Here is a 57,152-nt window from a genome sequence, read left to right on the forward strand (position 1 = left end):
CTCGATCGCCGCCAGTGCCTGCCCGCTGGAACCCTAGTGCACCTGGGCTACTTGTCCAGGTTGTCCTTGATGACTTTGCCCAAGGAAGCCGGGGCGCGGCCGATCAGCTGTGCTAGCTCCCCGGAGTTCACTTCCAGTGCTCCTTCTCTAATGCGCATGTCGGTATCGACGAGGATGTGCGCGAACGGTCCGGGGACGCCGGCATCAGCGTAGATCTTTTCCAGTTGTCCGGGATCCATTTCCTGGTAGGCGATGTCCTGGCCGGCGGCAGCGCCAACCGCGCCAGCGAGCTGGGCGAGGGTGAATGGCTTGTCGCTGCCCAGCTCGTAGATCCTGCCGTTCTGGTCTTCCTTGGAAAGCAGCACGGCCGCAGCGGCATCCGCGTAGTCTGCACGGGCGGCAGCGCTGATCTTGCCGTCGCCGGCGGCACCGAGCACCGTGCCGCTGTTGAGGTAGCCCATCAGCTGGTCGGTGTAGTTCTCGATGTACCATCCATTGCGCAACAGCACGTAGTCGATGCCGGATCCGGCCAGCAGCCGTTCGGTGGCGATGTGCTCCTCGGCGAGCTTCATGCCGCCGGACAGGGCGTTGGCAATTGAGGTGTAGGCGATCAGCGAGACATCCACGTGCTTGGCCGCGTTGATGACGTTCTCATGCTGGGCAACGCGCTGGCCCACCTCGCTGGCCGAAATCAGCAGCAGCTTGTCTATGCCTTCGAGTGCGGACACGAGAGTTGGCTGGGCGTTGTAATCGGCAACGCGGGTTTCCAGGCCTTTGCCTGCCAGCGGTTCCAGCTTCTGCTCGGAGCGGCCAATTGCGACCAGATCAGCGGCATTCGCCCCGCGCGCCAGCAGCGCGTCGATGACTAGATTTCCAAGCTGTCCGGTGGCACCGGTAATTGCGATCTTCATGGGGTCCTCTCGTTGGTCTGCATTCCACTACAACCACCGTAGGCATCGCTGAATTCCCCACCCAAGATTGCTGGCACAAGCCAGCGAGAGATGGGCAGAAACTGCAAGGCTTTCGTCACAAAGAGGGGAAGTAGCGAAATGTGTCAGATTGCTACGTGGATTATTGCGTGATTTCAGCGTGGGTCCGTCCGGACTATGACTTGATGACGCCGATTGAAGTAACGTTTGCCGGCCTGCGGGCATGGACTCCAGACTTGAATTGTTCGGCTCGTACAACCGAACGCACACCATCCAGAGCGACTGAGAGATCTGGCTCAACGACGTCGCAGCAACCACCCGAGAGGGAGCGGTGCTACAGCCAGAACCGATGGAGTACTTTCACTTCGCGACGGAAAATCTGTGGAATGCAGATGATTTTCGCGAAGTGCGCTCCGCATAACCAAGCACCAAGGGAGCGATGATGATTCGTCTTGAAAACGTAACGACCGCCTTCGGCAAGGGCCAAGATCAATTCACGGGCGTCAAGGATGTCTCGCTGGAAATCCAGGCCGGAACCATCCATGGAATTATCGGATTTTCCGGTGCCGGAAAGTCAACGCTATTGCGCAATATCAATTTGCTGCAGCGTCCCACGTCGGGCCAGGTCATCGTGGATGGCGTCGAACTGACCGGGCTCAGTGAAGGAGACCTGCGAAAGCAGCGTCATGAGATCGGGATGATCTTCCAGCACTTCAACCTGCTGAACAATCGCACCGCGCAACAGAACGTCGAGCTGAATCTGAAGTTCGCTGGTGTTCCGAAAAAGCAACGCCGTGAACGTGCGCTGGAAGCGCTGTCCATTGTGGACCTCGCTGACAAGGCTGCCGCCTATCCAGGACAGCTTTCGGGCGGCCAGAAACAGCGCATCGCCATTGCCCGCGCGCTGGTCACCGAGCCCAAGGTCCTGCTGTGCGATGAGCCAACCAGTGCCGTGGATCCCAGAACGACAACGTCGGTGCTGCAATACCTCAGTGACATCAACGCCAGCCTTGGCATCACCACAGTCATCGTCACCCACGAGATGAACGTTATTAAGGCCATTGCCGACAAGGTTTCGGTCATGGAAGACGGAGCGGTAGTTGAAGAGTTCGCCCTGAGCTCGTTGCGAGAACCAGGCTTTGAACCAGTGACGCCAATCGGCCGCTACCTGATCAGTGACGAAATCACGCTTAACCGCCAGCCAAAGCAGGACCAAGCCGTCGCTGCCACCGTAGCCCGCGTATAGAGAACCTGGATTACCAATGAATTTCACGTCAGTAGTGCTAGCCACGAGCAACGGCAACGCAGCAGCTTTCAGTCTTGACCGCATCATCGAACTTGCCCCGGAAATCTGGGTCGCCATGGCGCAGACCTTTGCGATGCTGCTGGTTTCCATCCCGATCGCGATTCTCCTGGGAACCCCGCTGGGCATTTGGCTTTACTCGATGTCTCCCAACGGTTTGCGCCCACGTCCGCGACTGCACCGAATCGTTGACGGGCTGGTCAATACAATCCGTTCCTTCCCATTCCTCATCCTGCTGATCGCCATCATCCCGTTCACCCGATTCGTTGTGGGAACTACCATTGGCACCGCGGCGGTTATCGTTCCGCTGACCATCAACGCGATCCCCTATTTCGCCCGGTTCGTGGAGCAGAACATCAGCCAGCTTGGCAATGGCGTTGTCGAAGCAGCGCAGGCCATGGGCGCCACCCGGGGACAGATCATCCGTGAAGTGCTGCTGATCGAAGCCAAGCCTGCACTGCTGTCTTCCATCACCATCATGACCGTCAGCTTCATCTCGTATTCGGCCATGGCCGGACTGGTCGGCGGAGGCGGTATCGGCGACTTCGCAATCCGCTACGGCTACTACCGCTATGAAACCGGAGTCATGCTGCTAGCCATCGTGTTGATGATCCTGCTGGTGCATGCAGTTCAGTTCGTCGGAACTCGGCTATCGCGCGCCGCTGACAAGCGCTAAACACAAAACCCGCTCAACTCGCATTTCAGCAAAGGACAACACCATGGCATTCTCTCGCCGCACCTTCTTAACTTTCACCGCCGGCTCCGCCGCACTTCTCGCGCTGGCTTCTTGCGGCCTGGCAGGTGGACAGGCGGCCGGCACCGGTGACAAGACCATCAAGGTTATTGTCACCGAATCGGCCCCATCGCAGGAACCAACCAAAATCGCCCAGAAGCTGCTGGCCGAAAAGGGCTGGACTCTGGAAGCTACCTATGTCACCGACATCGTGCAGCCGAACCACGTGGTGTCCAATGGCGAATACGATGCCAACTTCTTCCAGCACGGCGCTTACCTGGAACAGTTCAAGAAGGATCAGAACGTCGACGTGGAGCCGGCCTTCTACATGTACAGCTCACCTGCCGGCGTGTACTCGAAGAAATACGACGACATCAAGGACTTGCCCAACGGTGCGACCATCGCACTGCCCGTGGATACCGCCAACAACGGACGCGCCCTGGCCCTGTTGGATAAGGCCGGTGTCCTGAAGGTAGCTGAGGGCAAGAGCGTGATCCACTTGTCGCAGAACGACATCCTGGAGAACCCCAAGGGCTTCAAGTTCGTTGAGGTAGATCAGCAGTCGCTCTCCAAGACCCTGCCTGACGTGGATGCCGGGTTCCTTTTCGCCCGGCTCGGCGCCGAGATCGGACTGAACCCGAAGGACGCACTGCTCTTTGAAGAGGAAGAAGAAGCGCTCCCGTACATCAACATCATCGGCGCAAAGCCAGGGTTTACGGACACCGAAAAGGGCAAGGCGCTGGAAGAGGCCTACCACTCCGAGGAGGTGCGCGAATGGTACGCGAGCTACCTCGACGGTGCGTTGGGCACTCCTTGGGACCGCGATCTCGAAGCGGACTTCGCCACCTGGAATAAGTAGGCCCTTGGCCCCACGACGCTGAACTTCGGCGTTGTGGGGCACCACATTTTCCGACTCCTTTACTCAAAGTATCGACGTCCTGCAGGGAGAACCAATGACGATGATCGCCGCACCCGCAATCGAAAGCCGCTACCAGGAACTACTGGAGCGATTCCAAGCGGTCTTTGCCAGAATTGCTGAAGGAAGCTGTGAACGCGAGCAGCAGCGCATCCTGCCTTTCGAGCAGGTGCAGTGGCTCAAGGATGCCGGTTTCACCACGCTGCGCGTGCCAGAAAGCCATGGCGGTTCGCCTATCAGCCACGAGCATCTGTTCCGCTTGCTGATCGAGCTGGCCGCGGCGGACTCGAATGTGGCGCACCTGCTGCGCAGCCACTTCTCCTTCGTAGAAACCATCTCCCTGCAGCCGGCAGAGTTCCAGGACCGCTGGTTCCCGCGGGTGCTTGCCGGGGAAATCTTCGGCAACGCCGCGACCGAGCGTGGCGGCAATGCCCTTGGCACCACCAATACCAAGCTGGTCCAGACCGGGCAAGGCTGGGTGCTGCGCGGCGAGAAGTACTACACCACTGGCTCGATCTTCGCCGATTGGGTAGTGGTCATGGCGACCACCGACGGGATCGAGGGGCGCCAATACGCCATCGTCGATCGCCATGCCGAGGGCGTGGAGATCCTTGACGACTGGGATGGCTTCGGCCAGCCGCTGACCGGTACCGGCACCGCGATATTCACTGACGTTGCGGTGGAAGAAGCCAATATCATTCAGCGCAAGATAGCTTCCACCCTTGAACCTGCCTTCTTCCAGCTGTGCCTGCTCGCCGTACTGGCCGGTATCGGCAAGGGGGCCCGCAATGCCGCCGCAGACATCGTTGCCAACCGCACGCGAACCTTCAATACCGGCTCCGGCGCGCTGTTCAAGGATGACGCGCAGATCCAGGAACTTGTCGGCCGTTTGGCGGCCAATGTCTTCGCTGCAGAGAGCATCGTGGTCACCGCAGCCCGGGAACTGGATTCGGCGCTCGACGAGGATCTGGGCTTGGACCCGCAAGCGGCCTACCTGCGCGCAGAGCTTGCCGTCCAGCAAGCCCACGTGGCCACGCCGAAGCTGGTCCTGGACGCCACCAGCGAGCTCTTCGACGTCACCGGGGCCTCGGCGATTTCGACCTCCAAGTCGCTGGACCGCTTCTGGCGCAATGCCCGCACGGTGGCCACCCACAATCCGGTGGCCTTCAAGGCACGCTCGGTGGGGGACTACTTCATCAACGGCACCATTCCTACTGGTTTGAACTCGATCGGCGAAGCAAAGGCAGGAAAATAATCATGGGTACTTTCAACGAACGCCCGCGCTTGCTGCTTTCGGCCTTCTTGATGAACACCTCCAGCCACATCCTTGGCGGAATGTGGCGCCACCCCGAAGCGCAGCAGCATCGGTTCCATGAACTGGGCCTATGGGTTGACTTGGCCAAGAAGTTGGAAGAGGCCAAGTTCGATTCGCTGTTCTTCGCTGACGTGGTTGGCCTTTACGGCGAGCATGAGGGTGGTTGGGCATCGCACGTACGAAAGGGACTGCAGGTCCCCAGCCATGATCCGCTGGTCCTGCTTTCGGCATTGGCCGCCAGCACCAAGGACATCGGCCTGGCGATGACCAGCTCGGTCATCCAATCCCATCCATTCCAGTTTGCCCGGCAGATCTCCACCCTGGATCATCTCTCGCAGGGGCGTGTAGCCTGGAATATCGTCACCAGCGTACTGGAAAATGCGCACCGCAATTTCGGCGGGAAAGAACTGGTCGGGCACGAGGACCGCTACGGTTGGGCCGAAGAATACGTCGACGCCGCCTATAAGCTGTGGGAGGGCTCCTGGGAAGAGGACGCCTTGCTGGCCGACAAGATTTCCGGAATCTACGCAGATCCGGCCAAGGTCAACAAAATCAACCACCGCGGCGACTACTACTCCATTGACGGTCCGCACCTGGCACTGCCAAGTGCCCAGCGCACCCCGTTCCTATTCCAGGCTGGTTCGTCGGCACGCGGTTCGCAGTTCGCGGCCACTCACGCCGAGGCGACCTTCCTCTTTGCCCCGCACGCACAGTACGTGGCGAAGAAGAATGCCCAGCTGATCGAGCACCTGGCTGCTGCCGGACGCGGCCGCGATGACATCAAGGTCTTTGCCGGCTTGTCCTTCCTCGTCGGTTCCACGGAAGCTGAAGCCAAGGCATTGGAAGCCGAATACGACGAGTACCTGGACTTGGACGCCATCATCGCGCACATCGGCGGCGGTATCGGAGTGGATCTGGGCGGACTGGATCTGGATACCCCGATCGGCCAGATCCAGACCGAGGGCGCGCAGGGAGTACTTGAAGCAGCCCGGGCTTCGGTGCCCGGCGGCAATCCGACCCTGCGCGACTTGGCCTACTACCGCGCCAAGGCACAGCAGATTTCGGGGACCCCGGAACAAATTGTCGATGAGCTCGAACGCTGGCAGGATGCTGGTATCGATGGCCTGAACGTGATGAATCATGTTCTTCCCGGCTCCTACGACAACTTCATTGAAGGAGTGCTGCCCGAACTGCGCCGCCGTGGCCTGGCCCAAAGTGGATATGCCGAGGGCAGCCTGCGCCAAAAGGTCTTTGGCCGTGGCGATTACCTGCCCGCGCATCATCCGGCGGCTAAGCACCGCGGGGCGTTCTCGCAGAACAGCGCGGCAGCCACTGGGAAAGCGGTTCAGCTGCAGCAGTGAATTCCGAACGCTTGGAAGGCCAGTGGCATGGGCGGGTCCTGCCAACTGGACGTACTTCAGTACCTGGACGCCAAAAGTGCCAGCGACGCGGTATGGTGTCGTGCATGGACACGCAGCACGTAAATAATTCGGCAACAATCCGCAGGCTGTTGACCACGCCTGGACGCTGGGCGGTTGTCGGGCTGACCAACAACCCTGCTCGCGTAGCTCCGTCCATCGCGCGTTTCCTGCGTGATGAACTGTCGATGCAGGTTATTCCGGTGTCGTTAGGCGCGGAAACTGTGATGGGCGAACCGGGCTTCGCGAAGCTTGCTGACATTCCAGGCCCCATTGACGTGGTGGATTGCTTCGTGAACTCTTCCAAGGTGGGAGACATCGTTGACCAAGCCATCGCCGTGGGAGCGAAGGCGGTGTGGTTGCAGCTGGGCGTCATTGACGAAGCCGCCGCCCGACGGGCCAAGGACGCGGGACTGGATGTAGTGATGGATACCTGCCCCAAGATCGAGCACCCATTTCGCTAGCGAGGCATTGATGGCAACAACAGCTGGGCAAGAAGAATTGGAAAATGCGTGGACGCAGCTGTGCCTGCGCATGCCGTGCGCTTACGCCGATTACCCCTTTGGCCCTGACAGCACCGTATTCAAGGTGGCGGGCAGGGATCCGGGCAAAGGCAAAATATTTGGGCTGCTCATGCACCTGCAAGGCGAATTGGTGCTGAACCTGAAATGCGAACCGGCTCTGGCAGACCAGCAGCGCAGCGAGCATCCGCAGATCACCGCGGGCTATCACATGAACAAGAAGCACTGGAATTCGGTTCGTGCAGGACTCGACCCGCAACTGATGGGCGAGCTCATCGAGGATTCATACGATTTAGTGGTCGACGGCATGCCCCAAAGGGATAAAGAATACATTCGTTTGCAAGGCGCAATTAACAAGGGAACCCTAGACTAGAGACATGTACTTCATCGTTGTTAAATTCCAAGTAAAGCCAGAATCCACCCCGAACTTCATGGGCCATGTCGCTGAATTCACCACGACAACCCGCGCCGAAGAGGGCAACATCTTCTTCGATTGGTCCGTGAGCGTCGAAGACCCCAACGAATTCGTCCTGGTTGAGGCCTTCCGCGATGACGAAGCCGCGGCAAACCACGTGAACTCCGCCCACTTCGCTGCCGGTCTTGAGTCCATGCGACCACACCTGGTCTCCACCCCGAAGATCGTTTCCCGCAAGGTAGACGGCGAAGGCTGGGATTCCATGGGCGAACTGGTCATCGACTAAGTTATTGGGACAAAGGCAAAGGGAAGAACCTCTTGGTTCTTCCCTTGGCCTTTATCTATGCCCTTGGGCTCTAGCGTCCGGTCTTGTTGCCGAAGCGGCGTATCAGTACCAAGGCGATGCCTGCCAGGACAACGACACCGGCGACGATGCCGATCCAGCTGGTGCCGAATCCGGTATCGGCTAGATCTTCGGAGTCCCGGTTCTGGGAATCATCCTTCTGCTCGTCCTTAGGCTCGCCAGACGAGTCAGGGGACCGGGTCGCGTCCCCAGTTGGCTCTGGCGAACTGGTAGGTTCTTCGGTCGCGTCGTCGGTTGCATCCTCAGATGGTTCCGGCGAATCAGTTGGATCCCCGGTTGGCTCATCCGAAGGATCCGGCGACTGCGTTGGCGCAACAGGCTCTTGCAGGACCGCGCGGCCCAGCGGAGCCGGCTCAACAACGTCGTGTGCCTTGAAGTAGTTCACGGTGGCGTCCAAATCGATCTGGCCGGAGTCAGCATGATCGGTGCCGGCGGCAAACGCAGCGAAGTTATCGCCACCGGTAGCCAGGAATGCATTGGCTGCGACACGGAAGGTTGCTTCCTCGTCCAGCGGCTCGCCCTTGAAGGTGATGTCCTTGATGTGCTCGCCCTGGGCAGCATCCTCGACGTAGGTGTAGGCGAGGCCCTCGGAAATACCCAGATGCAGCTTGTTGCGTTCCGATCCTGCAGGCTGCCACTGCTGCTCCAGGGCCTCGCGGATCTGCGCCCCGGTGAGGTTGAAGGTGATCAGGGTGTTGGCGAATGGCTGGACCTCGGCTGCGGCCTTGTAGGACACTGTGCCATCTTGGCCGTAGAGCAGGTCGGCACGCAGGCCGCCTGGGTTCATGAATGCGATCTCGGCTGGTTCGCTGGCGAAATCCTCATTAGAGGTAGCCCACAGGTGGATGTCGGCTACGGTGTTGCCCAGGGTGGATTCAACGCCTCGGTCCTGGCCGGGTTCTTCTCCACCACGAAGGATGTCTTCAGAGATGGCGCCGATCTTCACGCTGCCGACCACTTCAGCTTCGGCTTCAGCGGCGCTAACGATTTCTGCGACCTGGGCATTGGCATCAAAGTTGCCCACCCATTCGCCGTCAGCACCCTCGGTTGCCAAGGCGATGCGCTCGGTAGCGGCCTCGGTGACTTCGCCAGTCTCAGGATCTACCTGCAAGGAAACCTTGCCCAAGGTGGTGCCGTACTGGTGGGACTGGATCACCGGGCGGCCCGCGATTTCGCAGTCGTAGGACTGGTGGGTGTGGCCCGAGAAGATCGCGTCGATCTCGTTGCTGGCCTCGCGAACGAGCTCGCCATAGGCGCTGTCTTCTTCGGCAATATCTGCGCACTGATCGCCAGCGGAACCGTTGTGGGTCAGCAGCACCACTACATCTGCCTCGCCGTTCGCGTCATCGCCATCGGAGAGCTGCTCAGCTACACGGTTCGCTGCTTCCAGTTCGCTGCCGAAATCCAGGTCGGCGATGCCAGCTGGGGAAACCAGTGAAGGCATGTCTTCGGTAACGGTGCCAATGAAGCCCACGGAAATACCGGAGATCTCGCGGATCGCGTATTCCTGGAGGGCAGGAGTCGTGGTGCCCTTTTCGTAGACATTGGCGCCCAATGCGAAGTCGGCGCCGTTGACACCGCTGGAATCGGCGTAGCTGTCGATGACGCGTCCGGTCAGGTCCGCGAAGCCCTTGTCGAACTCGTGGTTGCCTACTGCCGAGACATCCAGGCCGCCAGCACCCAGGGCAGCGATGGTTGGTTCGTCATCCTGCGACGCGGAAGCGAAGGTTGAGGCGCCGATGTTATCGCCGGCGGAGACGAATAGGGTGTTTTCGTTTTCTGCACGCATTCCATCTACAGCACCGGACAGCACAGCAGCTCCGGCAGAGCTTCTGTCAGCAGAAATGCGTCCATGGAAGTCATTGATGCCAACTAGATCAATGGTGACGGCTTCAGTACCCGCCGCTGGCGACAGGGAAGCACTCTGCGTGGATGTAGCCTGAGCTGTTGCGGCACCGGTGGCGGCCAGCGAAATCGTTGCCAGCGAAGCGAGACCGAGTTTTCTTATCTGCCTGAATGCAGGCATGGGTACTCCTAAAAGTGACGAGTGTGACAAGACATATGTCTATCGCATCTGAATGAACCTGTCGATGCTTTGGCGTTAAATTTAGGTGCAGAAGTACAAGTACTGTCGGTTATTCAACAGAAGCAACCTCCCAGCCATAGGCCAAGAGGTTGCTTCTGATGAGAGGAGTATGCAGTTATTGCTGACGCTTATGCCGCGGGTCACCTGCGGTGACGGTGGAAGTTCCAAGGATCGCACTCAGCAGCAGCATGGCTGCTCCAATGAACATGAGGGTGGAGACGACCCAGCAGGCCGTGGCTGCCTCGCGCTGCGTGGTGGTCAGTGCAAAACTGAAGATGCACACGCTGGAAACCAGTAGGAGGACTCCGGGGATTCGTGTCTTCATCATGCGCCCTTGCAGTAGAGGATTAGGCCAAGCCATCGCAGAACATAATCGCTAACGTGTTGAATAATATCCATTTTGCCACAAGTCCATCGATTTGACGATAAGCCTTAAGGTGGATGTTTCCGTGCGATGTCCTGCGTACGGTTATGAGGCCCGGCGAAGCTGCCTGACTGCTAGATGCAGGATTTGAGGATGTTCCCGATCGCGGTGTGCTCTGCCTTGGTCATCCAAACGTCGTATTTGGCTTTTACCTGGGTCTGCCGCGAGACGTAAGTGCAACGGAAGCTCTTGTTGGGCGGCAACCATGATGCCGCGTCCTTGTCGCCTTTGGAAGCATTAGTGGGGCCATCGGAAGCCAGCAGGTTCAGCGGGTCATTGGCAAATTCCAAGCGGGTCTCGGCATCCCAGCGCTGCGCGCCCTTTTGCCAGGAATCGGACAGGGCGACAACATGGTCGATTTGCACGGCGGTGCTGGTGCCTTGGCCGCGCTTGAATTCGATGGTCTTGCCCGTGTAGGGATCATCGAACGTTCCGCTCAATACAACGCAGGGTCGCGTGGCCGGTTTATATGTCACGTCCACCAAATCGCGCGAGAGGATGTCGTTGCGCGCATCGCATCCATTGCGGTCCGGATCTTTCCATCCCTTGCCGAATTCCGCTCTGTCGTAGCCGGTTTTCGGTGCGCGGCCTTTGACCGTAACTTCATTGAGCAGTTCAAGGGATTCTGCGTAGATATCGCGTTGTTCTGCGGTGCTTGGCGTCGGTGCGGCTTGGGCATCAGGAAGGGGCGGGAACTCAATGGTCTCCAATGAAGAGCACGAGCTCAGAGCCAGGGTGGACAGGAGGGCGAACAAAGATAAGGTGCGACGCAGCGAACGCATGCGGTAGTACTACTCCTAAGGTGGCCGGTGCTTGAGCTAGAAGATGCTCTGACTTGAACTATAGGCAGTGGAGCGGACCATTTAGCCGTCCATGATCCGTGTTGTGGCGTGAGGTCGGATGTACCGGCTTCAAAGAATGCTGCTACTCGAGCTCAGAAGAGCCCAGACCTGGAAAATCGTGTTCGAAATAGTCCAAGATCTTCTGGGTTGCGTAGTAGTCCAGAAGGTGGGCAGTGGTGAGCGGGAAGACGCTGCCGCTCTGCACCGATGGCAGCTGGGCTAGTGATTCATCCGAGGTAAATGCCGTGGTCGATTTTTTGCCCGCGGCCAAGAGGAAGGTGGCGTCTCCAGTGAGCGTTGCTGGCAGATCCCTGTAGCTGACGAAACTGAAATCTTCTCTTGGCTGTGTGGAAGTGTCGAACTTCTTTGGCGTGGATACCACCGTGAAGCCGAGTCCTCTGAACAGCTGCGCATGCGGCCCGGTGGTTTTAGCGATCGGGGATATGCCATGGGCTGCGTAGGAAATGATTGAAGCCGTGGTTCCGGAGGGGATTGCCAGCATGCTTCTCAGTGCTGAAACCCGTTCGTTAATGGCTGCAGTGTTCTGCTGTGCTCGTTCTTCGGTACCAGTGGCTTCCCCGAGCAACTTTGAAAGTTCGTTCCAGTCCTTATCTGCGTAGTCCACGACAATGGTTGGTGCAATCTTCCTCAGCGCACCTACGTTGTCGACTTCGGAGTCGGCTCCTGTTGCCGCCACGATGATGAGGTCGGGTTTCTGGTCCTCGATTTCATCCAGATCGAACTTCCCGATTTCGTAGAGCGGATCAACTTTGCGATCCGAGGCAACATCAGCCCAATGCTTGAAGAAACCGTCGCCATCGGTATCAGGCCCCGCCGGCGCCGTTGCGCTGGCAATGACCGGCGCGTCCAGGGCCAGCAGTGAACCCGTGAGTCCTACCGAGGTCGAGACGATACGTTCAGGTTTTGCCGGGATCCGTATGGGGTCATGCATTGAATCAGTCAAGGTGCGTGGCCAATGCCCGGATTCAAATGCCGCGGTGCCCGCATCTCGCCCTTGCTCGTCAGGTAACGCCACGCAAGAGCCAAGGGAAAAGGCCAAGATGCCAAGGCACAAGGCAACTGCGATTCGGGACAAGCTGGGACGCACTAGGATTCTCCTGGGCCGACGGCCAGAAAATGGCTAGGCGGCATTGAACGGCAATGAATTACTGGAAGTCTTTCCGAACCTATTTTATGTTCCCCGGACACGGGCCCGTGCGCTGGTGCAAGAACAAAAGGAATCAGAGCGGCATCGCAAACGGTTATTTCCTGCACAGGGTGGAGCCTTGCGGGAAAGCTGGCTTCCCCTCAAGCAGCGAGTGGGTGAAGGCGACAAGATCTTCATTGAGTGCCGAGTCTGCCCCGACGAGCGGCATGTGGTCCAGTCCGGAGTACTCGAGGTAACCGATCTGGGCCTCCGGGGTACAAGAAGTTCTGAAGAACTCGCGCTGCATCGAGGGCAAGACCAATGAATCAGCAGCGCCCTGGGCAATGAACGCCGGGTAGCCCGCCGGAACGATGGACGAATTGCGTTTCAGCACCGAGTGCAGCTGGCCGTCGAGAGCCTCGGAACTGAGAATCGGTTCGAAGAGCTGACTGGCCTTGGCCAACCCGGTCAGCGCGCCCGTACCGGAAAAGCAATTCTGGGATAGCTGGTTTACCGCCATGCGAGAACGGGTCGTCAACCGCTCGTCGAGGCCCAGATCCGGATACAGCTGGTTCCAGCTGGCGGCAATGTAGCTGGAAATGATTTTTCCCGCCGAGGTATCAGCAACCGACTCGGCCAATTCCGGAAGGTTGGTTGCCGGGGCCATGGCGGCGATGCCGAGAATCTCCAGGTTCGGAGCGTAGTCTCCGGCGGCTTCAGCCGTAGCCAGTGCCGCATGCCCGCCCTGGGAATGGCCCCACACTACGCTGGACTGTCCTAGCCGGACTCCTCGTGAATGCAGGTCTTGCAGCTGACCTGCAGCAAGGGTCGCGTCAAGCACCGCGTACGCCTCGGCGGCCGGAATCAAATAGGGATGAGGGCCGGCGGTGCCCAAGCCGACGTAATCGGTAGCGACTACTGCCCATCCGTCAGCCAACATGGTTTCACGGGCAGCAGCTGGACCATCATCAGAAGGATTCGGTCCCATGGACAGCGCGCACTGGGACATGACGCCCTTGGTCCCATTGGCCCATGAGATGACAGGTAGGGTTCCCGTGGCGGACTCGGCCACGGTCACCACGCCTGAAGCTATTGCAGGAGTGCCATCGTGACCTTGCGTCGTATACAGAATTCGCCAGGCGAGAGTGTTCGGCGGAGTGCTCTTGGCCAGCGGTTCCGCGCGCAGCAACTGGCCATGGGCAGCAGGAACGCTAGCTGGCGGCAAGTAGAAATCATCCGCGGCGGCCGTATCGCTTTGGCTATGCAGAAAAGCGGTGAGCGTTCCGAGCCCGAGCACGGCGACGAGGCCAATGGCGCTCAATCCTGTCAGGCTCGCGCTACGCGCAGTGCGGAGCCAGCCAGGAATTGCCGGAAGGCGAGGCCGGAGAAAAGACCACAAGCAGTGGACTCCCAAAAGGAATAACCAGCCGCCGAAAGCGACGCCGAGCACCCACAAGGAAAGCCTGGGCCAAAACACCACCAGAGCCGCGCCAAAGACACCGGCAAGTGCTGTGAGAGCGCCGCGGAAGGAATGCTGCCGCTGCCCGCGGAGCACCGATGCCAGTCGGAGCACTCCGCCCAGGAGAAGAACCAGTGAAGTCGCCAAAGCCAGGACCGGCAAGCTGGCGCGATGCCAGAGCGGGAGGGCGACCCCGCTGAGCACCAGCAGGCCGCCCGAAAGCATCACTGGCCAGCGGCGAACGGAGTCCTGTTGAGCCTCGGCAAGGCGCACCAGGCCCGCAATCAACAAGCCAGCGCCCAGCAGCCAAATGATCAGCCGGACCGCGCTCGCCGAGTTGAGCATCAGGACGAGTCCGAGGGCAATCAGCAAAACACCGCCGAGAAAGCGCGCGAAGTTGCTGGTGCTATCGGGCTGAGCCATGGACACTCCTCGGATAACCAGTGCGAATGCGATGCTTCCAAGGTTATCGGAGTTAAAGAGCTTGTCCCTGTGCGTGCCGTTGTGATGCTGCGGATCACTCTGATCCAGCTTCTAGCGGCGTAATCTCCCTTCGCGCAGGGTCCAGTAAGAGGAAATGTGGGAGGAGCGCTTGTCGAGGTGCCAGTGCCGCGCAACTTGGCTGATCTCTTTGACCGTGGAACGCTCGGCATGAGCGATTAGCCCAAGCCGCAGATGGGGCAGCGGCAAGGAACGGAGCTCATCGGCCAGCAATGAGCTGCGGCCCGCCGGAACGCCGTCACGCGGCAGCCAGCGTAAATCAACGCCTGGAGGATGTTTCACGTCAAACATTGCGTTCTGATCGGCAACTTCGAGCAACGCTAGACCGCGCGCATCCGCGGGCAATGCTTCGAGGGCTTTGCAGATCGCCGGGATGCCTGCTTCATCCGCGGCCAGCACGTAGTAGTCGGCATTCAGCGACAATGATGATTTGCTCCGTGAGGGGGAAATGACCAGTGGGTCCCCGGGCTGCGCTGTCCCGGCCCAATGGCCAACAGTCCCTGGCTCCCCATGAACTACGAAGTCGATCGCAATTTCCGGCACAACCGCGTTGATCCAACGTATCGTGTACGACTTGGAACGCGGAACCTGGTCGCGGGGCAGGCGCTGCCGCAAGGCGCGCAGATCATAGGGAGGCTCTAATCCGAGGGCGGGGTCAGCGGCAAAGACTTTCACGTATTCATCAATCGCCCCGTTGGAACGGTAGCCATCCAGATCGGGGGCGCCGGCGATGATGCGCACCATCTGGGCGTTCAGCTGTTCTACCCGGGTGATGGTCAGAATGTGCTGATCCACCTTTTCCCTTGGCGGATCCAGATATCCCAAGGCGGGGGTGTGCTGGGCCAAGGGCTCCTCGTAGGTTTCCGAGTAGCTGCGCGTCTGCGCAGGAGCAAATGGCTGCGGGGCAAGCTGCTGCGCGGGCCCCTGCGCCGTTGAGTGGTGGTAGTGCTTGAACGAGGTGCGCAGTGTCTTATCCAGGACTTTGCGTGCCGCGGTGAGTGCCGCCGCGGCGCCGGCACGTTCGGCAGCGGCCAGCAATTCGTCGGTTTCCTGCTCGTTGAGCACAGAGCTGTTGCCGATGTTCCGGTACAGCTGCTCTTTGGCCACCGCGTATCCTGCCTTTGCCCCGGCCTTTTCGGCCTGAGCGAGGATTTCCAGGATGAGCCCTTCCCTTGGCGTCACCGTGTACTGCGGACCGTAGCTCTTGTACTTGTGGTGCTTAGACATGGTGTGCCCCTAACCCGGCCGGTGTGGGCACCAGCCTGTATGCCTGAGTATGGGGTATATCCGGCGTGGAAAACAAGTAATTTCAAGCTGGAGGGCAGGAAGTGTTCAAGGCCTGGGGTTCGTGCCATTTCCAGCGCGGAATTCCGGGGATTATTCGATATCCGATTCATTCGACATGGGGCATATCCGGTCACTAAAATCAGCTTCATGTCTGATACCTTGCCACCGTGCCCTGAATGCTCCAGCGAGTACACCTACGAAATGGATGCCCTGCTGGTCTGCCCAGAGTGCGCGCATGAATGGAACGCTGAGGCCGAAGCAGCCGAAGCTGTCGAAGCAGTGATCAAGGATGCTGTCGGCAATGCGCTGCAGGACGGAGATACCGTCAGCATCACCAAAACCATGAAGGTCAAGGGCGCGCAGAGTGCGCTGAAGGCCGGAACCAAGGTGCGCAATATCCGCTTGGTCCAAGGCTCTGGCGACCATGATATCGCCGCCAAGGTGGACGGCTTCGGCCAGATGGAACTGAAGTCTTCCATCGTCAAGAAGATCTAGGCGTTCCGCCCGCAGTTCCTCAGGCTCCCAGCATCTACGGATGGTGGGAGCCTTTAGTTTTCCATGCTGCTTGGCACGTGCCACGGCATGCAAGGTCCTCTACTGCGCCGCTGGCGGGAATCCTCAGGCCATGGGCTAGGCGGAAGAAGAATCCTGCCGGCTCTTCTTCTTGGCGTACGAACGGGCCGCCCGCACGCGATCACCGCAACGCGTGGAGCACCAATGCCGGCGGCCATGGGTCTTGAGCAGGTAGCGGGTGCATGGCTCGGCCTCGCATTGGGCCAGCAGGCCCGCTTCTTCGCTGCTCAGCAGTGCTGCGGCGTCCTCGGCAAGTCGCGACATGGCGTGCTCGGTCAATTGCGTGGCGGGGTGTTCCAATGCGCGGAAGAATCCTTTGCCCGGCTCATGGTGAAGCAATGGGGTGCTCGGTGCTGCCAGCAGTGCGGCGTTGATGCCCTGCAGCACTTCCCGGGCCACGGGCGTGCCCGTGGCGCTGGCATGGAATGCTTTCCTGATCTGGCTGCGAAGGGTGACCAGCCGATTCTGGCAATAGCTTTGCAGCGCCGCTTCCTGGGGCACGAGACCCCGCACGATGAGCCATTGCGTGGTGTCCTCCGGGCTAGCCAGCGCGTCGAAGCTCTTGCCGCCAGGCAGCTGGATTTCGCTGTTGGCCAGATCGATGCTGCAGTGCTGCGCGGTTCCGGGGCTCGGGGGAAGGGGCATCTGGGACATGTTCCTCATGGTATCAGTATTGCTTTACCGTGATCACCTGCTAGTGTGTGTATCACGGTAAAAAGTAGAAATAACATGAGAAAAGAGGTTGACCTTGCAGCCAGTGCCACGATTCGGCTCCGCTCCCTTCGCCCTGTCGGTTCACACCGGAGGCGGACCCGGTGTAGGGCAAACCGCCCAAGATGGCCTGCAGGACACCATTGATAGCGCCAAGGCTGCGGATCAATCCGGATATCACCGTTTCTGGATGTCCGAGCACCATGCCATGCCCGCGCTGTCCGTGGCATCGCCGCTGCTGATGATGGCCCGACTCACCGCCGACACCCAGCGGATCCGGTTGGGCGCGGGCGGAGTGATGCTGCCCAACCATGCGCCGCTGGTGGTCGCGGAGCAGATTGGCATGCTCGAAGCGCTGGCTCCCGGGCGCATCGACCTGGGAGTCGGGCGCGCGCCAGGTACCGATGGGGCCACCGCGGCCGCGTTGCGCCGCGGAACCGGAGCCAACGAAACCTTCGACGAGCAACTGGCCGAGCTCGTGGGATTCCTGAATGATGATTTCCCCGCAGGGCACCCCTACAGCGAAGTCCATGCAGTGCCCGGCCCGTGGCAGAACGAGCAGAACCGCCTGCCCGCACCGGAAACGCAGACCCCGTTGTGGATCCTGGGCTCCTCGCCGTATTCGGCGCAGCTGGCCGCGCGGCTGGGCCGGCCCTACGCCTTCGCCTTGCAGTTCGGCGATGCCGATATCGACACCGCGCTGCGCATCTACCGCGAGAACTTCGTGCCCTCGGCAGTGCTCGACCGTCCATACGTGCTCATCAGCCAAAGCGTCATCGCGGCCGAGGATCCAGAATACGCCCGTGCCGAGGCCTCGACCATGGCGATGGCCATGCTGCGGATGTTCAAGCGTGAACCCTTTGCACTGCTATCCGCCCAGGAGGTCGCAGAATATCCAGCCACGCTCAATGAGCGAGCGATCATTGACATGTACACCAACCGCACCCTGGCCGGCACGCCTTCCGAAGTGGCCCAGCGCCTGGAAGCGCTGCAGCAGCGGACCGGAGCGGACGAGTTGATGATGGTCCTTGGCAGCCACACCCCTGGCGCAGCGGTGCAAACCGTGCAGCTCATGGCCCAGCACTACCGGCCGGCTGAATAAAACCTGAAACACCCGGTGCCGTATGGCGCCATCTGAACACATCGGAAAGAGGAACTCACTATGTCCGCACCACGCAGAGCACTAATCGTCATCGACGCACAGCAGGAATACTTTGATGGCCTGCTGCAGATCCAGTACCCGGATCGCGAGCAGTCGGTAGCCACCATCGCCAATGCCATGGACGAAGCGGCAAAGGCCGGGATCCCGGTGGTTGTCGTGCAGCACCAAGCGCCCGAGGGATTTCCCGTCTTCGCCCCGGAATCCGCTACCTATGCCCTGCACCCGCAGATCCAGGATCGGATGGAAGCTGCAGAGCACCAATTCTCCAAGAACTATGCCAGCATCTTCGCGGGTACAGGCCTGGAAGAGTGGCTTCGCGAGCGTGAAATCACCACGTTGACGCTGGTGGGCTACATGACCAATAACTGCGTGATCGGTTCTGCCGCGGCCGCCGAACCGCTGGGATTCTCGGTGGAGGTGCTCTCCGATGCTACCGGCGCGATCGGCATCGTCAACGCTGCCGGTTCCATCCCTGCCCGGCAGGTGCATGAAACCCTGATGGCCGTGCTGAATTCCAGCTGGGCTGCGGTGGCCCCGACCGCTACCTGGATCGAGGCAGTGGCATCGGGTGCTGCACTGCCCGGCGATAACCTCATCGAATCAGCTGCTCGTGGCCGTGCCGGCCAATAGCCAGGTGAGCGTCCTGTAACTGGCGGATCGCATCTTGCAAAGGGTGTGGTCCGCCATTGTTCATCTCCGGGCTGTCCGGGCAAAGGGTGACGCAAGCGGCCTGCGCGAACAAGACTCGTGCTAGGACAAGGCGGCAACAGCTAGGGGTTCATCGTGGGTTCAGCAAGCGCGGACGGACAACTCGACGCAATCATCATCGGGTGGGGCAAAGGCGGCAAGACCCTGGCAGGCACCCTGGCCCGGGCAGGGCAGCGGGTGGCGTTAATCGAGCAGTCCACCCAGATGCATGGCGGCACCTGCATCAATATCGGTTGCGTGCCGACCAAGGCCTTGATCCACGATGCCGAATCCCGCGATGGCGCCGGATATGACCAGCAGGTCTTCCAAGCCGCCGTCCAGCGCCGGGACAAGCTCACTGCGATGATGCGCGCCAAGAATTTCTCCATGCTCGACGACCTGGAGTCGGTGCTGCTGGTCAACGGCAAGGCCGCATTCACCGGACCTCGAAGCGTCAGGGTCACTGCCGGTTCCGATGAGCTGGAGCTGAGCGCGGCGAAGATCATCATCAACACCGGCGCGCTTCCCGCGGTCCCGGACATTCAAGGGGCGCAGATCGGCGGGCGGGTGCATGATTCCACAACGATCCAGCATGCCCAGCTGCCCAAGACCCTGGCTGTGGTGGGCGGGGGATATGTCGGCATCGAGTTCGCCTCCATGTTTGCCCAGTTCGGATCGAAAGTCACGGTGCTGGATCGCGGAAGCCGTGCACTGTCCAAGGAAGACCCGGATGTGGCCCGGGAAGTCCAGTCCTGCCTGGAAGACGCCGGCGCCGTGATCACCAGTTCTGCTTCGGTGCGTTCGATCAGCCAGGACGAGCATGGCGCCACCGTCAGCTACGAGCGCCAGGGCCGGATGCACCAGCTGCAGGCGGATGCCGTGCTGATTGCCCTGGGGCGGGTGCCGAATACTGTCGGCCTGGGGCTGGAAGCCGCCGGGGTCCGGACGGGCACCCGCGGGGAAGTCGTGGTGGACGAGTTCCTGGCCACCAATGTCCAGGGCATCTATGCCCTGGGCGACGCCAACGGCGGTCCCTAGTTCACCTATGTCTCGCTCGATGATCACCGGGTCGTGGCCAGCGGGCTGCTGGGAGACGGAACACGCAGCACCAAGGACCGGGTTGCTGTTCCGTACACCATCTTCACCACCCCGCCGCTGGCTCGCGTCGGCTTGAGCGAGGAGCAGGCTGAACAACAGGGGCTGCAGGCCAGGATCGCGGTGAAGAAAGTTTCCGAGATCGCTGCCATGCCGCGCCCCAAGATCGTGGGCGACCCGCGGGGCATCATCAAGTTCGTTGTCGATGCGCGCAGCGAGAAGATCCTCGGAGCGGCGCTGATGCACGTGGACTCCCAGGAAGTGGTGAATCTGGTGGCGCTGGCCATGCGGCAGCGAATGACTGCCGCTGCACTGCGCGACCAGATCTTCACCCATCCCTCGTCCACCGAAGCGCTGAACGAGGTGCTAGCGCAGCTCGGCTGAGGCCTGGATCTGGGCGGCGTCGATGAGCGCTGCGAGCCCGGCCCGCGGCTTGTTCGCGCCGAAGGCAGGCTGGCCAGGCTGCAGGCGCAAGCCTTCAGCCAGGGAGCCTATCGGCAGCGGGTCAAAGCCGAAATCATCAACGATCCGGGCTGCCTGGTCAACGTCGGAGTCCAGATCGCCGGCCAGCGCGATGGCCTTGCGGTGCTCGGCGCCGGCCGGACGGGACTCGTCCTCGAGGTCGTGGTAGCCCATGTGGTTGAAGGCCTTGACGACCCGCGAACCTGGCAGGAACTCCTGGATCAAATTGCTGGTGGAGACCTGAGGGCCGTTCAGGTCCTCGCGGATGCCATCCGTTTCCCACCAGTAGTTCATGGCGTCGATGACCAGCTTGCCTTCGAGCTCGGCAACCGGAATATTCCGGTACTTGCCCAGCGGCAGGGCCAGTATGGCAATGTCGGCTTCCCGCGCGGCGGTTGCCGGATCCACGGCCAGCGCGCCCGGAGTCAGGATCTCGATGGTCAGGGCAATGGCGCCGGGGTCGCCGGAGCCGGCGATGAGCACCTTGTAGCCGGCCTGCAAGGCGCGGCGGGCAAGAACCGTGCCGATCTTTCCAGCGCCGAGGATGCCGATGGTCTGCTGTGTCATTTTCTCTCCTTCAGGCATGTCTTCGAATCCGGGTCTAGCTCTCGGAAAGCATTTCGCGTACCAGCGGGATGACCTTTTCGCCGTAGAGTTCCACGGCACGCAAGCGGGCGCCAACTTCTACCGCGCCGCCGGAGTAGATCAAATCGAAACGGCCGATATCCAAGGTCTTGAGGGTCTTGGCGATCTTGCGGGCCACGGTTTCCGGCGAGCCGACGTATAGCGAGCCTTCGCTGATCTCGTGCTCGAATTCACCGCGGCCCATTGGGCTCCAGCCACGGGACGCGCCGATGCGGTCACGCTGTTCCTTGTAGGCGTCGAACATGTGCTCGCGGGCCAACTCGTCGGTATCTGCCACGAAGCCAGGGGAGTGCAGGCCCACCGGCAGGGTTGGGTGGCCGAACTGGTCGTTGGCCCGGCGGTACAGGTCGATGTAGGGTGCGAAGCGCTCGGGGGACCCGCCGATGACAGCGAGCATCATGCGCAATCCGTAGTGCGCCGTGCGGATGACCGACTGCGGGGAACCGCCCACGCCCACCCAGGTGTTCAGGCGGCCGGACTCGGTCTTCGGGAAGACTTCCATATCCTCCAGCGGTGCACGCTTGGTTCCCTGCCAGGTCACCGGCTTCTCGTCGAGCAGCTTGTGGAACAGGTCGATCTTCTCGTCGAAAAGCAGTTCGTAGTCAGCCATGTCATGGCCGAACAACGGGAAGGACTCGGTAAAGGAGCCGCGGCCCAGCATGACCTCGGCACGTCCGTTGGACAAGGCATCTACGGTGGCGAAACGCTGGAAGACGCGGACCGGATCGTCGGAAGACAGCACGGTCACGCCGGATCCGAGGCGGATCCGCTCGGTCGCCGTGGCAATGCCCGCCAGAACGGTCTCGGGGCTGGAGATGGCGTATTCGGGGCGGTGGTGCTCGCCGACAGCGATCACATCGACGCCGGCCTGATCGGCCGCGATGGCTTCCTGGACCGTGGCGCGGATGCCCTGGGCATGGGTTACCAGCTTGCCTGACTTGTCGCTGGGTACGTCGCCAAAGGTGTCGAGGCCGAATTCGATGTTCTCGAAGGCGTTCATTGCGTGCTCCCTGTAGTCCAGAACTTTGTTGATGCATCAATCATGACTTAAAGTTATTGACGTGTCAACTATATCCGGAAATTGCGCCTCGACCGGTCTCCATCCCAGCCGCACAGGCGCCAGAACGCATCGGACTCGGGGCTGGAGCAGACCTTGGAGCACTGCTTAGCGCCACATCATCCAGGCATGCAAAACGGCGGCTCTCCTCGATGAGGAGAACCGCCGTCCAGGGGTGGGCCAGAAACTAGCCGAAGTACTTCTTCATGGTGCCCTCGGAAGCCTCGCGCAGCTCGTCCACCGATACGGTGAACTCGCCCTGGACTTCCAGGGCGCCGGACTGCGCATCGACAATGCCCATGCGGGCCACGGTGACACCGCGGGCGCTGGTCATGTCGTTGAAGCGGACCTCTTCGCTGCGTGGAACGGCAACCAAGGCGCGGGCCTGGGTCTCCGAGAACAGCGCGGTGAAGGAATCGATGCCGTCACGCTGCTTGATCTCGTCCAGGGCCACGCGAGCACCGACGCCGTAGCGCAGGACCATCTCGGACAGCGCTGCAAGCAGGCCGCCCTCGGACAGGTCGTGCGCGGCGTCGATCATGCCATCGCGGCTGGCATTGATCAGGATTGCGCCCAGTGCCTTCTCGGCTGCCAGGTCGACCTTTGGCGGCAGGCCGCCGAGGTGGCCGCGCAGGTTGGCGAACTCCGAGCCGTCCAGTTCATCGGCGGTGGTGCCGATCAGGTAGATGGCCTGGCCGTCGGCCTCTTCGCGCCAGCCCGAAGGGGTGCGGCGGGCGACGTCGTCGAACTTGCCCAGGGTCGCCACCACAGGGGTCGGGTGGATGGCCTTGTCGCCGGTCTGGTTGTACAGCGAGACATTGCCGCCGGTGACCGGGACGCCGAGCTCCATGCACGCATCGGACAGGCCGCGGATGCCCTCGGCCAGCTGCCACATGACGTCCGGGTCCTCCGGGGAACCGTAGTTCAGGCAGTCCGAAACCGCCGCAGGGATCGCACCGGAGGTGGCGACGTTGCGGTAGGACTCGGCCAGCGCCAGCTGGGCACCGGCATACGGGTCCAGGTAGGTGTAGCGGCCGTTGGCATCGGTGGCGATGGCCACGCCGAGTCCGGTGGACTCGTCGATGCGGACCACGCCGGCATCATCCGGGGCGGCCAGCGCGGTGTTGCCGCCGACGTAGCGGTCGTACTGGTTGGTGATCCAGGACTTGTCGCACATGTTCGGGCTGGCGATCAGCTCCAGGGCGGCGGCCTTCAGCTCTTCGCCGGTAGCTGGCAGGTTGGCGCCGGCTTCCGAGGACTTGAAGGTGTCAGCCTGCAGCGCATCCTGCCACTGCGGGCGGGCATACGGGCGGTCGTAGACCGGGCCGTCGTGGGCGACGGTCTTCGGGTCCACGTCCACGATGACTTCGCCATTCCAGGTGATGATCAGCCGATCGGTGTCGGTGACCTCGCCCAGCCAGGAGTACTCCACGTTCCACTTGGCCATGACGGCCTCGAACGCTTCGATGTTCTGCGGGGTGACTACGGCCATCATGCGTTCCTGGGACTCCGACATCAGGATTTCGCCCGGGGTCAGGGTGGAGTCGCGCAGCAGCACGTTGGTCAACTCGACCTGCATGCCGCCTTCGCCGTTGGAAGCCAGTTCACTGGTGGCGCAGGAGATGCCTGCGGCGCCCAGGTCCTGGATGCCCTCGACCAGCGAGGCCTTGAACAGTTCCAGGCAGCACTCGATGAGCACCTTCTCGGCGAACGGGTCGCCCACCTGCACCGCAGGGCGCTTGGAGGGCTTGGTGTCGTCGAAGGACTCGGAGGCCAGCACCGACGCGCCGCCGATGCCGTCGCCACCGGTGCGCGCACCGAAGAGCACGACCTTGTTGCCCACGCCCGAGGCGTTGGCCAGGCGCAGGTCCTCGTGGCGCAGTGCGCCCACGGCCAGTGCGTTGACCAGCGGGTTGCCCTGGTAGATCGGGTCGAAGACGGTTTCGCCGCCGATGTTCGGCAGGCCCAGCGAGTTGCCGTAGCCGCCGATGCCCGAGACCACGCCGTGCACGACGCGCTGCGAGTCCTCGTGGTCGATCGCGCCGAAACGCAGCGGATCCATCACGGCGATCGGGCGGGCGCCCATGGAGATGATGTCGCGCACGATGCCGCCGATGCCGGTAGCGGCACCCTGGTACGGCTCGACGTAGGAAGGCGAGTTGTGGGACTCGATCTTGAAGGTCACGGCCCAGCCATCGCCCAGGTCGGTGACACCGGCGTTTTCGCCCATGCCGACCATCAGGTCCTTCTTCATTTCCGGGGTGACCTTCTGCCCGAACTGGCGCAGGTGGTTCTTGGTGGACTTGTACGAGCAGTGCTCGGACCACATGACGGAGTACATGGCCAATTCAGCGGCGGTCGGACGACGGCCCAGGATCTTCACGATCTCGGCGAACTCGTTGTCCTTCAGGCCCAGCTCTGCCCATGGCAGTTCTACATCCGGGGTGCCTGCTGCGTTATCGACGGTGTCGATATTGAATTCCTTAGTGGCTTCCTGGCTCACTTTTTGCCTCCAACAAGGTGGGTCAGAACGCTGGTGAAGAATGCCAGCCCGTCGGTGCCGCGGTGGTCCGGGCCGAAGCCGGCCTCAATGGCGTGCTCCGGGTGCGGCATCAGGCCGACAACGTTGCCGGCCTTGTTGCTCACGCCGGCGATCGAGCGGCGCGAGCCGTTCGGGTTCCAGCCCACGTAGGAGAAGGCGATGCGGTTTTCCGCTTCGAGCTCGTCCAGGACCTTCTCGTCGGCCACGTACTGGCCATCCTGGTTCTTCAGCACGATGGTGATTTCCTGGCCTGCTTCGAAGCCGTTGGTCCACGCGGTCTGGTTGTTCTCCACGCGCAGCAGCTGATCGCGGCAGATGAACTTCAGGTGGTCGTTCTTGATCATCGATCCGGGCAGCAGGTGCGACTCGGTGAGGATCTGGAAACCGTTGCAGATGCCCAGCACGGGCAGCTTGGCATCGGAGTTCGCGGCATCTGCGATCTTCGCCATCATCGGTGCGAAGCGGGAGATCGCGCCGGCGCGCAGGTAGTCGCCGTAGGAGAAGCCGCCGGGGATCACCACGGCGTCGACATCCTGCAGGTCGGTGTCGGCGTGCCACAGGGACACCGCTTCGGCACCGGCTGCGCGCACGGCGCGAGCGGCGTCGCGGTCATCGAGGGTGCCCGGGAAGGTCACCACGCCGATGCGCGCTCCGGAAAGTTCAGTGCTTGGCGTTGAATAGTCGCCAATCAGGGGAAGTTCGGCGCTCATTAGTCTTCGAATACCTCGACGTTGACGACATCTTCGATCACCGGGTTGGAAAGCAGGGTTTCTGCAGCCTCGCGAGCCTGGGCGAGGATTTCTTCGGTCACCTCGCCGTCCACGGACAGTTCAAAGCGCTTGCCCTGGCGGACAGCTTCGAAGGAGGTGAAGCCTAGGCGGGGAAGAGCTCCCGCGATGGCCTTGCCCTGAGGGTCAAGGATTTCTGGCTTGAGCATGACATCTACAACGATGCGGGGCATCCGGCATATCTCCTGTTGGCGAGGTTAAGTTAAATGCCACACGGAGATGCCGTCTCACACCAGGGGGATTTGGCGCTCCGCGAGCTTGCCTTCATAGTCTACCCGTGAATGTGATGGGGAAAACGTCCCTGTGCGCGATAGCACCGATATCCTGCGGTTTAAGTCATGTGATCTTAGGCTCACGGGTTGTCGAAGCGCGCTCGACGCGTATGCTGAAACTGTGAAAAATGCTAGTCAAACCGTCTGCACCTGCCGAGTTCTGGACACTGCGAAGCCGTCCTACGAAAACTGCTGCAAGCCCTTGCATGACGGAAGGGAAGATGGCTCCTTGCTGCCGCAGACCGCGGAGCAGCTGATGCGCTCACGCTACAGCGCCTTCGTGCTGGGGCTGTCGCAGTATTTGCTGGCGACCTGGCATGAGAGCACGAGGCCCAAGGAACTGGACGTGGATTCGCGGATGCGCTGGACCGGCTTGGAGATCATTTCAACCCGTGCTGGCGGCGCGGCGGCCTCCCGCGGGGTGGTTGAATTCGCTGCGTACTATCGCGACGGCCGGCATGAAGCGCAGCAGCATGAGGTCAGCACCTTCGTGAAGCAGGACGGCGCCTGGTTCTACCTCGACGCCCTCTAGGATTCAGCGCTTGGCTGCAGCCTGCAGCATGGTCAGCATCTGGCTCTGCTGGCGTTCACGCGCTAGCTTGAATGCATCAGAACCGGAGTGGTCCTCCAAATGCGGGTCCGCCCCGTTGATAATCAGCAAACGCGCGATGGTGATGGCATTGGCGGTGCCCTGGCCCAGGACAATGGTTTCGTGCAGGGCCGTCCAGCCCAGGTCATTAACCTGGTCTACAGGGATATCGGTGCGGAGCAACTGGCGCACGGCCTGAACCCGGCCATTCTCGCTGGCGACGGTCAAAGCGGTCCCGCCCATGCGATTCACCGCCGTGAGGTCGGCCCCGCCGTCAATGAGAAGCTTCAGCGTTTCAACCTGGCCATTGGCGCTCGCGCGCAGGAACGGCGACTCGTAGAAGTCGTCCTTCTTGTCGGGATCCGAGCCTGCTTCGAAGAGGGTCTTGGCGATGGCAGGGTTCTTGTTGATGACTGCACGCATCAGCGCGGTGCGACCGGCCTCGTCCTGCGCGTCGAGGTCAGCTCCATCCTTGAGCGCCGCCTTGACGTCCTTCAGCTTGCCTCGATTCACTGCAGCGAACAGCTGCGTGGTGGCCTTGGACATTTCGGCCGCTGAACTGGGAAGCGCCTTGATGGAGGCACCAGTGTTGGCACCCGAGGCCAGGGGCGACAGCGATGTCTTGGAGCTTTCGGGCTTGGCCGGAGTGCCGGCGGGCTGCTTGGCTGAATTGCTCGGAGTCGTGGTGGGAGCAGTGGCATTGTTCCCGGTTGGAGCCGGAAGCGGGACGCTGGAGCTTGCTGCGGCCTTGCTCGGAGCGGGCAGGGATTTTTCGGTGGCACTGCTGGAAGACGGGGCGGGAACCGGGGTGGAAGAAACTTCATGAGCCTGGGGTGAAGAAGCGGCGCAACTCGTGCAGGCGCCGATCACGGCAGCAAGGGGGAGTGCAAGCAATGCAATGCCACGGCGATGCGTGGATAGCCCGGTATGAAGTGCCATCTGTCCTTTCGCGGTTAAACAACCCTTCCCCGTATGGCTTTCGCATCATGCAGGGATTCTGCTCAGTAACTTTTGATCAATTGCGAGCTTAGCGGCCAAAGCTGAAAATTTGCGGTCAATCAGCGCCAAGATTTCTCTGTGCTCGGTGCCGGCCGATCTTCGCTAAAATCATAAGCACCATGGAATGCCTTTACTTTTCTGCCTCCCGTTGCCGCTCATGCACCTTGATGACGGTGCCTTACGCCCAGCAACTGCAATCTAAGGTAGCGGATTGCCAGCAGCTGCTGGCCGGCTTCCCAGGCCTGGAATTCCTTCCGCCCCAAGCCAGTAGCGAACAGGGCTTCCGCAACAAAGCCAAAATGGTCATTTCCGGAACCACCGGCCAGCCGACCATCGGCATCCTGGATGCCGACGGCCACGGTGTCGATCTGCGCAACTGCGGAGTCATCGCAGCACCGCTACGTGCCGTATTCCCGGTCATCGAGCAGTTCATTCATGATCTGAAGCTCATTCCCTACGACGTTCCCAAGCGCAAGGGCGAACTCAAGCATGTGATTCTCACCCTGTCGGATACCGGTTCGGTGATGGTCCGTTGGGTATTGCGCACCAAGAAGCATTTTGTGGCACTGCGTGATTCGCTGCCGCAATTCCTTGAGCAGCTTCCACGCCACAGCGTGGTGTCGGTGAACTTCTTGCCTGAGCACAAGGCAGTGCTGGAAGGCGAAGAAGAAATCATTCTTACCCGCCGAACCACCTTGGAATTCGGGCTGAACGGCGTACCGATGCACCTGCGCCCCCAGGGCTTCTTCCAGACCAACAGCGAGATCGCTGCCGCCTTGTACCGGCAGGCCCGCCAATGGATCAACGATGCCAACCCCGAAAGCGTTTGGGATCTGTACAGCGGGGTGGGTGGTTTCGCACTGCATTGCGCTACCGAGGACCGTACCGTGTACGGCATCGAGACCAGCGGGGAAGCCGTTGAATCGGCAAAGACCAGCGCCAAGACCATGGAGCTGGATGACATCCATTTCAGGGTCCAAGACGCAACCGAATTCGCGCTGGGTGCCGGCTGGGCGCCAGAGGCGGTAATCGTGAATCCTCCGCGCCGCGGTATCTCCGCAGAGCTATCGAAGTGGCTGAACGAGTCCGATGTCCAGCACATCATTTACTCCAGCTGCAACGCGAAGTCACTGGCCAGGGACCTGGAGCGTTTGGAGAACTACGCTCCGCAGCAGGCTCGCGTCATGGACATGTTCCCGCAGACCAGCCACTACGAAGTCATCGTGAAGCTGGAGCGCAAGGCCGCCTAGCGATCCAGGGTTGCGGTGCGTCGGTCAAGGCGGCCGACAATCTCGTCAACGATGTGCGGGTCGATATTCGGTTCGCGGCGGGCCTTGAGTAGCTCGTCGCGGGCGGCTTCCAGGGCGATGGCCTGGATCGAATCGGCCTTGGCGATCACCGCGCGAATCTGCGTGTACTTTTCGTCCGAGATCGCATCGTGCGGATCCGGGTCCTTGGCCAGGATGGTATGCAGCGAGTTCATGCGCCGGCGCACTGCCTGCTGGTAATTCTCCGGCAGCTCTTCGAGCTGCACGTTCTTGCGCAGCGCCGCCAGTGCGACAGCCTCGGCGCGACGGGCCAGGGCCCGGCGGGCACGCTTGGCATCTTGCTCGTTGTTGCGCAGCTTCAGCACGCGCATCAGCGCTGGCAAGGTCAGGCCCGGGAGCACCAAAGTGCACAGCAAGACGGAGCAAGCGGCGACCACCACGAAGTTGCGTCCCTCGATGGCCGATCCATCCGCTGCGACCTTGGGCAGTGCCAGGGCCAAGGCCAAAGTCGCCAGCCCGCGCATGCCGCACCAAGTGAGCACCAGCGCATCCTTGCGCGCAGGAATCTTGGGCTTGCTGCGGTTGGGCAGGTAGTAGGTTCCCAGCATCCACAGCGCACGCACTGCGATGACCACGAAGCAGATCGCGGCGATGCCCGGGATGAAGCCGATCAGGTTGCTGCCTTCCTCCTGGATCACCTGGTTCATCTCGATGCCCATCAAGCCGAAAGCCAGGCCGGTGGCCAGCAGCTCGAGCACTTCCCAGAAGGATTGCCGGGTTAGGCGTTCGGCAGAGTCCTGGGGGCGGTCCCGCCGCACCATTTCAAGGGCCGTCACCACCACTGCGATGACCCCTGAAATATGCAGCTCCTCCGCAATCATGTAGACCGCATAAGGTGCCACCAAGGTGGCCGCGCAACGCGCTGCCAGGTTGGGAACGAAGCGGTTCAAGGCGCCGATGGCCCAGCCCATGGCCAGACCCAGGACTACCGCCCCTGCGGCACCGAGCAGGAACTGCGGAATGATTTCGAGTCCGACTTCCGAGCCATTCAGGGTTGCCTGGACGGCCAGCTGGAAGATCACGATGGCCATTGCGTCGTTGAACAGGCCCTCGGTTTCCAGCAGGGACGTCAGGCGCCGCGGCATTTTCACCTTGGTGGCAATTGCATCCACCGCGACCGGGTCAGGCGGGGCCACTACTGCGCCCAACGCCAATGCCAGCGGAATGGAAGCGATGGGGGAGAAGGCCAGCGCGGTAGCGGCCACGGTGCCTGCTGTCACCACGATGAGCACCACGGCCAGCCGGATCAGGGCCTTCCAGCGGAAGCGGAACACCGACCAACTGCTGCGCTGGGCCGTAGCGAAAAGCAAAGGCGGCAAGAAGATCGGCAGGATCAGCTCGGGCTCAATATGCATTTCGGGCATGAACGGCAAGAAACCTGCCAGCGTCGCGAAAATCAGCATCAAGATCGGGTAGGGCAATTTAATGCGTTCCCCGATGCCGACAATCAGGATCGTGGCGAATAGCAGCGCGATAACCAGCAGGAAAAACTCCATAGTCTTACTATTCTAGTTTCTCCGCGCAGTTATTCAGGGGTTATCGACTCATGTTTTCACGGAACCGAGTAGAAACGAGGCGGCATCCCAACGATCGATGGCGCAGCCGTTATGCCGGGAAAAGCTCGTATTCACCGTCTCGCCGTGCAGGGTTCCGCTTATTTCGGCCCGTTGCGGTCCACCGTATATTTCGGTGCAGATTTCCTGGGGATCAACTTCTCCGGCAATGGCACCGGGTTCAAGCTCGAGCTGCAAGCAAGCTTTGGATGCGTTCGGCAATGTGCTGGATTCAGCGGCTTGTTCGCCGGTGCATTCCAGGGAGTACTGCTGTGAAATTTCGCTGCCGTCATCGCGAATGGTGATTTCCAATTGGGTCTGCGGCCCCTGTCCGATGCTGGTGGCGCAGGAAGCCAGCGAGAGGCTCACGCAGCCGAGCGCGATACCGGCCGGAATCAGGCGAAGGCCCCGTGCAGTAACCATGGATCAATCTTGCCTGCGGCCGCGAATAAGTTCTAGTCTTCCGGGAAGATTGGCAGGTTGTTGGCGACTTCCAGCAATTGATTGCGCAGCGAGTCGGCACGCTGGGCAAATTCCTTTTGCAATCTCACGTACGCGGCCTTGCCCTCGGGAGTTTCAATGCGGATGGGTTCATGGCCCCAATCGCCCAGATCATAGGGGGACGCCTGCATATCCATGGTGCGAATGTCCCAGGCGAGCTCGAAGCAGTCCATGACCAAGTCGCTTGGCACCGCAGGGGAGAGCTTATAGGCCCACTTGTACAGATCCATGTTGGCGTGCAGGCAACCGGGCTGTTCCAGGTCGCGCTGGGTTTCCCTGGTCGGCTGCAGCTCGTTGAGCTCGATCGCCTGGGGAGTGTAGAAGCGGAATGCATCGAAGTGGGTGCAACGGATCTTGTGTGTTTCCACCACTTCGTCGGTTCCCTGCGCACCCAAGCGCAGCGGGAGGTATTCATGGCGGATGCCGTTGGCCTCGGATTTGTAGGCCATCGCCCATTCATGCAGGCCGAAGCAGGAGAAGTTTCCTGGCCGCTGCGCGGTGCCGGCCAGAATGATGCGGGCAAACTCGATGGCCCGGGCACGCGCCTTGCCGAATGCCTCCGCATCGAAGTGGTATCCCGTACCGTGGCCGGTTTGGACTCTGCGGTAGAACTTCCACTCGCCGCGTTCTTGGGCCGCGTCTCCGGCTAGAACCACGTTCATCCCTGGATGCCAGCGGTAGAGCTGGCCCGGCTTTTGCGTGTAATAGGTGAACAGGAAGTCCTCGATGGGATGCTTCTTGCCCTTCATCCGCCGTTCCACGAAAGGTTCGCCAAAGGCCCGAGCCCGTGCTTCATGCTCAGCGGCATGCGGCATCCACTGCGAGGGTTCCAAAATGGCGGCGGTCAGAGGCATACTTCTAATTATTCAATTCATGGGCCGATGAAACCAGTTTGGTACGCCAACTCACACTTCTCGCAAAGGGGTACGCCATGGAAATCCTGCCTCCCTGGGAACCGCCAATGAGCGGCTCCGACCAGCAGCATCTGTTCGGGATGCTTGACAGGCTGCGCGCCACTTTCAGATACAAGGCCGACGGGCTGGACATCGAACAGCTGGCAACCAAGTTGCCCAGCAGCCAGCTCAGCCTGGGCGGATTGCTCCAGCATCTTGCCCTTGTCGAAGATGAGAAATTCACCTACTTCATTGCCGGGCAACGACCTGAAGTCCTCCTTGGGTTCACTGCCAACGGGCGCGAGCACTTCGTGGTTGATCTGGAAGAGGATCCGGAGAATCTTTATCAACGCTACGACCGGGCCGTGGCCAAAAGCCGAGGAATCCAGCAGTCCGTTATCGAGGAAAGGAAGCTGGACACGGGCTCGGGGTTGGCCTTCGCAGGCAAGCATGCGTCGATACGCAGAATCATCTGCGACCTGATTGAAGAGTATGGGCGGCATGCAGGGCATGCGGATCTCTTGCGTGAAGCCATCGATGGGCGGGTGGGCGAGGATCCTCCCTTCGACTATCTTCCTGCATGGTATGCCTAGCTTTCTGGTTGCATTGGCAGCCGCTTCGGGCAACAGCCGGTCCGTTAGTTGTCCGCAATCAAGCTCTGTCCAGAAGTTCTTGTTCCTGCTCCAAGTCTGCCGGGATAGCGTGCTGCAGGAAACCGAGGGATTCATTGCGGCGCCGGACCAGACATTGCGACGGAATCCAGCAATTTCCCATCCTCGGGAACCGGCCTGCCTGAAGCCTCTAGGATGGGGCCATGAACACTGAGCGCTCCAGCCAACTTCCGGCATCTGCATCCGTTGTCTTTGACTGGTTCTCGCGACCCGGGGCCATGCAGCGGCTCTTGCCACCGTGGCTTCCGCTGAAGGTCATTGAAGAAGCCGGTTCGCTGAAGGACGGGACGGCCGTGCTGGGCCTTCCCGGCGGAGTGCTGTGGAATGCCAAGCACCAGCCTGAGGGGTTCGCGGAGAACCGCAGTTTCGTCGACCAGCTTGAACCCGAAGGGGTTCGCGGCCTTCCTGCCCGGGTGGTGCAGTGGCGGCATGAGCATTACTTCGAGCCCGCGGGCGCACAGTGCACGACCGTGGGTGACTGCATCCAGTCGAATATGCCAGGACGGCAGATCGAATCGATGCTTGCATACCGCCACCGCCAGCTGGCAGACGATTTTGCCGCACACCAGCGGGCGGCGCAGGCCGGGTTGAAGCCGCTGGTGATAGCGCTGACCGGTTCAAGCGGATTAGTCGGACAGGCTTTGTGCGCCTTCTTGTCCACCGGCGGGCACCGGGTCGTCAAGCTCGTGCGGCACGAGCCGGAATCGGCAAGCGAACGGCGCTGGAATCCGCTGGATCCTGACCCGGGCCTGCTCGATGGCTGCGACGCGGTCATCCATTTGGCCGGAGCCAGCATCTTCGGCCGGTTCAGCCAAGCGCATCGGCAGGCAATTCTCTCCAGCCGCATCGAACCGACCCGATCCCTTGCCCTGCTGGCGTCACGTTCAGGTGTCCGGACCTTCATCAGCGCTTCGGCCATCGGATTCTACGGTGCTTCAGCCGGACCGCACCCATTGGACGAGACCGATTCCCCGCGGGCCGGGACTCCGGATTTCCTGGCTGACGTGGTGGACCGCTGGGAACGTGCGGCGAATGCCGGGGACAGCGGCATGCGCCGGGTGCAGATCAGGACCGGTATCGTGCTGAGCCCCAAAGGCGGGATGCTCGCCGTTTTGCGTCCTGTATTCTCCGCAGGCCTGGGCGGTCCCCTTGCAGGGGGAAAGCAGATGCTTTCGTGGATCGGGCTTGATGACCTGCTGGACATCTACCATCGCGCGCTCTGGGATTCGCAATTGGCAGGTCCGGTCAATGCGGTGGCACCGCAGCCGGTGAGCAACGCCGAATTCACCAGGGCCTTGGCGCGCGCAGTGCGGCGGCCTGCCATCATTCCGGTTCCTGCCGCGGCTCCCAAATTGCTGCTGGGAGCCGAAGGGTCCCACCTTCTGGCCATGGCCGATCAGAAAATTGTCCCGCGCAAATTGCTCGATGCCGGTCATCAGTTCCGCAATGAGCGCATTGAGCTGGAACTGGCTCATAGCCTGGGCAGTCGTTAGGGGTCGGCGACGCCCGCTGGCGATTAGGAGGCAAAGCAATTATTGTTAGCTTGGCTAGATAAGAGCTAATCTAGATAATTACTTGCGACTGCCAGCTCCGGGGAATTTTGCCCATGGCGGCAGTTGCCCGAGAAGAAAGCGTGGACGATCCCGATGGGAAACATGCAGGTAGCGCCGTTTGATGCAGTTGTGCTGATGTCCTTTGGCGGGCCGGAAAAGCCCGAAGATGTCCTGCCTTTCCTGCAAAACGTTACCCGGGGACGAGGGATTCCGGACGAGCGCCTTGAAGAGGTGGGCGAGCACTACTACATGTTCGGCGGAAAATCTCCGATCAATGAGCAGAACCAGGCTTTGCAGCAAGCCGTTCAAGAGGAATTCGCAGCCCGCGGCATCGATACGCCGCTGCTTTGGGGGAATCGGAATTGGGAACCGTACCTCACCGAAGTGGTCGGAAACCATGCGCGCAGGCACGGCTCGAGAAGGTTCCTGGCCATCGATACGTCGGCCTACTCCTCATATTCCTCGTGCCGGCAATACCGGGAGGATTTCGCCGGAACTGTGGCGGCACTGCAAGAAGAGGGCCTCGAGGTGGTGATCGATAAAGTCCGGCAGTACTACAATCATCCGGGATTCGCTCGTGCGCAGTTGGACTGCGTGCGGAAGGGATTGAAGGAATTCAAGCAGCTCGTCGGCGGCCTGGACCGCAACCGGCACAAGATCCTATATGTCACCCATTCGATCCCTACTGCGATGCAAGAATCATCGCAGAAGTTCACCGCCGGCTACCAGCGGCAGCATGAGGAGCTCATGGCCTGGATTGGCGGGGAACTAGCTGGTGAGGAGCAGCTGGATGCCGAACTGGTGTACTGCTCCCGTTCTGGATCCATGCACACTCCCTGGCTGGAACCGGATATCAATGACCGCATGCGCGAGCTTGCGGAAACTGGAACTGAGGGCGTTCTGGTTGTACCCCTCGGATTCGTTTCGGACCACATGGAGGTCAAATTCGATCTGGATACCGAAGCGGCAGATACCGCGCGCGAGTTGGGGATGGCGTTTCTCCGTGCCGGCAGTGTTGGCACCTCACCGTCGTTTGTCAGCGGCTTGGTCGATCTGGTCCTGGAACGGGCAGCGCAAGTGCGTGGCGAGCAGCCGGAGTCATCGACCATCGCCGGAAGCAAAGCGCTGGGCCCGGGCAGTGGCGCCTGCTCCCTGAATTGCTGTGAAGGCGCTACTAGTAGAAATACTGTTCCGAATTGGAGCGCCGGCGTGCCTGCAAGCTAGGCCGGCAGCAGGCTGGTGGCTGATCCCGGGAATCCTTTTTCGGCCGGCCATCACGGTTGGCCGACGAACCAGCTAAGCTGGGCCGATTGCGGATAGATGCCGGAATCCGTGCGATCCGGATGCGGGAACCGGATGGAGCTTTGGGGACTGCGATGAATGAGTCCTGTCCACCGGATCCGTATTCACTGCGCGCGTGGCCAGCGGACACTTGCGGCAAGGAGCAGTGGCGTCCTAAGTGCTTTCATCGTCAAAAAGGGGCTGGGCCGGAGGGTGCTGGCGGTGATGATGAACTCTTGGTCTCGGGTCCCCTTGAGCGGGCAGAATCCGGGAATCCTTGGGCAGGCGGCTCTTCGAGTTGATCTCGCAGCGCTTCGCTGATGATCCTTCGAGGATCATATTGCCGCGGATCGAACTTCTTCAGATCCATGTCCGCGAAATCCTCGCCAAGCTCCTCGCGGAGTTGTTCCTGGGCACCAGAGGCGAGTCGGCGCAACTCGAGAGTCAGCGTGGCTAGTTTCCTTGCGTAGTCCGGCAATTTTTCAGGTCCGAGCAGCACGGCCGCCAAAATGGCCAGCACGATGAATTCATTGCCATTGATGCCTGCAATGCTCACTGTGAATCACCTCGCTGCAAGGGACGCGGTCAAACGGAATTGGCAGGTGCAGCCCAGCCGGAATACGAAGGCCAACAGCCGCGGGCAAACGGAGATTCGCCTGGCAGCCATCGCGGCATGGCAGGATTTTCCGGTGGCGCGGCCTGCCCTTGGGGCCGGCTCAGCCGCAGAGTTTCTGGTCTGCTTTGCGGCTGTTCACCTTGACGGGCTGCTTTTCTGGCCGCTCCAGGTTTTGGTAATCCTGGCCCAGAATCAATTCGATGCTTTCGACATCGGCGACTGTTGCCTTGATATCGAGATCGACTGCCTTGGCGAATGCGTCGGCTGTTTTCCTGGCTGCATCAGTATCCGGAATCAGCAGCCGTGTTTGCGCCTGCAAGGACGCCGCGGTAGTGATTGAAGTGACGGTGAAGCCTTGCTCCGTGGCTTCGTTGGCGAATTTGCCGGCCAGTCCGCTCACTCGCGCTGCGTTGGCTATGCTGACAGGAAGCTGCCGGGCGGAGGCTTTCGCCGTGGCAGTTTCTCCTGCATCGGATTCGGAGCCGGATTCGGACTCGGAATCCGGATTCACCGGGATGTCTTGCTTGATGCGTTCAAAGATGAGGGTCGCGTCCGGAGCCGGGACAACCCGGTTGGCGTTTGATGGTGCAGGCTGGGTCGGCATGGTCATGAAGGTGATCTTGTCCGTGGGAACGTCCTTGACCCGCGCAGCCAATCCTGCAAGTTCCGGTAGCGAACTCAGTTCCGGGTCGACGGTCATCGAGGAGGTAATCGCGTCAAGGAAAGAGTAGAGCCGGTCCGGGCGTGCGAGAACTTCCTTGCTGGTGGCACGCTGGACTATTGCGGACATGACCTTCTGCTGGTTTCCGAGCCGAGCGAGGTCGCTTCCATCGCCAACGGCATGGCGGGTCCTGGCCAGGGCAAGCGCATCGGTTCCGTCCAGCTCCTGCAGCCCGGCTGGAAGATCCAGGTTCGCTTTCGGATCGGTCATTGGCTGGGCCAGGCACACGCTGACTCCGTCGAGTGCGTCGATGATTGAAATGAATCCCTCGAAATCCACCTCAATGAAGTGGTTCAGGTGAACTCCGGTGAGCGTTTCCACCGCGGCGACAGAGCATGCGGGACCGTAATTCAGCGCAGAATTGATCATGCCGTATCCTCCGGCATAGGCGCCGGACCCGGTATCCGCGCAGGCCGGGCGCTGCAATACGGTATCGCGTGGGATCTGGACCGCCTCGATGCGCTCGTTGCCTGGTGACAAGTGGACAAGCAGCATGGAATCGCTGCGTCGGGAGCCGTTATCCGTGCCGAAGCCGGTGGAGCTGAAATCCCGGCTATCGGAACCGAGCACCAGCAGATTCAGGCCTTCGCTGGAGTCCGGGACATCCGCTTCAGACGCCCTGAGCGCCGAGACGGAAATATTTCCCTGCAGGCGCAGGAAGGCAATGCTGGTCGGCACAACTACTGCTAGCACCAGCGCCGCTGCAATGATGGCAGCTACCCGGCGCCGCGGCCGTTTGGAACTACGCCTGGCAGAGGAAGGTGTTCGTTGGGAATTCACGATCTTGCTCTCCTTGGTAGGACCATGGCCGGATTACCCATCAAGCTGACCACGTGGAACGCCGCTGGAACCAATAGCATGATTGATTAGAGCCATGCATGCAGCGCATGAAAGGCCGATTTCGCGCGCAGGCTCAGGAGAGCGGAAACCGCCTGGAGATCTCTGTCTCAGAGGTATTCGAGGAATTCGCCCAGCGCCGGATTGCGGTATTCTTCGCGGCGGTAGATGACGCCCAGGGGCCTGCTGGCTGGCAAGCTCAGCGGGACCTGCTTGCCGCCGAAGATCACGGCGGTGCTGGCCATGATCCGTGGAACCAAGGTGATGCCGCCGGCGGCGATGCCCAGATGGACCAATGCGTCGCGTTGCGTTGTGGTGATGAGCCGCGGAGCGGTGGCCTTCAAGCTCCGGTAAACTTCGTCGGTGATCTTGCGAATCGAGGTGCCCTGGGGGAGGGTGGCCAGAGTCAGGGAATTGAGCAATTCTGTGCTTAGCCCAGTGTCCGGGTCCACCTCGGTATCCTCGGATACGACCGCCGAGAATTGCTGATCGCGCAGGGATTTGCCGATGAGGTCCGCGGGGATGCGCTCGTTCACGCCAAAAGCCACATCGGCACGATTCAGGCGAAGCGCATCGGCAAGCTGCTCATCGTCCTCCACGCTCAGGATCTCTATCCGGACACCGGGGTGCTGGCGATGGAAGGGGCCGATGTACTCGGGCATGATTCCTCCAACCAGGGAGGGCAACCCCGCGATGCGCAGGGATCCGGTGGCCAATGCACGCGTGGAGGAGGCGATGGTTCCGATCGCGGCGACTTCACGCAGTGCCCGGCGGCCGGCAGGAATGATGCTCCGGCCAACCTCGGTCAGCACCATGTCCCTTCCAGCGGCCCGGAACACGGGCATGCCAAGAGTGCGCTCCAACGCGCTAATGCGCCGGGACAAGGAGGGCTGGGAGATGCCAAGGATATCCGCGGCGGCGGTGAAGGAACCATAGTCCACAATCATGACAACCGCTTCGAGCTGGGCCAGGGAGATGCTGTTGTCCAGAGGTTCTCTTTCCATGCGCTGGAGCCTTCCTTTGCGTCGGGAGAAGACGGTCGAATTCGCGGTGTGGCCCAGTGGCGGGTCCATCCGGTCCAGGGGAAGCACGCGCTGTGCACGTCTTGCCCTGCCTCCAGTTTTTCACGGGAAACTGTGCTTGCTGAACCGGCGCCCTGTGCAGATGGTCAATGGCTGCCGGGAAGAAGCAACTGGGTGCTCGAATAGCTGCATGCGGCAGCCTCCGGCCGGCTGCCAACAGGGTCAGCCCGGGTTAAACACCGGACTCCGTGCCACCGGCTTGGAAATGTCCGGGTGGCACGGAGCCTGGCTGACGACGGACCTTTGGTCCTGGGGCGTTAGCCCATGTGGATGACACCAAGGAGCATGCCCGAAGCGAGCATGACCAAGGAGACCACCAACGCACGCCACAGCACCTTCTTGTGGTGATCGCCCAAGTCCACACGAGAGAGCGACACCAGCAGCAAGATGGCTGGAACGAGCGGAGACTGCATGTGCACTGGCTGTCCGGTGATGGAGGCGCGAGCCATATCCACCGCTGGTACACCGAAATGCGCGCCGGCTTCGGCGAGAACTGGCAAGACGCCGAAGTAGAAGGCGTCATTGCTCATCAGGAAGGTAGCTGGAATCGAAATCAGCCCGGTCAGTACTGCCATGTATGGACCCATGGAGGTAGGAATGACATCCACCAGCCACTGGCTCATGGCATCAACCATGCCGGTGCCGGAGAGCACGCCGGTGAGCACTGCCGCGGCGAGCACCATGGAGACCACGGCAATGATTTCGCTGGAGTGCGCGGCGATCATCTTCACCTGGTCGGAGACCTTGGGGAAGTTGACGATCAAGGCGATCGCGGTACCCACCATGAACAGGTAGGGCAACGGAGTGACATCGACTACCAGCAGCACCATGATGGCGACGGTCAGCGCCAGGTTGAAGTAGAAGGTCTTGGGGCGCAGGGTCTCGCGATCCGGATCCAGGACGGTGCCGTCCAAGGTGGAAGCTTCGGTGCCATCGCCCTTGCGAGCCACGGATTCCAGTACGGCCAGGTTGCCTCCGGCAGGGGAAGTGCCAGCAGGGCTCTTTCCTCCGGTAGGGGTGGAAACGTTGCCGCCACCGAGTTCGGTGCCCCAGATTTCCGGACGCTCGCGCTGCAAGCGGCGGCGTTCGGATACGCCCATCTGCCATGCGAACAGGGCAATGACAATGAGGGAAATTCCCAGCGCAGGGAGCATCGGCACGAAGATTTCCGAGGCGTCAACACCTAGTGCCGCTGCCGCGCGGGCCGTTGGGCCGCCCCAGGGAACGATGTTCAGCGTGCCATTGGTCAGGCCTGCAACGCAGGTCAGGACCACTGGGCTCATGCCCAGGCGCTGGTAGATCGGCAGCAGTGCCGCGGTAACCACAATGAAGGTGGTCGAGCCATCGCCATCGAGGGAAATTACGCCGGTGAGCAGCGAAGTGCCCATGACGACCTTGGCGGGGTCGTTGCCCACTAGCTTCTGGATGCCGGAGACCAATCGGTCGAACAAGCCGACGTCGATCATGATGCCGAAGTACATGATGGCGAACATCAGCAGGGCTGCGGTACTGGACATGTCCTTGACCGCGTCCATGACCATGTCGCCAAGGCCGAATCCGGCACCGGTGAACAAGCCGAAGATGGTTGGAACCAGAATCAATGCCAGCAGCGGCGTCATGCGTTTTGTCATGATCAGCACCATGAAGGTGGCGACCATGAGGAATCCGAGTACAACGAGCATTGACCCGACCTCCATTTCAGTGTGAGTGAATCCTTAGTCCCCACAAGCTAGGAGGGGCACCCATTCAAGGTACGTGTCGGTGCTCACTTTGCGCGTCTTGTGCTTATTGTTGAAGGCTTAAGTTCTTTGCCAACTTTTTGCTCATTAAAATCACGAGAGTGGAAAGATGGGTTTATGCTGGGTGGCATGTTCCGTTCTGGCGCCGGCACCCGGCATTTCGCATCACGCATCATGCGGCTTCAATTTCTGGTCGTAGGTGTTCTGATTGTTCTCGTTACCGCCGGAACGCTTTTCGCCAGCTATGACCGCGTCTATTCAAAAGCCGAAGATACCTCGCTGACCATAGCTCGTTCGGTGGCCGTCTTGCCGGAAGTAGTTGAGCAGGTCTCGCACTATGCAAAGCTGGACGAGCTGGATGCCAAGGCGCTCGCCGATGGAAAACTGCAGCAACTGGCAGGCGCTGTCATTGGGCAAGAGCAAGCGTATTTCGTGGTGATTACCGAGGACCGCGGACTGCGCTTGAGCCATCCGAACCCCGAGGAACTGGGCCAAATGGTTTCTACTGACCCGGTGGCGCTGGAAGGCATTGAAGCGGTCTCCCGGGAACACGGAACCCTTGGTGAATCGGTGCGCGCCAAGGTCCCGGTCTACAGTACCGCGGGTGCGGTCATCGGAGAGATTTCCGTGGGCGTGACCACTGACTCCTTGACCGGGGCGCTGCTTGAGTCCTTCGCCTGGATTGTATTGCTTGCGGCGATTTGCGCAGCCTTGGCAGTGCTTGCCGGACGAGTCACCGTACGCCGTTTGAAGCGCCAGACCCTTGGGCTGGAACCGGCCGAAATTGCCCAGCTTGTCAGGGACCAGCAGGCCGTGCTCTACGGTGTTACCGAAGGTGTCATGGGCATTGGCGCCGACAGCCGAATTACCGTGCGCAACAGGGCCGCCAGGCAATTGCTGGGACTGCCGCACCGCACCGAATTGGAGGACGTGGTCGGCCGCCACTTTGAATCCGCTGGATTGGATCACCGGCTGGTCAGGGCGATCAAGGAATGCGACCCGGCACCGGTGCGCTTTGCGGCCAATGGCAACTCGCTCATAGCCCGCGTGACCAAGGTCGACCGTGACGGAGTGGACCTCGGACTGGTCGTGCTGCTCCATGATGTCACCACCCTCGAAGCGCTGGGCACCAAACTCGATGCAGTCCAGGACATGGCCGATGCGCTGCGCGCCCAGCGCCATGAATTCGCCAACCGGATGCACGCAGTCCTCGGGCTGATCAACTTGGGCAAGATCGAACAGGCAGAAGACTACCTGCGTGAGGTGATGGAATCCGGGCCGAAGATCGCTCAGGTTCCCGGGCTGGAGGCCATCCAGGACGCTTACCTCTCGGCTTTTATTTCGGCGAAGGCGGTGCGCGCCCACGAACAAGGCATAGAACTGAGAGTGTCTGCCCAATCCATGCTTTTCGGACACATCGCCTCGGCCCACGATGCCCAAGACGCCACCGCAGTCCTGGGGAATCTGCTGGATAACGCCTTCACGGCAGCTCTTTGCACAGATGCAGAACCCTGGGTAGAAATCGACTTGCTCTCCGAAGGGAACACCTTGCACATCGCCGTGGCCGATTCTGGACCCGGCATTACCACCGACGAGGATATCTTCGCCCGGGACGTCAGCACCGGATCCCATCTGGGTGGCGATCATGGGCATGGCGTCGGATTGCCGCTGATCAGACGGCTCGCCCAAGCCCGCAGCGGGGACGTCTGGATAGCGGACCGCGGGACGGATGGTTCCGGGGCAGTTATCGCAGCAAGATTGCCGGCGGTACTGGTCGAGCCAGCCAATACGGAAAACGACGAGATTGAAGGAGCGCAACATTGAGCGAGAATTCCAGCGGCAACTACCGGGTGCTAATTGTCGATGACGATTTCCGGGTAGGAGAGCTGCACGCTGAGATGGTCAACGCCATCCCCGGGTTCCAGGCCCTGGAGCCTGTGCAGGATCCGCGTGTTGTGCCCCAAATGGTGCAGAGCCTGAAACCTGATTTGGTATTGCTGGATCTCTACCTGCCGCATGTCAGTGGAATCGAGCTGCTGAGAGAACTCGATGTTGATGCGATCATGATTTCCGCGGCGATTGAACCCAAGAACATTGACAAAGCGCTGCGCTCGGGCGCACTGGCGTTCATCATCAAGCCCTTTGAGGCCAAGACCCTGGCCGCCAAGCTCAAAGGCTGGGCTCGCTATCGTCGCCAATTGACCGGGACCGCGGAGTTCAACCAGCAGGGCGTGGACCGGTTGTACCGGGCGCTCCAAGGGGGCGAAGAAACCAACGCATCGGTGGGTGCCGCCCCCACCGAACAGGCAGTTCTTTCCTGCGTCAAGGACGCTACCGAACCCATGAGCGTCGCCGAGGTCGCGGAGGCAATTGGGGTTGCCCGTGCGACAGCGCAACGGTATTTGGCGGCGCTGGTGGCCAATGAATCCCTGGAGCTGCAGCTTGGATACGGAACCCGTGGCCGTCCCGAGCACCGTTACGTGGCACGCTAGCGGCTCGGCCTCCTAGGTTGCGTCCCAGACCTTTCGGTAGAACGACACCTTCCGCTCATCGGGTTCGATTCCGTACCCGGCGTAGACATGCTGTTCGAAAGCAAGCCCGTAATTCCACTCGGTGCTCCATGCGGCAACGGCGAGATCCGCCCAGCGGTCTCCGACACCCAATTTCCCCATATCCACATGCGCGCTGAAATCATGGCTATCGGTGATGATCGTGTTGGGCAGGCAAGCATCGCCATGGCAGACCACAAGATCAAGCTCCGGGATTTCAGCCAGCAAAGCAGCTTGCTCCTGGTCAGGCAGGTGCTGGATGCGGGATTCCAGATCCCAGCTGAAGGGGCACTGGTCGACCGGCAGCCGATCGTGCAGGTGGCGCAGACCGGCGCCCACTGCAAACGCGGATCGCGCCGGATCGCTTTTGCCAAGCTCGCTGACTGCACTGTGCCCGGGCAATGCTGCCGTGACGAGCAGCTGGCCGTCAGCATGCTGTCCGCAGCTGAGCACTTCGGGGACTCTGATGAATTCTCCCGCCCACCGCATGCGCAGGGCTTCAGCCAAGAGATCGCCGTCCTCTTCGGGAGGGCATCCCGGCGACCACTTGGCGAAGCGCATCGGCTCGCCCTGCCCAAGCCGGTATGTTATCCCGCCAAATGCGTTCTGCCAGATACCCTCGATTTCCGCCTGGCCGGCTGCAATGCGCACAGCCGGAGGAATTGCGTGGCCAGCGGCCGGCGGACCAGAAATGACTTGAGGTGAACTCATTTTTCCAGTCTGCCAGTAATGGGCGTGCTTTGGAGTTCAGGATCTCTGGATTCGTGGTGTGGACTGGACACGAACGATTTCTCTTGGTGTTCATCTGGGCTCAAGGAAATGGCTGATCAAGTCGTGAACACTGAATCACATGAATAATATTTCGCGACGCAAATTGCTCACCGGCGCCATTGGCGCAGGTGCATTGACCTTGGTTGGGCCCACTGGAACAGCGCTGGCTTCCAGCAGTCCCCGACTCGTGCGTTCCCGCCTGGGATTGACCAGCGGATTTTCCATGGGGGATGTCTCTGCCAGCAACGCCGTACTCTGGGCTCGCAGCTCCGGGGAAGGCCGCTTGCGCGCGCAGCTGCGTGCGGTGGACGAAGCGGGGGAAATCATCCGCGGCCGTGGATCCTTCGCCAAGACTTTGCGCGGTGCCTACGCCCGCGAGGCCACTGACTTCACTGCAAAGATCAATGCCGAGCATCTGCCTGCCGGTACCCGTTTCGCAGTCAGCATCGGTTTCGAGGACGATAACGGCACCCTTGGCGAGACTCAGAACGGCTGGTTCAGCACCGCACCGGCGTTGACCGGTCGCCGCAACCACGACGCCTCCCGTGCCCAGAGCTTTGTGTGGTCCGGCGACACCGCTGGCCAGGGCTGGGGCATCAACGAAGAAATCGGTGGCATGCGCGCCTACGCGGCCATGCATGCAACCAAGCCGGACTTCTTCGTGCACAGCGGCGACACCATCTACGCCGACGGCCCGATTGCCGCAGAAGTTGTGGAACCGGACGGCCAGATCTGGCGCAACTTGGTCACCGAGGAAGTCTCCAAGGTGGCCGAAACCCTGGCCGAGTACCGTGGGCGGCACCGCTACAACCTGATGGACCACAATGTGCGTGCCATGTATTCCGAGGTTCCGGTGATTGCCCAGTGGGATGACCACGAGACCCATAACAACTGGTGGCCGGGTGAGATCATCGAAGATGAGCGCTACACGGTGCGCGATATCAACACCCTTGCCGCCCGCGGCCGCCAGGCCTGGCAGGAATACCAGCCGATCGCCGACCCGCGCGCCATGCGCGCAGGCACCGGATTCGAGGCAGCACGCATCTACCGCAAAATCTCGCGTGGTCCAGCAATGGACCTGTTCGCACTGGACATGCGCAGCTACAAGTCCGAGAACACCGCCGGAATGGAAGAGAAGTCCACCGCAATTCTCGGCGAAGAGCAGCTGAATTGGCTAGTCGATTCCTTGGCCAAGTCCAAGGCAACCTGGAAAGTCATTCTCAACGACCTGCCGCTGGGCATCATTGTTCCGGACGGCAAGGCGCAGGAATCAATTTCCAACGCAGACCACGGCGCACCACTAGGCCGCGAGCTGGAACTTGCCCGCCTGCTCAAGGCCATTAAGGACCGCGGCATCAAGAATGTCGTCTTCCTGACCGCGGATGTGCACTATTGCGCGGCGCACCACTACTCTCCAGAGCGTGCAGCCTTCAGCGAGTTCAATGAGTTCTGGGAATTCGTGGCCGGTCCAGTCAATGCCGGTTCCTTCGGGCCGAACCAAATGGATGGCACTTTCGGACCACGCGTGGACTTCTCGCTGGCTGGCAGCACCAACCAGTCGCCGCGCGATGGCAAGGGCCAGTTCTTCGGCCACGTCGACCTCGATGAGCAGGACCTGTTCACCGTCACGCTGCGCAATGGCTTGGGCGAAATCGTCTACACCAAGACGCTGGAACCGAATAAATAGCAGTTAATTGGGAGAACGCCTGCGAAACAGTAATTGTTTCGCTGGCGTTCTCCTTTTCAGCTTGTCGGCGCTTAGCGGCCGGTGCCGCCGTAGACGGTGGCTTCCACGTCGGTATCCAGATCGAACGCGGTGTGGATAGCGCGTACTGCATCGTTGAGCTTGTCGGCGTCGGTGACCACGGAGATGCGGATCTCTGAAGTGGAGATCATGTCCACGTTCACGCCCGCGCGGTGCAATGCCTCGAAGAAGGTGAAGGAGACTCCTGGATTCGAGCGCATTCCGGCACCGATCAGCGAGAGCTTGCCAACCTCGTCATTGTGCTCGATTTCCTCGAAACCGATCTCCGGCTTCGCGGTGTTCAGTGCTTCAAGCACATGCTTGGTCTCGGTCATCGGCAGGGTGAAGGAGATATCGGTGGCACCCGAACCGCGGGTCGAGATGTTCTGCACAATCATGTCGATATTGGCCTGCGCAGCGGCGATAACCCCGAAAATCTGTGCTGCTTTGCCGGGGATGTCCGGAACGCCAATGATGGTGACCTTGGCTTCGGAGTGGTCGTGGGCGACACCTGAGATGATTGGCTGTTCCAAGGGTTCTCCCTCTTGAATTTTGATTTTGTCTTCGGGATCCGGGAGCACCCAGGTGCCCTCGTTGGTGCTGAATGAAGAGCGCACGTGCAGCGGCACGCCGAACCGGCGGGCGTATTCCACGCAACGCAGGTGCAAGATCTTCGAGCCGCTGGCGGCCATTTCCAGCATTTCTTCACTGGTGATCTTCTCGATCTTCTTGGCCGAGGCGACCACGCGCGGGTCGGCGGTGTAGATGCCGTCCACGTCGGTGTAGATTTCGCAGACATCGGCGCCCAGCGCTGCGGCCAGCGCGACGGCGGTGGTGTCCGAGCCGCCACGGCCCATGGTGGTGATGTTCTTGGATTCCTTGCTCATGCCCTGGAAACCGGCGACGATGGCGATGAATCCGCGGTCGATGGCACGGCGTACGCGCTGCGGGGAGACCTCCATGATGCGGGCTTTGCCGTGGGTGGAGTCGGTGATCAAGCCTGCCTGCGAGCCGGTGAATGAAGCAGCCTGCTCGCCGAGCTGGTTGATCGCCATCGCCAGCAGCGACATCGAGATGCGTTCGCCAGCGGAGAGCAGCATGTCCATCTCGCGGGCTGGTGCATCATCGGTAAGCTGGCCTGCCAGGTCCAGCAAGTCATCGGTGGTGTCGCCCATTGCGGAAACAACGACAACGACGTCATGGCCCTTGGATTTAGTATCAATAATTCGGCGCGCTACACGCTTGATGCCTTCGGCATCTGAAACGGAAGAACCGCCAAACTTTTGAACAATTAGGCCCATGGGCACTCACTCCACCTGTTGAAAGCTGTGCCTCGCCGCCGGTGGTTTTTGATGGAACTGTGGCGCGAGACATCTACCAGATAAATATTGTGACAGCTACGGGGCGACATGTCCTAGTTGTGAAGGTAACCATTGGTCATATTGCCTAGGAACCTCAATGCAGGTTGTTGAAAAACACTGACTACCCCTTGAATTCAGCCAAAATTTGTCGCCAAAAGCCCTTCCATCCAGACACCTGTTCAGGTGTTCCAGCCTTAGTAATGTTTATGGCAACCGAGGATTTTCCACCTTTGAGGCCAATGTCTACCTGTGTCTTGGTTCCGTCGCTGAAATCAGCTCGCCAATAGCGCCATCGCTCTGAGCCGCTGGTGCGTGCAGGTTCGGAAAGCTGGTGGCCGTTGAACTCCTGGCGCCCCTGGACGCAGGCGATCCAGCGTTCCAGCGCGGTATCCAAATCAGCATCGATCGTGCTGCTCACCGAACTTTGGAAGGTGCCGTCTTGGGATTGGCCGGGCAGGCGTCGGCCAATGTGCTGCTCATAGGCTACAGCCACGGATTGAGCCCACCAGCCCGGAGTATCGACGGTTGGGGGCATGTGGGTGAAAGCCAGTTCGGCTATCTGCTTGTGCGTAAGTTGATCGGCTCCGCCAGCGCGCAGTTTGGCGCACCACTGATCCCATTCAATGCCGGTGGCCTTGGCGATGGCCGGGAGGTTGCTGCTTTTTGTTGCCATGAGGACAGTCTAGGGCGGACTTGGAGCTGTCGGTACTCCGAAGCGATGCGCCGGGCCCGCAGGAGCCTGCCGCTTTTCTGCGGGTCCTGCATCAGCGGAAGCAGCCTCTGAATCCATTCGTTCTGCGTCATGTCGCGCAGGCCCGCGGCATCCATGATGCCTGCCCATTCCTTCCACTCTTGAACCAGTGCGGATTTCGATTTTCCCTGATCTGCCCAGTGAAGTGCCCATGTACCGAAACCTGGCAAGCTCCAACAACAAGGTGGCCGCGGCGCCGCTGTCTGGCGCCGGGGAATGGGCCGTGAGCGAGGGCGCTGTGCGAAGCCGTGAACTGCCGGTGCATGTAGTGGGCTTTAAAAGCCCCTGGCCGGTCTTCTCGGTAATTCCGAGAGGACCGGCCTGGGATTGAACCGCTCTAGAGGGACTTGATTTCCAAATTCAATCGGCTCAGGAGGTCGATGAGTGCCGACAGATCCTCATTGTCCCAATTGGTCATGCGCGAGCGGAGCTCTGTACGCCACCCTTGGAAGCATTCATGCCACCTTTCAACCGCAAGCTCGGTAGGCAGGATGTGGAACACCCTCCGGTCTTCCGGGTCGACTTCACGCTTGACCAGCGCCAGCTGTTCCAGCTTGGTGATCATGCGCGATAGCGCAGCTTTATCGACCAGCAAGTGTTCGCAGATTTCAGACTGGGTGATGCGTTGGCTGCGCAGAATCATCCCGAGCACGGGCAGGTATCCCGGGGTGAGCCGGCTGTCGAGCCGAGTGGCCAGTTCCCGCTTGGCACGCGCCGTCAGCGCGATCAGTGAAAATAACTCCTGTTCGGCTGAGGCATAGAGATCGGGACGTTGAGCGGCGGGAACGTCTTCGGCTTTGCTTGAAACCTGCACCGGATCTCCTAGTTGCCAGCTGGCGTTTCTGCCTTGGCTGCGTCCTGGTCCTCAGCAGCCAGCTCCTGCATGCGTTCACTTGCAGTCTGGGTCTTCAGCGACTGGTTGGGGATCAGGCAGACAGCCACGACGATGAGCAGCGACAGCGGAGCGGCAATGGTGAACAGCGAAGGCACTGCGTCGCCGTAGATGGACTCGAAGATCACGCGGACCGGTTCAGGCATCGCTCCAACTGAAGGCAGGGTGCCCGATCCCAATGCTGCGGTCAGCTCCTTGGCTTGGTCGCCCAGGGAAGCCAGGGCTGCGGCCAAATCGGATTGCCGGTCGGCGATCATGTTCGGCACAGTGGTCGCCAGTATGGCGCCCAGGCCTGCGGTACCCGCAGTGCCGCCCAAGGTGCGGAAGAAGTTCACGGCCGAGGAGGCTACACCCAGTTCCTTGACGTGGACCGAGTTCTGCACGACCAGCACCATGTTCTGCATGACAAGGCCCATGCCGGCGCCGAGGATGAACATGTAGGCGGCGACCAACGCGTAGTTGGTGTCGTAGTGGATGGTTCCCAGCAGGAACAGCCCAACGACGATCAGCACCGAACCGGTGACAACCAGTGCCTTCCACTTGCCGGTGCGCGAGATCATCGCACCGCCGATGGTGGAGATGACCAGCAGGCCGCCCATCAGCGGGAAGGTCATCAGGCCGGCCATGGTGGCTGATGCGCCACGGGCCATGATCATGTACTGGCTGAGGAACACCGAGGTGCCGAACATCGAAACGCCAACGGCCAGCGATGCGATGACCGCGAAGGTGAAGGTGCGGTTCTTGAACAGGCCCAGGCTCAGCAGCGGCTCGGAGGACTTGGCTTCGACCAGAATGAACAGCGCCAGCAGGATTACCGCACCGGCAATCATCAGGTAGCTGGTCGTCGAGGCCCACTCGAACTGCGAGCCGCCCAGCGACATCCAGATCAGCAGCAGCGAGACGCCGGAGGAAAGCAGGACGATGCCCCAGTAGTCGATCTTGACCTTGCGCTTGGCCATGGCCGGAAGGTGCAAGGTGCGCTGGATCAGGATGACCGCAGCGATGGCGAAAGGCAGGGCGATGAAGAAGTTCCAGCGCCAGTTGATGGTGTCAGTAACGAAGCCGCCGATCAGCGGGCCGCCCACGGTGCCAACGGCCATGACCGCGCCGAACAGGCCCATGTACTTGCCGCGTTCGCGGGGGGAGAGGAAATCGGCCATGACGATCTGCGCCAAGGCGCCTACGCCGCCACCGGCCAGGCCCTGGACGACGCGCATGGTGATCAGGAAGCTGGTGTCCTGCGAGAAACCTGCGGCGGCCGAGGCCAGCACGAAGATGCCGAGCGAGATCTGCAGCAGCAGTTTGCGGTTGCCCAGGTCGGCGAGCTTGCCCCAGATCGGAGTGGAGATGGTGGTCGCCAACAAGGTGGCGGTGACCACCCAGGTGTAGGCGGTCTGGCTGCCGTTGAGATCGGAGACGATCACTGGCAGCGAGCTGGAAACGACGGTGCTGGCCAAGATGGAGACGAACATGCCCATCAAAATGCCCGTGAGGGCAGTGAGGATTTCGCGGTGAGTCATCTTGGGCTTGGCGACCGGTGCGGTTGCGGTCATGGAAGCTCCAAAAATTTAGGGTCAGGCATAGAGGGCCTGAATGGTTGATTGATATCAACTATACGGCGATAGTTGACTATTATCAACTAAGCGTGTTTCACCCCACATCACCGTGCTGGCATAGAAAAACGCCCTGCGCTCAAGCCGGCGAACCGGAAGAGTGCAGAGCGTTCCAAGGCAACCAGAACTACTGGCTGCGACGGCTATCCATCTCGGGGACTACCGGATGCGAAGGCCCTTCGCCAGCGTTGCTGGAAGAAACCGGCGCACCGCCAACGTGCAGCAGGCGAGGTTCGGATAGCTGGGCTTTCGGCTTCTCTGCAGCTTCTCCGGACTGATCTTGCGGCGCCTGCTCCTCGGATCCCTGCTTCTGGGCCTTGGCGCGGGCCGGACCCGGCGCGGTGCGGCCGGCAGCGCGACGTCCCTCGAAGGCGCGGGCCAGGGTCACTTCATCGGCGTATTCCAGATCGCCGCCCACCGGCAGGCCGGAGGCCAACCGGGTGATGTGGATGCCCAAAGGGGCTAGCGCGCGCACCAGGTACACGGCGGTGGCTTCGCCCTCGAGATTCGGGTCGGTGGCCAGAATCAGTTCGGTGATCGAGTCATCGGCCAAGCGGGTTACCAGCTCGCGGATGTGCAGCTGTTCCGGGCCAATGCCTGCCAGCGGATTAATGGAACCGCCGAGCACGTGGTACTTGCCGGAGAACGCCCGGGTGCGCTCAATGGCCAGGACGTCCTTGGACTCCTCCACGATGCAGATCTTGGTGCCATCACGGCGTTCATCGCGGCAAATGGCGCAGGTTTCCTGCTCCGAGATGTTGAAGCAGATCTCGCAGAACTTCACCTTTTCCTTGACCAGCTGGATCGAGGCGGCGAGCCGGGTCATGTCCTCGGCATCGGCGTCAAGAATGTGGAAAGCAATGCGCTGAGCCGACTTCGGGCCGATGCCAGGCAAGCGACCGAGCTCGTCGATCAGTTCCTGTACAGCACCTTCGTACACGTGCGCCTACTTTCTAGCTTGCTTCAATACTGTGAAATTGTTCCGTGGTACACCCTAGTGTCTCACTCCGACAGTTCGCCGTGGTGCCGGCTACAAGCTTCGTTTGATTTCCACTACATTCCCGTTGACGTCGCGCTGCTCGATGACCATGCCGCCGAGCAGGCGTTCCACGGCTGGAACACCGATCAGTGCCGAATCCTCGACCTCGATATCATCGTCGCTCGGGACAAATTCCTCGGGCTCTTGCACCGGAGCAGGCGCGGGAGCCGAAGCAGGACCGCCCCAGCCGCGCGCCACCTGGGCAGGCGCCGGCGCACTGGGTGCGTTCTTCGCCTGGTCCATCAGCTGCTGGTATCGGCTCATGCGGCCTGAGGCCGCCCGTGCCGAATCCGCAGGATCCGGTGCCGGTTCAGCCTGTGGAGCGCCCCATCCCGGAGCGGATTCAGGGGCCGGCTGCAGGGCTGCCGGGGGTTGCACCGGTGCGGCCGGTTCCTGGCGAGGCTGTTCCTGGTGCTGGGGGCGGACCTGCGGCTGCGTTTGGGCAGTCCGCGGCGCCGGGGCTTCCGGAACCGATGGAGCTGATGGCGCCATAGCTTGTGGAGCCTGCTGCTCGGAATCGCCAACCGCTAGATTCCCGAAGGAATCGGTGGTGCTTTCCGGGTGCAACGGGGTCGAGGAAACCGGACGTGCAATGTTCGGAACGCCGCCCTCAGCCTGGCGCGCTGTCATTCCGGCAGTCATCCGGGGCTTGGGAGCCACCGGAGGTCCACCGAAACTCCGTGGTGCACTAGCCGCCGGCGCCGGTGCTGGCGCTGCCGGGGTCGGCTGCGGAGCCGGGGCCGGGACCGGAGCCTGTTGCTGCGGCTGCACCTGCTGCGCTTCCGGAACAGAACCAGCTGGCACGTAGTACGGGTCATCCGGGAACGGTGGCTCGTCGAAGTAGGGTTCATCCGCTGGAGGCGGGACGTCATCGTAGGAGCTGTCGTACCCGTCATGGGCTCGTGGTGCAGGCGCGACTGGTGCCGAGCTTGGCACAGCGGATACCGGGCGCTGCTGCGGTGCCGGAGCGGCAGCTTGGGCCCGTGCCGCAGCGCGCGCAGCCGCCCCAGCAGAACTTACAGCCTTGGTGAACTTAGTTGGTGCTGGGGTTGGCGCCGGGATTGGCCGGCGCTCACCTTTTGGGGAACCACCACCGTTGGGGTTGGAGCCGCCTTCGGTGAGGACCACTTCGATCGGTGCACCGGTGACCTGGGACAGAACCCCGGTCAGCGTATTCATCAGATCCGGCCGGTTGCGCAGATTCACGATTGGGCCAGTATTGCTGAACGCCAAGGTGAGGGTGCGGCCATCGAAGCCTGCCACAGAGCCATAGGTGGCAACCATGGAATGCAGGACGCGCGAGCTGCCCTGCAACTGCTGCAAGATCGTTGGCCACGCTTGCTGGAACATCGCCACCGGTGAGCCGGTGTCCTGTGGTGCTGGCTGGCTCTGCGGCATCCCGCTAGGGGCACCATGTTGAGGTTGCTGAGCACCCTGCTGTTGCTGTTGCTGTTGCTGTTGCTGTTGCGGTGCTTGAGCGCGTTGGGCCTGTTCTTGCGCGGCGCGCTGTTGTGCTTCGCGTTCAGCTTGTTCGTGTTGGGCTTGTTCTTGTGCGGCGCGCTGTTGTGCTTCGCGTTCAGCTTGTTCGCGTTGGGCTTGTTCTTGTGCGGCGCGCTGTTGTGCTTCGCGTTCAGCTTGTTCGCGTTGGGCTTGTTCTTGCGCCTGGTGGGCAGCGTGGCGCTTAGCATCCACGCCAGCCTGGCTAGCTTCTGGTGCCTGTTGCGGCTGTGCCGACTGCGGTGCTTGTGGTGTTCGGTTGGCAGCCGCACGACGTGCAAATTCGGCCATGGCAGGATTTTGCTTGACGTCATCAATGGAGACCCCGGTGCCGAATGACAGGTCTTCACCGCTGGAAGGATCGGGAACCAAGCTGAATGGTGCCACGCCTTCCGGACGAGCTGCCGGAATACTCGGACCAGGCTGCACCTCGGTGGTCACCGAGTAATTTTCGCCCTTTGGACCCCAAGTTGCACCCCAGTCAGCGGCTTCACCAGTGTTCAGCGACGCTGCCGCGCCTGGATCCAGCGGAGCATTTGGATCATCATCATGTGGCTGTGGCTGTGGCTGTGGCTGTGGCTGTGGCTGTGGCTGTGGCTGTGGCTGTGGCTGTGGCTGTGGCTGTGATGGCGCGGACTGCTGGGGATGCGTTTCCTGCGGGGCAGGAACTGGCTGCGGAGTCTCTTGAGGCTGCTCGGTGCGCTGAGCTTGAACTGGTTCTGCGTGCTGCGCGGGCTGCTGCATTTGCGCTGGAGCCTCGGGAGCCTGCTGTTGCGGCTGGGCATGATTTGGCTGAACCTGTGGGCCCTGTCCGCCAGCCACTGGTTCGCCCTGTGCTTCAGCCGGTTCGGGTGCACCCTCACGACGGGATTTGGCGGCGGCCAAGGCTTCGCGTACTGCGGCAGCACCCTGACGCGCGGCGCCCGGGTTAGGAGTGGCGTTCATTGAGGCGCCAGCACTTGCAGCGTCGTCCTCATCAAGCGCAGGCAGCACTCCACCGGTCATCGCATGGCGCTCCAACCGATCCAGCCGAGCGGCAAAAGCGCTGTCGGAATTCTGCGAACCGGGCAGCATCAAGCGCGCGGCCAGCAATTCCAGGTGCAAACGAGGCGAAGTTGCGCCGGTCATCTCGCTCAGGGCCTTGTTGGTGACATCGGCCCAGCGCGATAGTTCGCCTGCACCGACCAGGCCAGCTTGCAAGCGAAGGGATTCAAGCTGGTCTTCTGGTACGCCGCGCAAGATCTTCTCAAGGCCTTCTGGCATGGCCTTGGCGATGATCAGATCGCGGAAGCGCTCCAGCACATCTTCAACGAAGCGCCGGGGATCCAGACCGGTCTGGATGATGCGGTCAATCGCACCGAACAGACCAGCGCCATCGGATTCGTGCAGCGACAAGGTGACCTCATCGAGCAGTGTCGAGTGGGTGTAGCCCAGCAGTGCAATGGCCGTCTCGTAATCCAGGTTGCCATCGCGGGCACCAGCGATCAGCTGATCCAGCACCGAAAGGGTGTCGCGGACCGAACCGCCGCCAGCACGGATCACCAGTGGCAGTACGCCTTCGGCTACGGCGACGCTTTCGCGTTCGCAGAGCACTTGCAGGTACGCCAGCAATGCCTCTGGCGGAACCAGGCGGAATGGGTAGTGGTGGGTACGCGAGCGGATGGTGCCGATGACCTTTTCCGGCTCGGTAGTCGCGAAGATGAATTTGATGTGCGCCGGTGGCTCTTCAACGATCTTCAGCAAGGCATTGAAGCCTGCCGCCGTGACCATGTGGGCCTCATCGATGATGAAGATCTTGTAGCGGTCGCGAGTTGGCGCGAAGGTTGCGCGCTCGCGCAGATCGCGGGCATCATCTACGCCGCCATGGCTGGCCGCGTCAATCTCGATGACGTCCAGCGAACCCGGGCCACCATTGGCAAGGTCCACGCAGCTTGGGCAGGTGCCGCAAGGAACGGGCGTAGGGCCCTGCTCGCAGTTCAAGCAACGGGCCAAAATGCGGGCAGAAGTCGTCTTGCCGCAACCGCGCGGACCGGAGAATAGATAGGCGTGGTTGACGCGGTTCTTCTCCAGCGCCGTCATCAAGGGCGCGGTAACGTGCTCCTGGCCGATAACGTCGCCAAACGTATCGGGACGATATCTGCGATATAGCGCTGTACTCACACCGGTTCCCTATCAGTTGCCTGATGCTTTAGGCATCAGCTGTTGGACAATATTCAATGGTTCGACGGTCCACGGTTCACGTGGCAGATTCTCCGGATCGAAAGCTTCCAGGGCTGCCTGCAAACTTGTGCTGGGCAAGCCCAATGACTCTAGCAAAATCGCCACAACGTTGGCTGGATGCACACCTTGTTCGGTGATCTCTTCGAGTGTTACTGCACCGTCGCGTTTAGCCAAGCGCTGGCCCTTGGTGTTCAGTGCCAGCGGTACGTGCGCGTAGGCCGGGACCGTGTAGCCCAGTAGCGTTGCCAGGTAGGCCTGCCGCGGCGCAGAAGAGAGCAAATCATCTCCGCGCACGACCTGGTCGATGCCTGAGAACGCATCGTCGACGACAACCGCAAGGTTGTAGGCGGGAGCTCCATCGTTGCGGATCAGGACGAAGTCATCTACCGCACCGGTGTAATCGCCGAATAGTTCGTCATGAACAGAAAATTCGTTCACTTCTGAACGCAGTCGCAAGGCGGCTGGACGGTTCTGTGCTTTAGCCGAGCGTTCGCTGGCGCTCAGATCGCGGCAGGTTCCCGGGTAGGCGCCGGGCGCAGCATGCGGAGCACTTGCGGCTTCGGCGATGTCCTTGCGCGAGCAGAAGCATTCATAGACCAAGCCGCGGGCCTTGAGCCGCTCAACGGCCTGGAGATAAATCGGAAGGCGGTCGGACTGTCGGAGAATTTCGCCGTCGAAATCAAGGCCCAAGGACGATAATTCAGCAATTTGGATGGCTTCGGCGCCGGAACGAACACGATCCAAGTCTTCAATGCGCAGTAGGAATTTGCGTTGCGAGGAGCGGGCGAAAAGCCAAGCGAGGATGGCCGTGCGCAAATTGCCAAGGTGGAGTGGCCCCGAAGGGCTAGGGGCGAAACGGCCAGCGCCCACGTGGACTCCATTCGGCTTGCGTAAGAAAGTAAAAGACCCCTCATGCACCTGCCAGAGCCCATCTACCCTTGCTACCTTCCGGTCCTGGGGGAGTTCAACAGGATGACACCACACGAGGGGTCACCAAAAATACTACCCGAGGTTGGCGCTTGGATGAAAATCGGCAGGCGTGCGCTTGCTCTCAGCTTGCAAATCATGGCTCGGAGATCTTGACCAAAAATGCTGTTCGTCCTCAGCCGGTCGCTTCTTCAGGCGGTTCTAGCCACCCAAGTACGCGTCGAACGCGGTCATTGAGCTGGACGGTAGGCAACATGGGCGTCTGCTCCTTCTCGAAGTCGAAGTTCTGGACGCTGGTGACGCTGCCGGGAAGCTCAACACAAATCATGCCGTTGGGGGAGCGCCAGTTCACTGAACCGTCCGGAAGATAGGTGGCTTGCCATCCCAGCACGTGCTTGAACATCTGATGCCGCTTGCACAATAAATGCGTATTGCTGCGCGTGGTGTGCCCGCCTTTTGCCCATGCATCGATGTGGTCAATCTCGGATGCTTCGGCGGGCCGATTGCACCCGGGGAAGCGGCAGACGATATCCCGATTTCGCAGCAGATCACGCAGCGCCTTGGACGGACGGTACTTTTCGCGGCCCACGTCTATAGCTGCCCCTGACCAAGGATCGGTGAGCACCTTGATGAAAGACGGGGCGTCTTTTGCGATTAGCAGCGCTGTCCCTACTGGGATCGGCCCGTAGCCCTCAAGGTCAGCTAGTGCGCGTTTAGGGTTGGCCAGCATTTCCAGCGCAGGAATCGTGACAGCTACACGAGCTTTGAGCGGGGTCCCTTCGGTTGCGGGCCAACCATCGAGCAACGCATCGCAAACAATGTCCAGCCGTCGTTGCTGTTCGGTCCGATTATCAGCTGGATCAACATTGCGTACGGCATGCCAATTGACGGTATTGATAATGCCCAATGCCTTTTCCACCGGCAGATGCAGCTGAATCACGCTCATTCCATTGGCCTCGTGCCAATAGGTGATCTTGCGGTCCTCCGCACCTTTCTTGTGGCGTTCTTCAATGGGCTTTGGATGCAATCGCTCACGCATTTTCCTGGCACGTAGGGCTATCGCGGAGTCAGCGGCCTGCCGCGCTATCGGCAGCAAGGTTCGTTGCATTAGTGCCACGTCCTCGGGTGCCAGATCCTGAGAGTGCTTGACGATCTCCTGCGCGGATCTGGTCGTGATCTCACCGACGCTCAGGGCGTCCAAAGTGTCTGCGCAAAGATGGCGCAGTCCTTCGGCGAAGAACAACTTGTCCTGGACTTTCTTTTCCGAGGAGCGCATTGCCACCGATGCCTCGGCAACAAAGGAAGAACGGATCAGCGACTCGTCGGAGCGATTGACACCGTAGAAGTAGGCAGAATGAGTTTCAGCTGTTTCTTCCGTTGTGCCGGGGTCATCCAGCAGCGGCTCTTGGGTTCCGTGGCTGATCGTCTCGGCGACCGAATACTCGTAGCTATCGGCCAACACCGCTGCCTCGGCAGCATCCAGCATGCTGTGCAGCCGGGCAATGGTCTTCAGCCGCTCCAGGCCCTGGGCGGATGCAGTGACCGGCGACTGGTCATAAAGGTTTATGGCGGTAGCGGCGATCTGGGTAAAGAGATTGTCTTTGTCCAGGTTCGCGGCCCAAAGACCATCGATTCCGGGGATACTCCTTGTCCCGGGCGGGCTGATAGGCAGTCGGCGAGGGTCGTCTTGGCTGTGAAATACCTCTCTTTTACTCATGTTTACAGTATTGATCTGTTCAAACGGCAGCCTTTGGAGAAAAGATCGGGATGG

At 60.9% G+C, this 57,152-nt stretch carries 50 protein-coding genes, 1 other RNA gene, 1 pseudogene and 1 riboswitch; of the genes and pseudogenes, 21 read left to right on the top strand and 31 right to left on the bottom strand.

Going from position 1 to position 57,152, the window contains the following annotated elements; translation table 11 throughout:
* Positions 1-47: 47 nt before the first annotated feature.
* A complete protein-coding gene (locus ACNPN0_RS01495; RefSeq protein WP_434692630.1) occupies positions 48-911 on the bottom strand; it encodes an NAD(P)H-binding protein in 864 nt (287 codons plus the stop codon).
* 284 nt (positions 912-1,195) lie between these two features.
* A riboswitch (SAM riboswitch) is annotated at positions 1,196-1,285 on the top strand.
* Positions 1,286-1,368: 83 nt separating this feature from the next.
* Between ACNPN0_RS01495 and ACNPN0_RS01500 the strand changes: the two genes are divergently transcribed.
* The 8 genes from ACNPN0_RS01500 (at position 1,369) to ACNPN0_RS01535 (ending at position 7,836) form a co-directional block, all read left to right on the top strand.
* Positions 1,369-2,175 (top strand): methionine ABC transporter ATP-binding protein, encoded by an 807-nt coding sequence (locus ACNPN0_RS01500; protein ID WP_448938408.1) that lies wholly within the window; start codon positions 1,369-1,371, stop codon positions 2,173-2,175.
* A 16-nt stretch (positions 2,176-2,191) separates the two neighbouring features.
* The gene (locus ACNPN0_RS01505) at positions 2,192-2,908 is read left to right on the top strand and encodes an ABC transporter permease subunit (protein ID WP_434692626.1); all 717 of its coding nucleotides are present in this window, start codon (positions 2,192-2,194) and stop codon (positions 2,906-2,908) included.
* A 43-nt stretch (positions 2,909-2,951) separates the two neighbouring features.
* On the top strand, positions 2,952-3,824 hold the full coding sequence (locus tag ACNPN0_RS01510) for a MetQ/NlpA family ABC transporter substrate-binding protein (RefSeq protein ID WP_434692624.1): 873 nt from the start codon (positions 2,952-2,954) through the stop codon (positions 3,822-3,824).
* A 94-nt stretch (positions 3,825-3,918) separates the two neighbouring features.
* A complete protein-coding gene (locus ACNPN0_RS01515; protein ID WP_434692623.1) occupies positions 3,919-5,136 on the top strand; it encodes an acyl-CoA dehydrogenase family protein in 1,218 nt (405 codons plus the stop codon).
* A gap of 2 nt (positions 5,137-5,138) precedes the next feature.
* A complete protein-coding gene (locus ACNPN0_RS01520; RefSeq protein ID WP_434692620.1) occupies positions 5,139-6,557 on the top strand; it encodes an NtaA/DmoA family FMN-dependent monooxygenase in 1,419 nt (472 codons plus the stop codon).
* Positions 6,558-6,661: 104 nt separating this feature from the next.
* Positions 6,662-7,078 carry a CoA-binding protein gene (locus tag ACNPN0_RS01525; RefSeq protein WP_434692617.1) on the top strand — a complete coding sequence of 139 codons (417 nt, stop codon included), beginning with the start codon at positions 6,662-6,664 and terminating at the stop codon, positions 7,076-7,078.
* A 10-nt stretch (positions 7,079-7,088) separates the two neighbouring features.
* Entirely contained in the window at positions 7,089-7,508 is a 420-nt protein-coding gene (locus tag ACNPN0_RS01530) for an MmcQ/YjbR family DNA-binding protein (RefSeq protein ID WP_448938407.1), read from the top strand.
* Between the two features lie 4 nt (positions 7,509-7,512).
* A complete protein-coding gene (locus tag ACNPN0_RS01535; RefSeq protein WP_434692611.1) occupies positions 7,513-7,836 on the top strand; it encodes an antibiotic biosynthesis monooxygenase in 324 nt (107 codons plus the stop codon).
* Between the two features lie 70 nt (positions 7,837-7,906).
* Here ACNPN0_RS01535 and ACNPN0_RS01540 read toward each other — a convergent pair whose 3' ends face one another.
* From ACNPN0_RS01540 to ACNPN0_RS01565, 6 genes are all read right to left on the bottom strand, one after another.
* Positions 7,907-9,940: a 5'-nucleotidase C-terminal domain-containing protein gene (locus tag ACNPN0_RS01540; protein WP_434692608.1), complete on the bottom strand. Its 2,034-nt coding sequence runs from the start codon at positions 9,938-9,940 to the stop codon at positions 7,907-7,909.
* A 175-nt stretch (positions 9,941-10,115) separates the two neighbouring features.
* Positions 10,116-10,328, bottom strand: coding sequence for a hypothetical protein (locus tag ACNPN0_RS01545; protein WP_105657967.1), 213 nt, complete (start codon positions 10,326-10,328; stop codon positions 10,116-10,118).
* Between the two features lie 170 nt (positions 10,329-10,498).
* Positions 10,499-11,206 (bottom strand): HNH endonuclease family protein, encoded by a 708-nt coding sequence (locus ACNPN0_RS01550; RefSeq protein ID WP_434692606.1) that lies wholly within the window; start codon positions 11,204-11,206, stop codon positions 10,499-10,501.
* 142 nt (positions 11,207-11,348) lie between these two features.
* Positions 11,349-12,374, bottom strand: coding sequence for a Fe2+-enterobactin ABC transporter substrate-binding protein (gene fepB, locus ACNPN0_RS01555; protein WP_448938835.1), 1,026 nt, complete (start codon positions 12,372-12,374; stop codon positions 11,349-11,351).
* Positions 12,375-12,528: 154 nt separating this feature from the next.
* Positions 12,529-14,295 carry a lipase family protein gene (locus tag ACNPN0_RS01560; RefSeq protein WP_448938406.1) on the bottom strand — a complete coding sequence of 589 codons (1,767 nt, stop codon included), beginning with the start codon at positions 14,293-14,295 and terminating at the stop codon, positions 12,529-12,531.
* 111 nt (positions 14,296-14,406) lie between these two features.
* Positions 14,407-15,600 (bottom strand): SIP domain-containing protein, encoded by a 1,194-nt coding sequence (locus tag ACNPN0_RS01565; protein ID WP_434692599.1) that lies wholly within the window; start codon positions 15,598-15,600, stop codon positions 14,407-14,409.
* A gap of 207 nt (positions 15,601-15,807) precedes the next feature.
* Between ACNPN0_RS01565 and ACNPN0_RS01570 the strand changes: the two genes are divergently transcribed.
* Positions 15,808-16,155, top strand: coding sequence for a zinc ribbon domain-containing protein YjdM (locus tag ACNPN0_RS01570; protein WP_434692596.1), 348 nt, complete (start codon positions 15,808-15,810; stop codon positions 16,153-16,155).
* Positions 16,156-16,290: 135 nt separating this feature from the next.
* Here ACNPN0_RS01570 and ACNPN0_RS01575 read toward each other — a convergent pair whose 3' ends face one another.
* Positions 16,291-16,887, bottom strand: coding sequence for an ABATE domain-containing protein (locus tag ACNPN0_RS01575; protein ID WP_434692594.1), 597 nt, complete (start codon positions 16,885-16,887; stop codon positions 16,291-16,293).
* Between the two features lie 103 nt (positions 16,888-16,990).
* Here ACNPN0_RS01575 and ACNPN0_RS01580 point away from each other — a divergent pair, with 103 nt between their 5' ends.
* The 4 genes from ACNPN0_RS01580 (at position 16,991) to ACNPN0_RS01595 (ending at position 20,272) form a co-directional block, all read left to right on the top strand.
* Positions 16,991-18,046 carry an LLM class flavin-dependent oxidoreductase gene (locus tag ACNPN0_RS01580; RefSeq protein WP_448938837.1) on the top strand — a complete coding sequence of 352 codons (1,056 nt, stop codon included), beginning with the start codon at positions 16,991-16,993 and terminating at the stop codon, positions 18,044-18,046.
* A gap of 60 nt (positions 18,047-18,106) precedes the next feature.
* Positions 18,107-18,736 carry an isochorismatase family protein gene (locus ACNPN0_RS01585; protein WP_434692589.1) on the top strand — a complete coding sequence of 210 codons (630 nt, stop codon included), beginning with the start codon at positions 18,107-18,109 and terminating at the stop codon, positions 18,734-18,736.
* A 153-nt stretch (positions 18,737-18,889) separates the two neighbouring features.
* Positions 18,890-19,831 carry an FAD-dependent oxidoreductase gene (locus ACNPN0_RS01590; protein ID WP_434692586.1) on the top strand — a complete coding sequence of 314 codons (942 nt, stop codon included), beginning with the start codon at positions 18,890-18,892 and terminating at the stop codon, positions 19,829-19,831.
* 33 nt (positions 19,832-19,864) lie between these two features.
* A complete protein-coding gene (locus ACNPN0_RS01595) occupies positions 19,865-20,272 on the top strand; it encodes a hypothetical protein (RefSeq protein WP_434692583.1) in 408 nt (135 codons plus the stop codon).
* On the opposite strand, the gene ACNPN0_RS01600 is transcribed toward ACNPN0_RS01595, so the two are convergent.
* The 5 genes from ACNPN0_RS01600 to purS all read right to left on the bottom strand — a co-directional run bounded on the left by ACNPN0_RS01600 (position 20,255) and on the right by purS (position 25,555).
* A complete protein-coding gene (locus ACNPN0_RS01600) occupies positions 20,255-20,935 on the bottom strand; it encodes an NAD(P)-binding domain-containing protein (RefSeq protein WP_434692580.1) in 681 nt (226 codons plus the stop codon). The two genes, ACNPN0_RS01595 and ACNPN0_RS01600, sit on opposite strands and share 18 nt — an antisense overlap.
* Before the next feature lie 16 nt (positions 20,936-20,951).
* Positions 20,952-21,995 carry an LLM class flavin-dependent oxidoreductase gene (locus ACNPN0_RS01605; protein ID WP_332595241.1) on the bottom strand — a complete coding sequence of 348 codons (1,044 nt, stop codon included), beginning with the start codon at positions 21,993-21,995 and terminating at the stop codon, positions 20,952-20,954.
* Positions 21,996-22,239: 244 nt separating this feature from the next.
* Positions 22,240-24,555, bottom strand: a complete 2,316-nt coding sequence (gene purL, locus ACNPN0_RS01610; RefSeq protein ID WP_105662395.1) for a phosphoribosylformylglycinamidine synthase subunit PurL — start codon at positions 24,553-24,555, stop codon at positions 22,240-22,242.
* Positions 24,552-25,304, bottom strand: coding sequence for a phosphoribosylformylglycinamidine synthase subunit PurQ (gene purQ, locus ACNPN0_RS01615; protein WP_102598680.1), 753 nt, complete (start codon positions 25,302-25,304; stop codon positions 24,552-24,554). The genes purL and purQ overlap by 4 nt, the downstream gene beginning before the upstream one ends.
* Entirely contained in the window at positions 25,304-25,555 is a 252-nt protein-coding gene (gene purS / locus ACNPN0_RS01620) for a phosphoribosylformylglycinamidine synthase subunit PurS (protein ID WP_102598679.1), read from the bottom strand. Before purS ends, purQ begins: the two co-directional genes overlap by 1 nt.
* A gap of 301 nt (positions 25,556-25,856) precedes the next feature.
* Between purS and ACNPN0_RS01625 the strand changes: the two genes are divergently transcribed.
* Positions 25,857-26,186, top strand: a complete 330-nt coding sequence (locus ACNPN0_RS01625) for a YchJ family protein (RefSeq protein ID WP_434692557.1) — start codon at positions 25,857-25,859, stop codon at positions 26,184-26,186.
* A 3-nt stretch (positions 26,187-26,189) separates the two neighbouring features.
* Here ACNPN0_RS01625 and ACNPN0_RS01630 read toward each other — a convergent pair whose 3' ends face one another.
* Positions 26,190-27,182, bottom strand: a complete 993-nt coding sequence (locus ACNPN0_RS01630; protein WP_388024565.1) for an ankyrin repeat domain-containing protein — start codon at positions 27,180-27,182, stop codon at positions 26,190-26,192.
* A 179-nt stretch (positions 27,183-27,361) separates the two neighbouring features.
* On the opposite strand from ACNPN0_RS01630, the gene ACNPN0_RS01635 reads away from it, so the two are divergent.
* Positions 27,362-28,492, top strand: a complete 1,131-nt coding sequence (locus ACNPN0_RS01635; RefSeq protein ID WP_105657980.1) for a methyltransferase domain-containing protein — start codon at positions 27,362-27,364, stop codon at positions 28,490-28,492.
* Here the strand turns inward: ACNPN0_RS01635 and ACNPN0_RS01640 are convergent.
* Genes ACNPN0_RS01640 through ACNPN0_RS01650 form a run of 3 tightly spaced genes read right to left on the bottom strand, consistent with a single transcriptional unit; the run spans position 28,489 to position 31,478 of the window.
* Positions 28,489-30,066 carry a cation:proton antiporter domain-containing protein gene (locus ACNPN0_RS01640; RefSeq protein WP_434692556.1) on the bottom strand — a complete coding sequence of 526 codons (1,578 nt, stop codon included), beginning with the start codon at positions 30,064-30,066 and terminating at the stop codon, positions 28,489-28,491. The genes ACNPN0_RS01635 and ACNPN0_RS01640 overlap by 4 nt on opposite strands.
* 48 nt (positions 30,067-30,114) lie before the next feature.
* Entirely contained in the window at positions 30,115-30,546 is a 432-nt protein-coding gene (locus ACNPN0_RS01645) for a hypothetical protein (protein ID WP_105657982.1), read from the bottom strand.
* Positions 30,547-30,578: 32 nt separating this feature from the next.
* On the bottom strand, positions 30,579-31,478 hold the full coding sequence (locus ACNPN0_RS01650; RefSeq protein WP_105657983.1) for a 3-methyladenine DNA glycosylase: 900 nt from the start codon (positions 31,476-31,478) through the stop codon (positions 30,579-30,581).
* 77 nt (positions 31,479-31,555) lie between these two features.
* On the opposite strand from ACNPN0_RS01650, the gene ACNPN0_RS01655 reads away from it, so the two are divergent.
* The 3 genes from ACNPN0_RS01655 (at position 31,556) to ACNPN0_RS01665 (ending at position 34,965) form a co-directional block, all read left to right on the top strand.
* Entirely contained in the window at positions 31,556-32,110 is a 555-nt protein-coding gene (locus ACNPN0_RS01655; protein WP_434692553.1) for a DinB family protein, read from the top strand.
* Between the two features lie 221 nt (positions 32,111-32,331).
* Positions 32,332-33,681 (top strand): TIGR01777 family oxidoreductase, encoded by a 1,350-nt coding sequence (locus tag ACNPN0_RS01660; RefSeq protein WP_105657985.1) that lies wholly within the window; start codon positions 32,332-32,334, stop codon positions 33,679-33,681.
* A gap of 153 nt (positions 33,682-33,834) precedes the next feature.
* A complete protein-coding gene (locus ACNPN0_RS01665) occupies positions 33,835-34,965 on the top strand; it encodes a ferrochelatase (protein WP_448938404.1) in 1,131 nt (376 codons plus the stop codon).
* A gap of 247 nt (positions 34,966-35,212) precedes the next feature.
* Here ACNPN0_RS01665 and ACNPN0_RS01670 read toward each other — a convergent pair whose 3' ends face one another.
* The 4 genes from ACNPN0_RS01670 to ACNPN0_RS01685 form a co-directional block, all read right to left on the bottom strand.
* Positions 35,213-35,578, bottom strand: coding sequence for a Sec-independent protein translocase TatB (locus ACNPN0_RS01670; protein WP_448938403.1), 366 nt, complete (start codon positions 35,576-35,578; stop codon positions 35,213-35,215).
* 160 nt (positions 35,579-35,738) lie between these two features.
* Complete coding sequence (locus ACNPN0_RS01675) at positions 35,739-37,139, bottom strand: LCP family protein (RefSeq protein WP_448938402.1); 1,401 nt, start codon at positions 37,137-37,139, stop codon at positions 35,739-35,741.
* A 167-nt stretch (positions 37,140-37,306) separates the two neighbouring features.
* Positions 37,307-38,200 carry a LysR family transcriptional regulator gene (locus ACNPN0_RS01680; RefSeq protein WP_105657988.1) on the bottom strand — a complete coding sequence of 298 codons (894 nt, stop codon included), beginning with the start codon at positions 38,198-38,200 and terminating at the stop codon, positions 37,307-37,309.
* A 335-nt stretch (positions 38,201-38,535) separates the two neighbouring features.
* Positions 38,536-39,960, bottom strand: a complete 1,425-nt coding sequence (locus ACNPN0_RS01685; RefSeq protein ID WP_105657989.1) for a CitMHS family transporter — start codon at positions 39,958-39,960, stop codon at positions 38,536-38,538.
* 186 nt (positions 39,961-40,146) lie between these two features.
* Between ACNPN0_RS01685 and ACNPN0_RS01690 the strand changes: the two genes are divergently transcribed.
* Positions 40,147-41,841 carry an ATP-binding protein gene (locus ACNPN0_RS01690; RefSeq protein WP_448938401.1) on the top strand — a complete coding sequence of 565 codons (1,695 nt, stop codon included), beginning with the start codon at positions 40,147-40,149 and terminating at the stop codon, positions 41,839-41,841.
* The gene (locus tag ACNPN0_RS01695; protein WP_448938400.1) at positions 41,838-42,509 is read left to right on the top strand and encodes a response regulator; all 672 of its coding nucleotides are present in this window, start codon (positions 41,838-41,840) and stop codon (positions 42,507-42,509) included. Before ACNPN0_RS01690 ends, ACNPN0_RS01695 begins: the two co-directional genes overlap by 4 nt.
* Positions 42,510-42,521: 12 nt before the next feature.
* Here ACNPN0_RS01695 and ACNPN0_RS01700 read toward each other — a convergent pair whose 3' ends face one another.
* Positions 42,522-43,277 carry a phosphotransferase gene (locus ACNPN0_RS01700; RefSeq protein ID WP_448938399.1) on the bottom strand — a complete coding sequence of 252 codons (756 nt, stop codon included), beginning with the start codon at positions 43,275-43,277 and terminating at the stop codon, positions 42,522-42,524.
* A 139-nt stretch (positions 43,278-43,416) separates the two neighbouring features.
* On the opposite strand from ACNPN0_RS01700, the gene ACNPN0_RS01705 reads away from it, so the two are divergent.
* On the top strand, positions 43,417-45,024 hold the full coding sequence (locus ACNPN0_RS01705) for an alkaline phosphatase D family protein (protein WP_448938398.1): 1,608 nt from the start codon (positions 43,417-43,419) through the stop codon (positions 45,022-45,024).
* Positions 45,025-45,095: 71 nt separating this feature from the next.
* Here the strand turns inward: ACNPN0_RS01705 and ACNPN0_RS01710 are convergent, their stop codons facing one another.
* The 9 genes and pseudogenes from ACNPN0_RS01710 to ACNPN0_RS01750 all read right to left on the bottom strand — a co-directional run bounded on the left by ACNPN0_RS01710 (position 45,096) and on the right by ACNPN0_RS01750 (position 57,098).
* Positions 45,096-46,382, bottom strand: a complete 1,287-nt coding sequence (locus tag ACNPN0_RS01710; RefSeq protein WP_105657993.1) for an aspartate kinase — start codon at positions 46,380-46,382, stop codon at positions 45,096-45,098.
* Positions 46,383-46,563: 181 nt separating this feature from the next.
* On the bottom strand, positions 46,564-47,115 hold the full coding sequence (locus ACNPN0_RS01715) for a hypothetical protein (protein WP_133834345.1): 552 nt from the start codon (positions 47,113-47,115) through the stop codon (positions 46,564-46,566).
* Positions 47,116-47,530: 415 nt separating this feature from the next.
* Entirely contained in the window at positions 47,531-48,007 is a 477-nt protein-coding gene (locus tag ACNPN0_RS01720) for a MarR family winged helix-turn-helix transcriptional regulator (RefSeq protein WP_105657995.1), read from the bottom strand.
* An 8-nt stretch (positions 48,008-48,015) separates the two neighbouring features.
* Positions 48,016-49,638 carry an MFS transporter gene (locus tag ACNPN0_RS01725; protein WP_434692535.1) on the bottom strand — a complete coding sequence of 541 codons (1,623 nt, stop codon included), beginning with the start codon at positions 49,636-49,638 and terminating at the stop codon, positions 48,016-48,018.
* Between the two features lie 409 nt (positions 49,639-50,047).
* Positions 50,048-50,638, bottom strand: a pseudogene (gene recR, locus ACNPN0_RS01730) (recombination mediator RecR); the annotation flags it as partial.
* A gap of 90 nt (positions 50,639-50,728) precedes the next feature.
* Entirely contained in the window at positions 50,729-54,394 is a 3,666-nt protein-coding gene (locus tag ACNPN0_RS01735; RefSeq protein WP_448938836.1) for a DNA polymerase III subunit gamma and tau, read from the bottom strand.
* Positions 54,395-54,406: 12 nt separating this feature from the next.
* Positions 54,407-55,324 carry a tRNA glutamyl-Q(34) synthetase GluQRS gene (gluQRS, locus tag ACNPN0_RS01740; protein ID WP_448938396.1) on the bottom strand — a complete coding sequence of 306 codons (918 nt, stop codon included), beginning with the start codon at positions 55,322-55,324 and terminating at the stop codon, positions 54,407-54,409.
* Between the two features lie 28 nt (positions 55,325-55,352).
* Positions 55,353-55,449: signal recognition particle sRNA small type (gene ffs, locus ACNPN0_RS01745), an RNA gene on the bottom strand.
* Positions 55,450-55,556: 107 nt separating this feature from the next.
* Entirely contained in the window at positions 55,557-57,098 is a 1,542-nt protein-coding gene (locus ACNPN0_RS01750) for an HNH endonuclease signature motif containing protein (protein ID WP_105658000.1), read from the bottom strand.
* Positions 57,099-57,152: the final 54 nt, after the last annotated feature.

It is taken from the genome of Glutamicibacter sp. AGC84 (assembly GCF_053543575.1).

Coding starts and splice junctions, on each gene's coding strand:
- ACNPN0_RS01510 (WP_434692624.1), top strand. CDS start 2,952: ATGGCATTCTCTCGCCGCACCTTCTTAACTTTCACCGCCGGCTCCGCC.
- ACNPN0_RS01495 (WP_434692630.1), bottom strand. CDS start 911: ATGAAGATCGCAATTACCGGTGCCACCGGACAGCTTGGAAATCTAGTC.
- ACNPN0_RS01520 (WP_434692620.1), top strand. CDS start 5,139: ATGGGTACTTTCAACGAACGCCCGCGCTTGCTGCTTTCGGCCTTCTTG.
- ACNPN0_RS01690 (WP_448938401.1), top strand. CDS start 40,147: ATGTTCCGTTCTGGCGCCGGCACCCGGCATTTCGCATCACGCATCATG.
- ACNPN0_RS01535 (WP_434692611.1), top strand. CDS start 7,513: ATGTACTTCATCGTTGTTAAATTCCAAGTAAAGCCAGAATCCACCCCG.
- ACNPN0_RS01525 (WP_434692617.1), top strand. CDS start 6,662: ATGGACACGCAGCACGTAAATAATTCGGCAACAATCCGCAGGCTGTTG.
- ACNPN0_RS01650 (WP_105657983.1), bottom strand. CDS start 31,478: ATGCCTCTGACCGCCGCCATTTTGGAACCCTCGCAGTGGATGCCGCAT.
- ACNPN0_RS01550 (WP_434692606.1), bottom strand. CDS start 11,206: ATGCGTTCGCTGCGTCGCACCTTATCTTTGTTCGCCCTCCTGTCCACC.
- ACNPN0_RS01680 (WP_105657988.1), bottom strand. CDS start 38,200: ATGGAAAGAGAACCTCTGGACAACAGCATCTCCCTGGCCCAGCTCGAA.
- purQ (WP_102598680.1), bottom strand. CDS start 25,304: ATGAGCGCCGAACTTCCCCTGATTGGCGACTATTCAACGCCAAGCACT.
- ACNPN0_RS01635 (WP_105657980.1), top strand. CDS start 27,362: ATGGAATGCCTTTACTTTTCTGCCTCCCGTTGCCGCTCATGCACCTTG.
- ACNPN0_RS01540 (WP_434692608.1), bottom strand. CDS start 9,940: ATGCCTGCATTCAGGCAGATAAGAAAACTCGGTCTCGCTTCGCTGGCA.
- ACNPN0_RS01565 (WP_434692599.1), bottom strand. CDS start 15,600: ATGTCTAAGCACCACAAGTACAAGAGCTACGGTCCGCAGTACACGGTG.
- ACNPN0_RS01515 (WP_434692623.1), top strand. CDS start 3,919: ATGACGATGATCGCCGCACCCGCAATCGAAAGCCGCTACCAGGAACTA.
- ACNPN0_RS01660 (WP_105657985.1), top strand. CDS start 32,332: ATGAACACTGAGCGCTCCAGCCAACTTCCGGCATCTGCATCCGTTGTC.
- ACNPN0_RS01630 (WP_388024565.1), bottom strand. CDS start 27,182: ATGGCACTTCATACCGGGCTATCCACGCATCGCCGTGGCATTGCATTG.
- ACNPN0_RS01600 (WP_434692580.1), bottom strand. CDS start 20,935: ATGCCTGAAGGAGAGAAAATGACACAGCAGACCATCGGCATCCTCGGC.
- ACNPN0_RS01645 (WP_105657982.1), bottom strand. CDS start 30,546: ATGGTTACTGCACGGGGCCTTCGCCTGATTCCGGCCGGTATCGCGCTC.
- ACNPN0_RS01605 (WP_332595241.1), bottom strand. CDS start 21,995: ATGAACGCCTTCGAGAACATCGAATTCGGCCTCGACACCTTTGGCGAC.
- ACNPN0_RS01725 (WP_434692535.1), bottom strand. CDS start 49,638: ATGACCGCAACCGCACCGGTCGCCAAGCCCAAGATGACTCACCGCGAA.
- ACNPN0_RS01750 (WP_105658000.1), bottom strand. CDS start 57,098: ATGAGTAAAAGAGAGGTATTTCACAGCCAAGACGACCCTCGCCGACTG.
- ACNPN0_RS01705 (WP_448938398.1), top strand. CDS start 43,417: ATGAATAATATTTCGCGACGCAAATTGCTCACCGGCGCCATTGGCGCA.
- ACNPN0_RS01655 (WP_434692553.1), top strand. CDS start 31,556: ATGGAAATCCTGCCTCCCTGGGAACCGCCAATGAGCGGCTCCGACCAG.
- ACNPN0_RS01545 (WP_105657967.1), bottom strand. CDS start 10,328: ATGATGAAGACACGAATCCCCGGAGTCCTCCTACTGGTTTCCAGCGTG.
- ACNPN0_RS01665 (WP_448938404.1), top strand. CDS start 33,835: ATGGGAAACATGCAGGTAGCGCCGTTTGATGCAGTTGTGCTGATGTCC.
- ACNPN0_RS01700 (WP_448938399.1), bottom strand. CDS start 43,277: ATGAGTTCACCTCAAGTCATTTCTGGTCCGCCGGCCGCTGGCCACGCA.
- ACNPN0_RS01640 (WP_434692556.1), bottom strand. CDS start 30,066: ATGGAGTTTTTCCTGCTGGTTATCGCGCTGCTATTCGCCACGATCCTG.
- ACNPN0_RS01715 (WP_133834345.1), bottom strand. CDS start 47,115: ATGGCAACAAAAAGCAGCAACCTCCCGGCCATCGCCAAGGCCACCGGC.
- ACNPN0_RS01560 (WP_448938406.1), bottom strand. CDS start 14,295: ATGGCTCAGCCCGATAGCACCAGCAACTTCGCGCGCTTTCTCGGCGGT.
- purS (WP_102598679.1), bottom strand. CDS start 25,555: ATGCCCCGCATCGTTGTAGATGTCATGCTCAAGCCAGAAATCCTTGAC.
- ACNPN0_RS01575 (WP_434692594.1), bottom strand. CDS start 16,887: ATGTCCCAGATGCCCCTTCCCCCGAGCCCCGGAACCGCGCAGCACTGC.
- ACNPN0_RS01710 (WP_105657993.1), bottom strand. CDS start 46,382: ATGGGCCTAATTGTTCAAAAGTTTGGCGGTTCTTCCGTTTCAGATGCC.
- ACNPN0_RS01685 (WP_105657989.1), bottom strand. CDS start 39,960: ATGCTCGTTGTACTCGGATTCCTCATGGTCGCCACCTTCATGGTGCTG.
- ACNPN0_RS01505 (WP_434692626.1), top strand. CDS start 2,192: ATGAATTTCACGTCAGTAGTGCTAGCCACGAGCAACGGCAACGCAGCA.
- ACNPN0_RS01585 (WP_434692589.1), top strand. CDS start 18,107: ATGTCCGCACCACGCAGAGCACTAATCGTCATCGACGCACAGCAGGAA.
- ACNPN0_RS01570 (WP_434692596.1), top strand. CDS start 15,808: ATGTCTGATACCTTGCCACCGTGCCCTGAATGCTCCAGCGAGTACACC.
- ACNPN0_RS01500 (WP_448938408.1), top strand. CDS start 1,369: ATGATGATTCGTCTTGAAAACGTAACGACCGCCTTCGGCAAGGGCCAA.
- ACNPN0_RS01530 (WP_448938407.1), top strand. CDS start 7,089: ATGGCAACAACAGCTGGGCAAGAAGAATTGGAAAATGCGTGGACGCAG.